This is a genomic window from Pseudorhodoferax aquiterrae, from assembly GCF_014652235.1.
Classification (GTDB): domain Bacteria; phylum Pseudomonadota; class Gammaproteobacteria; order Burkholderiales; family Burkholderiaceae_C; genus Pseudorhodoferax; species Pseudorhodoferax aquiterrae.
In genome coordinates this window covers 114,625-169,544 of sequence record NZ_BMYK01000010.1, presented here as the reverse complement: position 1 = coordinate 169,544, position 54,920 = coordinate 114,625, and the positions used below count along the sequence as shown (strand labels likewise).

At 67.7% G+C, this 54,920-nt stretch carries 58 protein-coding genes and 1 pseudogene (2 of these 59 only partly in view); 28 read left to right on the top strand and 31 right to left on the bottom strand.

Annotation, left to right across the window (positions count from 1 at the left end):
- The 5 genes from IE209_RS17475 to IE209_RS17455 form a co-directional block, all read right to left on the bottom strand.
- Positions 1–186, bottom strand: the start of a protein-coding gene (locus IE209_RS17475; RefSeq protein ID WP_189688220.1) for a hypothetical protein. Its footprint begins 774 nt before the window's first position; the window shows 186 of its 960 coding nt (coding positions 1–186); it begins with the start codon at positions 184–186; its stop codon lies off the left edge, out of view.
- 154 nt (positions 187–340) lie between these two features.
- A complete protein-coding gene (dgt, locus tag IE209_RS17470; RefSeq protein ID WP_189688219.1) occupies positions 341–1,807 on the bottom strand; it encodes a dGTP triphosphohydrolase in 1,467 nt (488 codons plus the stop codon).
- Between the two features lie 61 nt (positions 1,808–1,868).
- Positions 1,869–2,060, bottom strand: a complete 192-nt coding sequence (locus tag IE209_RS17465) for a hypothetical protein (RefSeq protein ID WP_189688218.1) — start codon at positions 2,058–2,060, stop codon at positions 1,869–1,871.
- A 245-nt stretch (positions 2,061–2,305) separates the two neighbouring features.
- Positions 2,306–3,010: a hypothetical protein gene (locus tag IE209_RS17460; protein WP_189688217.1), complete on the bottom strand. Its 705-nt coding sequence runs from the start codon at positions 3,008–3,010 to the stop codon at positions 2,306–2,308.
- Positions 3,007–3,288 (bottom strand): hypothetical protein, encoded by a 282-nt coding sequence (locus IE209_RS17455; protein WP_189688216.1) that lies wholly within the window; start codon positions 3,286–3,288, stop codon positions 3,007–3,009. Before IE209_RS17455 ends, IE209_RS17460 begins: the two co-directional genes overlap by 4 nt.
- Before the next feature lie 199 nt (positions 3,289–3,487).
- Between IE209_RS17455 and IE209_RS17450 the strand changes: the two genes are divergently transcribed.
- The gene (locus tag IE209_RS17450; protein WP_189688215.1) at positions 3,488–4,378 is read left to right on the top strand and encodes a pentapeptide repeat-containing protein; all 891 of its coding nucleotides are present in this window, start codon (positions 3,488–3,490) and stop codon (positions 4,376–4,378) included.
- Entirely contained in the window at positions 4,375–5,310 is a 936-nt protein-coding gene (locus IE209_RS17445; RefSeq protein WP_189688214.1) for a hypothetical protein, read from the top strand. Before IE209_RS17450 ends, IE209_RS17445 begins: the two co-directional genes overlap by 4 nt.
- Positions 5,311–5,391: 81 nt before the next feature.
- Here IE209_RS17445 and IE209_RS17440 read toward each other — a convergent pair whose 3' ends face one another.
- Entirely contained in the window at positions 5,392–6,327 is a 936-nt protein-coding gene (locus IE209_RS17440) for a site-specific integrase (RefSeq protein ID WP_189688213.1), read from the bottom strand.
- 113 nt (positions 6,328–6,440) lie between these two features.
- Between IE209_RS17440 and IE209_RS17435 the strand changes: the two genes are divergently transcribed.
- Positions 6,441–7,265: an 8-oxoguanine DNA glycosylase gene (locus tag IE209_RS17435; protein WP_189688212.1), complete on the top strand. Its 825-nt coding sequence runs from the start codon at positions 6,441–6,443 to the stop codon at positions 7,263–7,265.
- Position 7,266: 1 nt separating this feature from the next.
- Here the strand turns inward: IE209_RS17435 and IE209_RS17430 are convergent, their stop codons facing one another.
- From IE209_RS17430 to glmS, 8 genes and pseudogenes are all read right to left on the bottom strand, one after another.
- Positions 7,267–7,860, bottom strand: coding sequence for a 7-cyano-7-deazaguanine synthase (locus IE209_RS17430; RefSeq protein WP_189688211.1), 594 nt, complete (start codon positions 7,858–7,860; stop codon positions 7,267–7,269).
- Positions 7,853–9,091 (bottom strand): PfkB family carbohydrate kinase, encoded by a 1,239-nt coding sequence (locus IE209_RS17425; RefSeq protein ID WP_189688210.1) that lies wholly within the window; start codon positions 9,089–9,091, stop codon positions 7,853–7,855. Before IE209_RS17425 ends, IE209_RS17430 begins: the two co-directional genes overlap by 8 nt.
- Positions 9,088–9,405: a hypothetical protein gene (locus IE209_RS17420; protein WP_189688209.1), complete on the bottom strand. Its 318-nt coding sequence runs from the start codon at positions 9,403–9,405 to the stop codon at positions 9,088–9,090. The genes IE209_RS17425 and IE209_RS17420 overlap by 4 nt, the downstream gene beginning before the upstream one ends.
- Before the next feature lie 47 nt (positions 9,406–9,452).
- A complete protein-coding gene (locus tag IE209_RS17415; protein WP_189688208.1) occupies positions 9,453–10,856 on the bottom strand; it encodes a type II restriction enzyme NmeDI-related protein in 1,404 nt (467 codons plus the stop codon).
- A 1,143-nt stretch (positions 10,857–11,999) separates the two neighbouring features.
- Complete coding sequence (locus tag IE209_RS17410) at positions 12,000–12,212, bottom strand: hypothetical protein (RefSeq protein ID WP_189688207.1); 213 nt, start codon at positions 12,210–12,212, stop codon at positions 12,000–12,002.
- A gap of 327 nt (positions 12,213–12,539) precedes the next feature.
- Positions 12,540–12,797, bottom strand: coding sequence for a hypothetical protein (locus IE209_RS17405; RefSeq protein WP_189688206.1), 258 nt, complete (start codon positions 12,795–12,797; stop codon positions 12,540–12,542).
- Between the two features lie 524 nt (positions 12,798–13,321).
- Positions 13,322–14,269, bottom strand: a pseudogene (locus IE209_RS17400) (IS481 family transposase); the annotation flags it as partial.
- 810 nt (positions 14,270–15,079) lie between these two features.
- A complete protein-coding gene (glmS, locus tag IE209_RS17395; protein ID WP_189688205.1) occupies positions 15,080–16,981 on the bottom strand; it encodes a glutamine--fructose-6-phosphate transaminase (isomerizing) in 1,902 nt (633 codons plus the stop codon).
- 135 nt (positions 16,982–17,116) lie between these two features.
- Between glmS and IE209_RS17390 the strand changes: the two genes are divergently transcribed.
- Positions 17,117–17,608, top strand: coding sequence for an Lrp/AsnC family transcriptional regulator (locus IE209_RS17390; protein WP_189688204.1), 492 nt, complete (start codon positions 17,117–17,119; stop codon positions 17,606–17,608).
- Here IE209_RS17390 and IE209_RS17385 read toward each other — a convergent pair.
- Together IE209_RS17385 and glmU are read right to left on the bottom strand one after the other, a co-directional pair.
- Complete coding sequence (locus IE209_RS17385) at positions 17,559–18,326, bottom strand: sensor histidine kinase (protein WP_189688203.1); 768 nt, start codon at positions 18,324–18,326, stop codon at positions 17,559–17,561. The genes IE209_RS17390 and IE209_RS17385 overlap by 50 nt on opposite strands.
- Positions 18,323–19,732 (bottom strand): bifunctional UDP-N-acetylglucosamine diphosphorylase/glucosamine-1-phosphate N-acetyltransferase GlmU, encoded by a 1,410-nt coding sequence (glmU, locus tag IE209_RS17380; RefSeq protein WP_189688202.1) that lies wholly within the window; start codon positions 19,730–19,732, stop codon positions 18,323–18,325. The genes IE209_RS17385 and glmU overlap by 4 nt, the downstream gene beginning before the upstream one ends.
- A gap of 43 nt (positions 19,733–19,775) precedes the next feature.
- On the opposite strand from glmU, the gene IE209_RS17375 reads away from it, so the two are divergent.
- Positions 19,776–20,615, top strand: a complete 840-nt coding sequence (locus tag IE209_RS17375) for a DUF6279 family lipoprotein (protein ID WP_189688201.1) — start codon at positions 19,776–19,778, stop codon at positions 20,613–20,615.
- Between the two features lie 4 nt (positions 20,616–20,619).
- Here the strand turns inward: IE209_RS17375 and IE209_RS17370 are convergent, their stop codons facing one another.
- Together IE209_RS17370 and IE209_RS17365 are read right to left on the bottom strand one after the other, a co-directional pair.
- The gene (locus tag IE209_RS17370; protein ID WP_189688200.1) at positions 20,620–20,856 is read right to left on the bottom strand and encodes a hypothetical protein; all 237 of its coding nucleotides are present in this window, start codon (positions 20,854–20,856) and stop codon (positions 20,620–20,622) included.
- A 122-nt stretch (positions 20,857–20,978) separates the two neighbouring features.
- The gene (locus IE209_RS17365; RefSeq protein ID WP_189688243.1) at positions 20,979–21,731 is read right to left on the bottom strand and encodes a Crp/Fnr family transcriptional regulator; all 753 of its coding nucleotides are present in this window, start codon (positions 21,729–21,731) and stop codon (positions 20,979–20,981) included.
- A 207-nt stretch (positions 21,732–21,938) separates the two neighbouring features.
- Between IE209_RS17365 and IE209_RS17360 the strand changes: the two genes are divergently transcribed.
- Together IE209_RS17360 and IE209_RS17355 are read left to right on the top strand one after the other, a co-directional pair.
- The gene (locus IE209_RS17360; protein WP_189688199.1) at positions 21,939–22,613 is read left to right on the top strand and encodes a helix-turn-helix transcriptional regulator; all 675 of its coding nucleotides are present in this window, start codon (positions 21,939–21,941) and stop codon (positions 22,611–22,613) included.
- 106 nt (positions 22,614–22,719) lie between these two features.
- Positions 22,720–23,379 (top strand): Crp/Fnr family transcriptional regulator, encoded by a 660-nt coding sequence (locus IE209_RS17355; RefSeq protein WP_145547852.1) that lies wholly within the window; start codon positions 22,720–22,722, stop codon positions 23,377–23,379.
- A 13-nt stretch (positions 23,380–23,392) separates the two neighbouring features.
- Here IE209_RS17355 and IE209_RS17350 read toward each other — a convergent pair whose 3' ends face one another.
- Entirely contained in the window at positions 23,393–23,881 is a 489-nt protein-coding gene (locus IE209_RS17350; RefSeq protein ID WP_189688198.1) for a DUF2917 domain-containing protein, read from the bottom strand.
- A 118-nt stretch (positions 23,882–23,999) separates the two neighbouring features.
- On the opposite strand from IE209_RS17350, the gene IE209_RS17345 reads away from it, so the two are divergent.
- Positions 24,000–24,995, top strand: coding sequence for a LysR substrate-binding domain-containing protein (locus tag IE209_RS17345; protein WP_189688197.1), 996 nt, complete (start codon positions 24,000–24,002; stop codon positions 24,993–24,995).
- Positions 24,996–25,010: 15 nt separating this feature from the next.
- On the opposite strand, the gene IE209_RS17340 is transcribed toward IE209_RS17345, so the two are convergent.
- On the bottom strand, positions 25,011–25,613 hold the full coding sequence (locus IE209_RS17340) for a 5-formyltetrahydrofolate cyclo-ligase (RefSeq protein ID WP_145547859.1): 603 nt from the start codon (positions 25,611–25,613) through the stop codon (positions 25,011–25,013).
- Positions 25,614–25,624: 11 nt separating this feature from the next.
- On the opposite strand from IE209_RS17340, the gene IE209_RS17335 reads away from it, so the two are divergent.
- Positions 25,625–27,616 (top strand): lytic transglycosylase domain-containing protein, encoded by a 1,992-nt coding sequence (locus IE209_RS17335; protein ID WP_189688196.1) that lies wholly within the window; start codon positions 25,625–25,627, stop codon positions 27,614–27,616.
- Positions 27,617–27,623: 7 nt separating this feature from the next.
- The gene (locus IE209_RS17330; protein WP_189688195.1) at positions 27,624–28,148 is read left to right on the top strand and encodes an MgtC/SapB family protein; all 525 of its coding nucleotides are present in this window, start codon (positions 27,624–27,626) and stop codon (positions 28,146–28,148) included.
- On the opposite strand, the gene IE209_RS17325 is transcribed toward IE209_RS17330, so the two are convergent.
- Positions 28,129–30,270: a copper-transporting P-type ATPase gene (locus IE209_RS17325; protein WP_308433190.1), complete on the bottom strand. Its 2,142-nt coding sequence runs from the start codon at positions 30,268–30,270 to the stop codon at positions 28,129–28,131. The two genes, IE209_RS17330 and IE209_RS17325, sit on opposite strands and share 20 nt — an antisense overlap.
- Positions 30,271–30,561: 291 nt before the next feature.
- Between IE209_RS17325 and IE209_RS34220 the strand changes: the two genes are divergently transcribed.
- From IE209_RS34220 to IE209_RS17285, 8 genes are all read left to right on the top strand, one after another.
- On the top strand, positions 30,562–30,975 hold the full coding sequence (locus tag IE209_RS34220; protein WP_268245967.1) for a hypothetical protein: 414 nt from the start codon (positions 30,562–30,564) through the stop codon (positions 30,973–30,975).
- Positions 30,976–31,078: 103 nt separating this feature from the next.
- Positions 31,079–31,396, top strand: coding sequence for a hypothetical protein (locus IE209_RS17315; RefSeq protein WP_189688193.1), 318 nt, complete (start codon positions 31,079–31,081; stop codon positions 31,394–31,396).
- On the top strand, positions 31,393–32,799 hold the full coding sequence (locus IE209_RS17310) for a TolC family protein (protein ID WP_189688192.1): 1,407 nt from the start codon (positions 31,393–31,395) through the stop codon (positions 32,797–32,799). Before IE209_RS17315 ends, IE209_RS17310 begins: the two co-directional genes overlap by 4 nt.
- Positions 32,800–32,809: 10 nt before the next feature.
- Positions 32,810–34,177, top strand: coding sequence for a multicopper oxidase family protein (locus IE209_RS17305; protein ID WP_189688191.1), 1,368 nt, complete (start codon positions 32,810–32,812; stop codon positions 34,175–34,177).
- A gap of 15 nt (positions 34,178–34,192) precedes the next feature.
- Entirely contained in the window at positions 34,193–34,687 is a 495-nt protein-coding gene (locus tag IE209_RS17300) for a cupredoxin domain-containing protein (RefSeq protein ID WP_189688190.1), read from the top strand.
- A 63-nt stretch (positions 34,688–34,750) separates the two neighbouring features.
- Positions 34,751–35,086 carry a copper-binding protein gene (locus IE209_RS17295; RefSeq protein WP_189688189.1) on the top strand — a complete coding sequence of 112 codons (336 nt, stop codon included), beginning with the start codon at positions 34,751–34,753 and terminating at the stop codon, positions 35,084–35,086.
- 156 nt (positions 35,087–35,242) lie between these two features.
- Complete coding sequence (gene ppk2, locus IE209_RS17290) at positions 35,243–36,160, top strand: polyphosphate kinase 2 (RefSeq protein ID WP_145547878.1); 918 nt, start codon at positions 35,243–35,245, stop codon at positions 36,158–36,160.
- 93 nt (positions 36,161–36,253) lie between these two features.
- Entirely contained in the window at positions 36,254–36,937 is a 684-nt protein-coding gene (locus IE209_RS17285; RefSeq protein ID WP_189688188.1) for a glutathione S-transferase family protein, read from the top strand.
- Between the two features lie 3 nt (positions 36,938–36,940).
- On the opposite strand, the gene IE209_RS17280 is transcribed toward IE209_RS17285, so the two are convergent.
- The 3 genes from IE209_RS17280 to IE209_RS17270 form a co-directional block, all read right to left on the bottom strand.
- The gene (locus IE209_RS17280; protein ID WP_189688187.1) at positions 36,941–37,231 is read right to left on the bottom strand and encodes a hypothetical protein; all 291 of its coding nucleotides are present in this window, start codon (positions 37,229–37,231) and stop codon (positions 36,941–36,943) included.
- A 129-nt stretch (positions 37,232–37,360) separates the two neighbouring features.
- Positions 37,361–38,494, bottom strand: a complete 1,134-nt coding sequence (locus IE209_RS17275; protein ID WP_189688186.1) for a thiolase family protein — start codon at positions 38,492–38,494, stop codon at positions 37,361–37,363.
- Between the two features lie 21 nt (positions 38,495–38,515).
- Positions 38,516–39,316 (bottom strand): SDR family NAD(P)-dependent oxidoreductase, encoded by an 801-nt coding sequence (locus IE209_RS17270; protein ID WP_189688185.1) that lies wholly within the window; start codon positions 39,314–39,316, stop codon positions 38,516–38,518.
- 119 nt (positions 39,317–39,435) lie between these two features.
- On the opposite strand from IE209_RS17270, the gene IE209_RS17265 reads away from it, so the two are divergent.
- The gene (locus IE209_RS17265) at positions 39,436–40,386 is read left to right on the top strand and encodes a GlxA family transcriptional regulator (protein ID WP_189688184.1); all 951 of its coding nucleotides are present in this window, start codon (positions 39,436–39,438) and stop codon (positions 40,384–40,386) included.
- A gap of 109 nt (positions 40,387–40,495) precedes the next feature.
- On the opposite strand, the gene IE209_RS17260 is transcribed toward IE209_RS17265, so the two are convergent.
- The 3 genes from IE209_RS17260 to IE209_RS17250 are packed head-to-tail and all read right to left on the bottom strand — an operon-like array spanning position 40,496 to position 42,868.
- Positions 40,496–41,344, bottom strand: a complete 849-nt coding sequence (locus tag IE209_RS17260; RefSeq protein WP_189688183.1) for a fumarylacetoacetate hydrolase family protein — start codon at positions 41,342–41,344, stop codon at positions 40,496–40,498.
- 22 nt (positions 41,345–41,366) lie between these two features.
- Complete coding sequence (locus IE209_RS17255) at positions 41,367–42,113, bottom strand: SDR family NAD(P)-dependent oxidoreductase (RefSeq protein ID WP_189688182.1); 747 nt, start codon at positions 42,111–42,113, stop codon at positions 41,367–41,369.
- Positions 42,110–42,868, bottom strand: a complete 759-nt coding sequence (locus tag IE209_RS17250; protein ID WP_189688181.1) for an SDR family oxidoreductase — start codon at positions 42,866–42,868, stop codon at positions 42,110–42,112. Before IE209_RS17250 ends, IE209_RS17255 begins: the two co-directional genes overlap by 4 nt.
- A gap of 117 nt (positions 42,869–42,985) precedes the next feature.
- On the opposite strand from IE209_RS17250, the gene IE209_RS17245 reads away from it, so the two are divergent.
- The 8 genes from IE209_RS17245 to IE209_RS17210 all read left to right on the top strand — a co-directional run bounded on the left by IE209_RS17245 (position 42,986) and on the right by IE209_RS17210 (position 50,276).
- Positions 42,986–43,702, top strand: coding sequence for a FadR/GntR family transcriptional regulator (locus IE209_RS17245; RefSeq protein ID WP_145550921.1), 717 nt, complete (start codon positions 42,986–42,988; stop codon positions 43,700–43,702).
- Between the two features lie 30 nt (positions 43,703–43,732).
- A complete protein-coding gene (locus tag IE209_RS17240) occupies positions 43,733–44,713 on the top strand; it encodes a sialic acid TRAP transporter substrate-binding protein SiaP (protein ID WP_189688180.1) in 981 nt (326 codons plus the stop codon).
- 154 nt (positions 44,714–44,867) lie between these two features.
- Positions 44,868–45,422, top strand: coding sequence for a TRAP transporter small permease (locus IE209_RS17235; RefSeq protein ID WP_189688179.1), 555 nt, complete (start codon positions 44,868–44,870; stop codon positions 45,420–45,422).
- A 2-nt stretch (positions 45,423–45,424) separates the two neighbouring features.
- Positions 45,425–46,819, top strand: coding sequence for a TRAP transporter large permease (locus tag IE209_RS17230; protein ID WP_189688178.1), 1,395 nt, complete (start codon positions 45,425–45,427; stop codon positions 46,817–46,819).
- A 25-nt stretch (positions 46,820–46,844) separates the two neighbouring features.
- Positions 46,845–48,371 (top strand): UxaA family hydrolase, encoded by a 1,527-nt coding sequence (locus tag IE209_RS17225; RefSeq protein WP_189688177.1) that lies wholly within the window; start codon positions 46,845–46,847, stop codon positions 48,369–48,371.
- A 209-nt stretch (positions 48,372–48,580) separates the two neighbouring features.
- Positions 48,581–49,645, top strand: a complete 1,065-nt coding sequence (locus IE209_RS17220; RefSeq protein ID WP_189688176.1) for a malate/lactate/ureidoglycolate dehydrogenase — start codon at positions 48,581–48,583, stop codon at positions 49,643–49,645.
- Between the two features lie 50 nt (positions 49,646–49,695).
- Positions 49,696–49,965, top strand: coding sequence for a ribbon-helix-helix domain-containing protein (locus IE209_RS17215; RefSeq protein WP_189688175.1), 270 nt, complete (start codon positions 49,696–49,698; stop codon positions 49,963–49,965).
- Positions 49,962–50,276 (top strand): type II toxin-antitoxin system RelE/ParE family toxin, encoded by a 315-nt coding sequence (locus tag IE209_RS17210; protein WP_189688174.1) that lies wholly within the window; start codon positions 49,962–49,964, stop codon positions 50,274–50,276. Before IE209_RS17215 ends, IE209_RS17210 begins: the two co-directional genes overlap by 4 nt.
- A gap of 8 nt (positions 50,277–50,284) precedes the next feature.
- On the opposite strand, the gene IE209_RS17205 is transcribed toward IE209_RS17210, so the two are convergent.
- The 4 genes from IE209_RS17205 to IE209_RS17190 form a co-directional block, all read right to left on the bottom strand.
- A complete protein-coding gene (locus IE209_RS17205; RefSeq protein WP_189688173.1) occupies positions 50,285–51,319 on the bottom strand; it encodes an RNA methyltransferase in 1,035 nt (344 codons plus the stop codon).
- Between the two features lie 54 nt (positions 51,320–51,373).
- Complete coding sequence (locus IE209_RS17200) at positions 51,374–52,351, bottom strand: Bug family tripartite tricarboxylate transporter substrate binding protein (protein WP_189688172.1); 978 nt, start codon at positions 52,349–52,351, stop codon at positions 51,374–51,376.
- Between the two features lie 2 nt (positions 52,352–52,353).
- On the bottom strand, positions 52,354–53,229 hold the full coding sequence (gene nadC, locus IE209_RS17195) for a carboxylating nicotinate-nucleotide diphosphorylase (RefSeq protein WP_189688171.1): 876 nt from the start codon (positions 53,227–53,229) through the stop codon (positions 52,354–52,356).
- Between the two features lie 115 nt (positions 53,230–53,344).
- Positions 53,345–54,280 (bottom strand): NUDIX hydrolase, encoded by a 936-nt coding sequence (locus tag IE209_RS17190; protein WP_189688170.1) that lies wholly within the window; start codon positions 54,278–54,280, stop codon positions 53,345–53,347.
- A gap of 89 nt (positions 54,281–54,369) precedes the next feature.
- Between IE209_RS17190 and IE209_RS17185 the strand changes: the two genes are divergently transcribed.
- Positions 54,370–54,920, top strand: the 5' portion of a protein-coding gene (locus IE209_RS17185; RefSeq protein ID WP_189688242.1) for a LysR substrate-binding domain-containing protein. The gene runs 340 nt beyond the window's last position; the window shows 551 of its 891 coding nt (coding positions 1–551); the start codon lies at positions 54,370–54,372; its stop codon lies off the right edge, out of view.

Here is a 54,920-nt window from a genome sequence, read left to right as displayed (position 1 = left end):
GAAGACAGGCGCAAACATGAACACGGTCACGAACATCCACATGAGCGCAAGCCACGCCGACACCAACGTGGCAAGCCCCAGCAAAGCCAACAAGTCCGTCGGAACGTACTCGATCGACACGAGGTACAGGTGAAGCAGCGCGCATCCGAGAACGAAGGCGCCGCCGACGATGAGCTTGTACGGCATCTGCCGAATCAACGACCACAGCGTCCGCGTCGGTCCGGCCGCTGACGTTGCCGCTCCTGAAGCGTCAAGTGGGAAAGACGTCAGGGTGGCAGGCAGATGGTTCATCGAGATTTGGTTGCTCTTGAGGACCCAGCTACCAATCGGAATGACTGCGTCAAAATGGCTTGAAGATGGTCGCCCCATTGCCAAGCAGGCGAGCATGGAACTCAGCGGCATACCGATCGGTCATGCCAGCGACGAAATCGCACACCATGCGTCGTCGTTCAAGATCGCTGGACGTCACCGCGTAACGAGTTTGCCAGTCGGTGGGAAGCAGCGCGCCGTCGCTGTCGCAGACGGTGGTAAAAATTTTGCTCACCAGATCGCGACCACGGTGCTCGACGATGGCGAGCCGCGGCGATCGGATGACGAGCTCGTAGTTGAGATGCTTCAGCACCTCGACTTGCAGCTTCGCTTGCCTCGTCAACTTGACACGAGACAGCTGCGGAAACTCTTCGTCCAGCACCAGATCGACGGAGGAGATCAAGCGCCCCACCCGTTCAGCAGTGAGCTGCGTACGGCCAAGCGGATCTGATGTGAACTTCTGATCTTGCAGCCAGCTTTCGACCTTGGCCGGGACTACGTCATCGACGAAGTGCACTGCAGGCTCCTTCCTCCCTTTCTTGCCCGCCAGGAAGGACGATTTCAGCAGCCCGACGAAGGTGGGGGGCAGGCTGATGTCGAACACGTCGGCGATCACTTCCAACAGTTCGCGTCCGTCAACCTCTTCGTACTGGTCCTCAAGCAGCGCCTTGTTGGTCTTCTCTACCACCGCTGTTCTCAGGCTTGCGTCGCTCACGAGCGCATGGGCCAACGACATGGGCGACACGAAACCAGCATGCAGGCTGTCTTCCAGGTCGTACGTCGAATAAGCGATGTCATCGGCGATGTCCATGATGTCGCACTCGATCGTCTTGAGAGGGCGGTCGTCGGGCAGTCCCGGAGCGACCTTTCGACGGATCGCCGCCACCAAGTCAGCCTCGGTGCCGTAGTACCCTTTTGCCAAGCCGTCGCGCTTCTTGCGCTTCTTTGGAATGGGACGGTCGTACTTGAGGACTGCTGCCAGGGACCGATACGTCAAGTCCAGCCCGTAGCTGGATGAAGGCGGCTTACCAGTGCAGTGGATCAATTTGCGCTCCACCGCAGTGAGGATGCGCAAAGTCTGGGCGTTGCCTTCGAATCCGCCGCTGTCGCGCATCAACTCGTCCAGCGCAGCTTCGCCGTTGTGGCCAAACGGCGGATGGCCAAGGTCGTGCGCCAGGGCAGCAAACTCGACCAAGTGCGTGTTCACGTAGGCATCTTGAAAGGCCGCCGGCTTCGCAGTGGCGTTGAGCCGGCTTGCAATGCCGTGAGCGATTTGCGCGACCTCCAACGAGTGGGTCAGCCGGTTGCGGAAGAAATCGTCTTCGGCTCCAGGGAACAGCTGTGTCTTGCCCTGCAGCCTGCGAAAGGACGGCGCATGCAGCAGCCGTGCGTAGTCCTTGCGGAAAGCATCGCGGCCGATCTCCGCTGGGCGAGAACCGTCGTTTCCGGAAGGCCGCGCAAGCTGCTCAGTTCCAACGTACAGGGGATTGTTCTTCATCTTTTTGTGCACGTAAAAAAGGCCGACTGGAGTCGGCCTTGTGTTCCTGCTCTGCGCAGTATCAGGGTTGCGCCCGCACTTTCTTCCGGCTGCGACGAGCTTCGGGCTGCGTACGCTCGCTGCGCTTGGGCGGATCACGCTGCAAAAGTGCGTAGAGCATGTCCATCTCGCGCGCAACCTGCTCGCGCATGTACTGAAATGCGACCGAGTTCCTCTGCGCTGCGCTGCGCCGGGAGATCACGTCTTCAGCCATCACTTCTCCTATGGTTACTGTCGAGCACATCGATGATACGGTAACAACGGTCACCCCTCAAGAACAGATGACAACGGTCTCGACCAATTGTCATCGACCAACTGTCATCCTGTTCCTACGCGATGCTTTCACAGGTCGGGAACGGCTAACAGGTGTCACCCGACGACCGGCAGCCGGCCACAGGACCGCCGACCTATGCCCGTCTGGCAGCAGGCGATCACGGCGCCCGTACCGCAGCCCCGCCGCTACCGCTTCGCCCTGACCCTTGGCTTAGACTGCCGCCGCGCTTGATCCGCGGCCACGTAGGCCTGCTTGGCCACCGCGAACTGATCGGGCGTCAGCAGTTTGTCGCCTTTAGGCAGGAACCACGCGAGGATGCAGCCAGGATCGGTGACCGCCAGTTGGATGTGGCTAAGCCAACGGAATTCCGTGGTGCTGCTCGACAGCCGGTCGCCCTGCAAGAACGCTCCCCTCACGAGCTGGTACCTCGCTTGTTTTGAGAGGGCTGCCTGCTTGTGAGCGGCAGAGAACACGGCGTAGTCGAGCTTGCGGACCAGCACCGTGTCCTCGCCAGCAGGAGCTTCCTCGTTGGTCGGCATGGGCTCCCCGCTGGCTTCGGACATGGACAGCAGTTGCAAGTACGCGTGCTGCCACACCGTCATGCCAGCTTGTGTCGTCATGTCGATCGACCGGGACACGCAGAGCACCGCCCCCACCACTGCAGGCGTTGCAATGGGGCGTCGGGTGTACAACCGCTCGGGGTAGTCGCAAGCACTTTGCGCGAACGCCCTCGCTCGGTCCATGTCGTTCTCAAAGAAGTACACGCCTGGCCCCAGCCAGTCGTACTTGTTCTCTGAAGGAGACAGTCCGCCCAGCCGGCCCGTCAGGAGGTCGTCGCGCGTTGTGACGTCGCAACCATGGAACCCCAGGAGCAGGGTTCCGTCGTTCACCGAAAGCGCTTGGCGAACTGGCCTTTGGCGTTCAACAAGCCGCTTTCCTTGCCGAAAGCAAGGGCAGCCTCGCCCACCAAGATCGGCGGGAGCAGGACCTCGACACCATTGTTCAGCACGACTTTCAAGTTGTGCTTCTTGCGGCTTGCGATGAGCTTGAGCGCCTTGGCTCGGCTGGGCTCCACCTTGCCAGGCTTCGCACGTCCGCTTGATCTGACGTCACGGTCACCTTCGGCCGCAAGGGCGCTTGATACGATCGGAAGCGATCTGTTCACCATGGCGCGATTTTAACTGCCGAGCGCCTTGAAGCAAAGGAGGCGGCGCCGTGCCGACTCGAGTACCGAAGACCAACCGAGCGTCCCACACGTCGTGACGCGCTCCGTCGACAATGCTCGATCGGCTTCGGAGGATGGCCACTGAGACCAGCCAACTTCCATCGTCGGACGGTGCTGCTCGACAAAAGAAACTGAAAAGCTCATGGCGGACTCCTTTTTTGACCTTGGCAAAGACCTTCCCCGGATCAACGCCGATGAACTGAAAACGATGTTGATCTCTAGCGAGGAGGTCTACGAGAAGGCTTTCGAGCCGAGTAGCAAACTTCAGGCGGACGATCCAACGGAAAAGCTCTCGGTCAAAGACAAAATCTTCAAGAGCATGCGCTTCTACGGGACGCATTTCGTGGGAGTGGTGTTCACAAGATGCACATTCCATGAGTGCCTTTTCCTGAGCGCGCACTTCGAAGATTGCGCATTCCACGAATGCAAGTTCATCCGCTGCAACACGCACAAATTCAGGCTCACCCGAACTTATCTGGACCCACGATCGTTCTTAGCCGAGATCTTTGATCAGAAGAAGTACCCAAACATTGGCGTCGATCTGTTTCACACTCTGCTGAAAAACTCCGTCGACGAAAGCCAACCGGAATTCAGAGACTCGGCGGAATACCATTTCCGACTCTGGCAACGCTACAACCACATTTCTTATTGGCGAAAAGAGAAAGGGACCGAGCGTTGGCTCAACGTCCGGTTTTACGCCTATTGGTTTTGGAACATCTCCTTCCAGTTCCTTTTTGGCTATGGAGTGAGAGTTCGAAACATCTTGCTGTGGACGCCAATGCTTTTCGCGCTCGTGTGGCTCTACAATCACATGCATTGGGCCGACTACGGCATTAAGGCGCAGGTGCTGGCCGATGTCCCTTTGTCCATTAAGACCGCGTTCTTCACCCTCGGGAACATGTCCACTTTTGGGACCGCAGACCTCACCCCGTCCACATCCTACGGACTGCTTGCGGTGTCGTTTCAGGTGGTGCTCGGCATCGGATGGATCGCCCTTTCAACCGCGATGATCGTCAAGAGGTTCGTGCGATGAGCGTTCCCGCAAACTTGGAAAGCGTGGCGATCTTCGGCTCGACGGTCAGAGGCGACGTCGACGCTTTCAGCGATCGAGACATCTTGCTGGCCGGCGCGCTCGTAGACAACGCCTTCGAGGCGAAACTGTCTGCAGCAGGCTATTCCACCAGCTGCTACACCTGGCAGCAAATGGATGGTTTGGCCCGCGACGGGTCGCTGTTCTTGCAGCATTTGAAGCAAGAGGGCCGCATCTTGGTTGATCGTGAAGGGCGTCTTGAATCCCTGCTGACGGGTTATCGGCCGCTGAGGGAGTATGGCCATCGGATCCACGAAAATCTGGAACTCTTCGAAATGGTCGGTGGCGCGGCCGAATTCGAGAGCTTGCACGGCTGGGCGTTCGATGTCTTGGCCGTGGGTTTCCGAAACCACGCCATCTTGAGCTTGGCAAACGTCGGGCGCTACGTGTTTTCGTTTTCCGCTTTGGTGGAGGAGACGGCCGAAATTCATCGTCTCTCCGCGCACGAAAAGAGACTGTTGAGCGACCTTCGAGTTCGAAAGAGAGATTACCGAACGGGATGTGCGGTCGATTCCTCAAACGTGCAGCTGAAGCAAACCTTCGCCCTGATCGAGCGCATCACAGGTTTTCGGTGCTTGTCGGAAGATCGATCCATCGAAGAATTCATCTCCCGTCAAATCAAGTCGGCTTCGGTGGCCGCACATTGGTACTATCCGTTGCGCCGCCTGGAAGGCGCATTTCGCGCCATGGAGAACGCTTCGGCGTGGCTCGATGCACGCGACATCGAGACGATCGAGTCGATCATCTGCCGTCCTTCACCGTATTGTGGTGTTGGAGCACGTTCGGTCGGCACGCTGCACGAACTGGTTAACGCAACGTTCCAAGCCTGTTTGCATCGGCAAGCCGCCTCCAAGCCAGCTCTCCGATCCTCCTGATCGCCCCAAGCACGCGCCGTGGATGGAGCTGGTCTCCAAGAAGCCGCTGGCAGGTACAGGCGGCGCCGGCCCAGGCGGAATTCAGGAGGCCGCCTGCACGCGGCCACCTCGCAACCTTTCGAGGGTGCTGGCATTGAGCTGGCGGGTCCGATCGCGGGCCTGCGCGCCACGAACCCGCCTCGCCCCGCCTTTGCCTGCTTGAACGCGCACCAGATCGATGTCTCGCAAGGCAGCTGCGCTGGTCAACGTGGCGTAGGCCGCGCGCAAGCGACGACTTCCCACGCCCTGCATGGCGGCTGCGTCGTTCAAGATCGCCCAGATGCTCCATGCGCTCACCGCGGCGCTCGAACGCACGCTGGCGACCAACGGTGACGACGGCCGCACCTTGGAACGCACAGACCGGCATTCTTCATAGCGCGTCCACAGGTCCGCAACGGGAGGCGGCAGTTCCACGGGCTGATGGCGATGCGGGCAGCTTAGCAGGGCCCGGTCCTTCGACAAATGCCGAACCTGTAGAGCGGCAAGCTCCCAAGGCTTCAAGCACCCCCAAAAGCTCAGCGCGACCACGAAGTGGCGCCGGGCTTCGCGCTCGGAAGTCGCGTGCACGCCCCCGGCAACGACTTGCCTCACGTGCACTGGCAATTCGGCGACCGGGGGTCTAACGATCACCGGAGATGGGTCCATGCGCAGCTCCCCGGGGTCCCAGGAGATCCACCCTCTCTGCATGCAGTAGGTCAGGAACGCGCGGGTGATGCGCATGGCCTGCAAGGCGCTGGAGGCTTTCAGTGCCTTGCGCGGCGGCGACAGGTAGTCGCGAGCACTCGTAAGCGACCTGAGGTAGTCGAGCCACTGAGGCCCCCGAAACGAGCGCAGATCCGCGACGCGCCTGGATGCACAGTACTCCGACAGCCGTTTCGCCTCCGCGGCATAAGCCGCGGCCGCCGAAGCCGACAGCGGCAGTGCCAGAACCCATGATTTGGCTGCGTCGTCAAAGCGCTTCGGCTTGCTTTTTGCCATGCCCAAAATTATGTGCATAATTTTTGTATGAAGAGCACGGCCGATCGAACCCAAAAGCTCGACGCAGGGAAGGCACCTGGCGTCAGCCTGCGCTCGCGGCCTGAGGCTGTGAGATGACCCAGCTCGTGCAATACCTGCAAGGCGACGACGTGGTCTGCCGCGAGCTTCCGAATGCGTCGGAGCATGTCCTGCCCGGTGTCACTTGGGGCGAGTCGTGGCGCACCTTCACGCCCGCATACTGGGTCGCCCAGATGTGGATGAGCGAGATCGACCAGAAGCCGGTGTCGCCGTTCAGCGCCACGGGCACGCTCGCGGAAGAGGTCGCCTTCTGCTTGCTCGGCGGCTTTGGCATCACCGCGGAGTTGGCGGGGGCAGCGTTCGATGCCTGCAGCGCGGCCGGCCTCGTGTCGGGGCTCTGCACGGATGCGACCGCATGGACCAGCGTGCTTCGCCAGCCGTTGGACCAAGCCGGTCGCACTGTGCGCTATCGCTACCCCAACCAAAAGGCCGTGTACCTCGCTGCGGCGATGGGCGCGATTTCGCAGGGCCTGGTCGACACGTCCAGCGGCAAGGCGCTGCGCGACAGCTTGCTCGCGATCCAAGGCATCGGTCCGAAGACCGCCGGTTGGGTCGCGCGCAACGTGCTCGACACCGACGAAGTGGCGATCCTGGACATCCACATCGTGCGTGCAGGGTTGCTGTGCAACCTCTACAGCTTTGAGCAGAAGGTCGAGCGCGACTACTTTGCGATGGAAGCCCAGTTCTTGGCACTGTGTCGGGGGTTGGGCGTTCGCCCAGCCATGCTCGACTGCATCATCTGGACCGAGATGAGGGAGCTGGGTCCGGTGGTGCACCAAGCCCTAGACCGACGGCGTGGCGCGCCCGCACCACCTGTCGATCGAACCGCACCCACGCTTGCACACTGCGTGGCGTGGTGAGTCAGCGCGCGATGCCAAGCTCCGACATCACCTCGGAATGCTTGGTACAGCCAGGGCAGTTTCCGCAGGCGAGGGTCGCAGCGTGGCACGAGTGGGACCAAGCCAGCACGGCTTGATCGATCCCCGAGGCACGCACCAGCTGCGCGCTGGTCAATTCTTTGGCAGGTGCCAGCAAAGCGATTGCGCCTTCTTGCAACTGCAAGATCGACCTCATCGCATGCAGGAATTCGGCCGATCCGTCGCGGTGTCGACCGTCCGTGGCAACGGTGCCGATGACGACCGCGTCCAGCCCGCGTTGGATCGCGACCATGGCTGCGAGGGTGATCAAATATTGGTTGCGAAAAGGCCAAAACTCCTCGTTCTCGGAATGCGGCGAACTCCGCTGGCCTGCCATCACCCCGCTGCCAAGATGCTTCACGGAGGCGGTCAAGGCCTCATGGGGGACGGTCAATGCTGCACAGATCTGCTGCGACGCGTGGATCTCCGCGCTGGCGGCTCGCTGGCCGTAGTCGATCGTCAGGGCAAGCGCTGGTCGGCGCCAGGCAGCCAAGGCGGCGGAATCGACGCCACCGGACAGCAGCAACAGCTCACGCATCGCCCATCATCTTCCAGCACGCGGCATAGATGCCCGTGGTCAGATCGTCGGTCACGTGACAACCCGTGCCCAGCAGCATCGTCAGGTCCCCCTCGGCCACCGACTCGCCCACGGCCACCACGGGGATCCCGCGTGCGACCGCGTAGCCGATTTCGAACAGCGTGCCAGCGTCCAAGCCATCGATCAGCGCCAGCACGACCAACGATCGATCCAAACCTTCCAGGTCCTTGCGCGCGACGTCTTCTGGCAAGCCCTCGCCCACCTCGTGGATGGGTGAGAAGACCGTGAACCCCATGTCCTGCAGAGCAGCCCGCGCTTCGTCGATGGCCCACTGCTGCGCGGCCGTGAAGAAGGGGCCGGCCAAGTAGATGGGCTTGTCAGGTACCGTGCGGGCACCCGACTGCCTGGCCTTCATCTGTGCGAACCGAGCTTGTGCCTGCATGTCCCCCATCTGTTCGATCGTGAAGCGGTCCTGGCCTCCGTTGACGTATTCCGCGGTCGCACGGGACGCGAACCAGGCGGCCTCGCCCGGTGCTTGCTTCCACACCAACCAGGCTTGAGCGAATGCCGCACTGAAGACGTCGCCCGATCCGATTTTGTAGACCCGTTCCGTAGGGAAAGGGCGTATCCATTCGGCCGACGAACAGGTGCGGACGAGCGCGCCTTGCGGTCCGCACTTGACGATCACGACCGACGTCGTCGGCTCGCTGAGGAGGACCAGCGCGATCGCTTCGGCGTCGCCCTGCCCCGTCAATGCCTTGCCTTCCGAAAGCGACACCACCATCGCAAGCTCTTGTGCCGTCGAGCCGTTGTCACCGTAGGCCCGGGCGCTGCTGCCATCTTGCGGGTCGTAAACGGCACGCTTGGCGACGGTCTTCGGTCGCCCCTCGAGCATGCCAAAGACCAGCAGGTTGTCGGCAGTGACCGTCCCGGCATGGGCATGGCGAGGGACCTCCGACGGCCAGATGTCCGGGCGCCCCAGCGGAAACCGGTAGTTGAACCAGACGTCCACCTCGGCCAAGCCTGCGTGCAGTTCGTAGCCAATGTGTTTCGCGATGGCGGCGAACTCGGGTTGCAGCTCAGGGCCAGTCAGTGTGTGCCAGGCGACCTCGCTGCCCAGGCTGTGCAGCACCGCTGCGGCGCGTCCGCCGCTGCCGCGGTACAGGGTGCGACGCGGGAAGCTGCAGGCCTCGCCGTAGGCTCCTCCAACCACGCTGATCCGGCCGGTCACGCGGGCCTCACGTCGACTTGGACCATGCCACCGGTGAGGTCGATGACTTCAGCCTCGAACGTGTACCCGTTGCGCAGGCAGGTCACCAAGCTGTTCTTTCGCGCTCCGGTGACCGCGCCGGCGGGCTCGTTGCCCAGTACCGCGTTCACCCCACCTTCCACGCGAGGATCAAGCTGCACGGCGAGGACGTCGCCTCGCTTGAGCTTGGCGAGCACCGCCGCCTGCGGCGAGTTCAGAACAACACGAAATGCCAACGTCGAGCACGTGTCGACGGGGGCGCCAGATCGCACCCCTCTTCCCTTCGATCCTGCCATCTGCTGATGTCTCCTCGCGACTTAAAAAGGAAGGCCGACCGGTTCGCTCAAGCGCCGTCGTCGCTGCTTGGGGCCGTGATCTCGTAGTCTTCCAGAACCTGGTCGGACAGCCAGGCCAGGTGCCTGAGATCGGCGATCTCGCGGATGCTTTCGTAGGTAAGGAAGGAGCACATGTCGCTCAGCGGCTTGGGCTCGAGCATGGCGAACACCGGCCGACTGATCTCAGCCAATACTTTGTCTTCACGCTGCGAGCTGGCGACGATGTGCAGCTTCACGTTGATGTCCGGCTGCAGCGCGATCAGGTCGGCCATGCGAAGGAGGCCCGAGTAAACGGACGTGGTGTGTTCGACTTCGAAGGCACGCGCGATCGACCTGCGACGCAGCCAGAGGACGTCGATTTGCTCGATGGTCTTGGTCGTCAGGGCGTCGTACCCCAGTGGCAAGGCATCGAGCAGTTGCCCTGGGCCCGGCGTCCAGGCTTGCAGCACCCGTGCCCTGTCGGCCTTTGGCAGCCAGATGTAAAAGCCCATCATGGCTCCCATGCGCGCCAGCAGCGCCTGGATCTGCATCGACTCGCGCAGGTTGCCTTGCTGAACCGGATCAAGGCTGCTCGCTGCCGGATCCTGGGAGGCATCGGTCGGCAGGTCGGCGTCGGCATCGACGCGGTCGGGTCCGTCCTGCGCCTCGGTCGGGACTTCGACGTGGACACGACGACCGGCTACGTGCACGGTGTTGACGCCCTTCCACAACGGCTGAACAGCAGGATCGTAGAAGAATCGAGCCACGGTACGCGCCGAGCCTGACAGCCCCAGCAACTGGGCGGCCGACTCTCGGATGGCCCTGTTGCTCCATACGATCGTCTCGCCGATGGTCGAGCCCTTCCAGTCGAACGAAAGGCCTTGCCCAAGGTGCTCAAGAATGGCCCTGCGATCTTTCAGCGAGATCACCGAGAGATTTCGAAAGGGATCGTAGGCAGCGAGGAGGGCTCCAATGCCGGTGCCGGTGGGGCCGGTCAAGTTGTTCTTCTCGCCCGCGTTGAGCCGATACAGGGCATCGATCGCGTGGGCCTTTCGACCCGGCTCATCTTCCACCAGCACGCGGTCAAGCGCATCACGCAGTTCATTGTTCGTGCGGAAGGTACGGAACAAGCGCCGCCACACGTCCTGCGGGATCATCGCGCGAGCGACAGCCTCGGTGGTTTTGGTGTTGCCTTTGCCGTTGCGATCCAAGATGCGAATGACGGCGTCGCACTCATCGTCGCTGATCGGCCCACCGTCGGACACTTTGATCCGCTGGTCCCAGAATCCGCGAAATGTTTGGCTGTGCGCCGCCCAAAGTTGGTCGCTCGCGACGCTGTCGAAGCGGGACAGAAACGGATCTACAAGGGCCGAAAGCTCCTGAATTTTTTCCATGGGCGAGGTGCGGTGCGAGTCGGCACGTGGTGCCTTCACGTGGGAAAGATCGTGTGCCACGCATCCGAACGATGTTCGTGACCAAACGTTTCTGCATGAGTGTGGCCGCGGGATGCACGCGGTTCGTCATGTCCTTCATCACAACGGTGGAGGAAAAAGGTGAAGGACCCGATGCATTGGGCGCGTTCGACGTGACGCGTCCCGCAGCCCGCACGAGAGTTCACTCGCATCACAGCGCCGAAGGGCGCCAACCGATGTCAGCCACTTTAGAGTCTCTTCCAGCTCCGTCCGCATAGCCTCTCGCTGCACAGGTACGGCCGGATGGGCATGGGGCTCCGCAAAAAGAACGGGGCGCACGGCACCACGCGGTTCGGCGCAGACTGCCAGCACCGTTGGCGAAAACGGCACCATCTCACGACTGGGGAGCCGTGGGGGTTGTGGCAGGTACACCGCGACCTTGCCGAGCGGCGCTCTGCCGCCAGCAACTCTCGCGCGGGAGAACTTGGCATCCTGCCGTTTTCAAGTTATGCTGGAAAAGATTCCGTATGGGACAGGCTATTTCTGCGTCCGTCCGGAAGGTCAAAAGCTGGCGCGACTTGGATTAGCTGTGGTCACACTCTAATACCCTGTCGTATTGATCTTTGCGGATCAAGGGTTCTGGCTCGCGAGTGGAACTATCATGGAATTCAGGGCGCTTATGCGCCCTTTTTTCCGTCTGGACTTTTTGCATGGCGCTGCCGCCTTTCCGAAGAATTGGAAGCATTCATGGGAAGTCGCATCCATGTTCCATTTCGACGTCATGCCCAAAAACGCAGAGACGACGACCCCATTTTTTGGACGCCCGTGGCGTCTCGCACAAGCTTCCGGACGCGTCAAAATACATGAACATCACGGTCCACGGCGAGGTGCGCGGTTTCAAGTACCCGCCGTGAAACGTAGTGCGCCGCCACAAGATGCTGGCTGCATTATTTGACCGCAGCGCCCACCACAGGCGCACCGACGTTCGCTCTCGCTCACCTGCGGCTGCTCCGCACCAATAAAGTCTGAGACAACTTGTCCGTGAAGCGCGGACGCTGCGGAATAGCTTCGCATCGCCAAAAGTCCGAGACACGCGGCCCCCGTGCGGCGACTGCACATCCGCCCGTTCAACAAAGTCCGAGACCAATTGCAGGAAAGGAACGTTCAGCGCCGGCCATGAGCGCCCCGGCCTTCGAGCCGTTCAAGGTCGGCAACGAAGATGGCCAGCGTTGCCTTCAAGGTCGCCAGCAGCTCCTGGGCTGCGCCAACCTGCCCGCCCTGCGGGTCCAACCGGGCAATTAGCGCGTTTTGCTCGTCCACCAGCCGGGAGCCGTCCACGACGTGGCGGCGAGCGAGTTCCAAGGCAGTTTCACCCATCACCCCCTCCGCTTTTGCCAAGGAGGCAGTGTAGGGCGCACACCACCCGGGGCGAAGTCCTACATCGTCCAGCCGTCGCCTGCGTCTACAACGCGGCATGGACAGCCAGGTTGATCGGGCAGTTGAAGCGGGGCGCAGCGCCTACCTGGCCGGCCAGCAGCGCTGGGCGAACCCGTACGGGTTGCACAACGAATCCCAGCTCGACCAGATGCAGGCTTTGGCCTGGACGATAGGTTGGATGCGCGAGTACAGCGCGTGCGTCATGCGCAGGTCCAACTTGGGCCGAGCCCATCTGCACACAGCCTGGGAGAGCCTACCCCCTTGCCCCTAGCGCACTGGCCCGTCTGAGAATTGGTCAGCGTGATGCACGGCATGCCGAGGCCGCGCCGCCATGGCATCGGCGTGAAAGTCCGCCAGCATCACGCACAGCCTGCGCGTGGCCTCACGGCGAAGCTGGCTCACCTCGTCGAGCTGCTGTTGTGTTGGACTGCTGCTGCTGCAAAGCAGCTTATGAACGCGAAGTTGTGCGGCCTGGGCCGTTGTCTCGGCCTGCTTCCATTCCTGGAAGCTCTGAAGTCTCGCCATGGGCGCACTCCCGAGGAAAGGGGTGCGGTCAGATGGCAAAGGCGGCCAGGGCACGAAGGAGGCCGCCAAAGCAATCTACGCCTATTTCCGGGCAGCGGTGTTACGAGGTGTGCTGGGAGTTGTTCAGCGCTGAATCTGGCCGGCCCCTATCCGTGTCGCTTTGGTTTTCGGCCTGCAAGACGCCAAGGCAGAACGCCTCGCGCCTGCGCGCTCCTTGCGCTTCGGCGCGTTGCTCCGGCGTCGGCTGCGCAGCCTGCTGCACGACAAGTTCTGCTGCCTTTCGTGCTGCGACGGCCGCGGCGTAGGCAGTGACCGGGGAATCAATGCTCGGAGCTGAATCGGCCAAAGCGCACCCCTTGTCGGTGCGCTCAAGTGGCAAAGGCGGCAAGGCACGAAGAAGCCGCATGGCCACTGTACGCCCATTTCTGTGCAGCTCAAAGAATGCCCTGGAGCTGTTCAGCAGTGCGGCAAGAACCGCAGCGCGTGGAATTGGCGCCCGGGTTTCGCTCCGGGCGAGCGGGATAGGTGTGAAGCGTCAAGACGTTGTTTCGTGAAGAGCTGAGTCGGGAGATCGGCGCGACGCCACCGATGCCGCTATGCGGCCGGTGGCAGTTGTAGTGGTGTTGCCAGTGCGCCAGCGCAGCAGTGCGCTGGGCTGAGTTCTGGTACGTCCAACCGTAGGCCCACTCTCGCAAGGCTGACTGGATGAAGCGCTCGGCCTTGCCGTTGGTCTGCGGCCTGTAGGGCCTGGTGAAACGGTGCTTGATGCCCAACCCCTCGCAGGCCTGGCGGAACTCGCGTGAACGGAAAGCCGGGCCGTTGTCAGTGAGAAGCCGCTGCACGGTGACACCCATCGTGGCGTAGTACGCCACGGCATTTTTCAGGAACAGCACCGCCTGTGCCTGCTTTTCGTCTGGGTGCATGGCCGTGAAGGCCAGGCGAGCGTGGTCATCGATCGCCACGAACAGCGTCTCCCAGCCCGCGCCGTCGACCGAGTCACGCCGGTTGCCTGTGACGCGGTGGCTCGGACGCACGATGCGGCCCAGCTTCTTGGTGTCGATGTGCAGCAATTCGCCAGGCGCTTCACGCTCGTAGCGCACCACCGGCTCGGCCGGCACCAGGTCGCTGAGCTTGGACAGGCCTGCCCGGGCCAGTACCCGGCTAACCGTGGAAGCGGACACGCCAACGCTGCGGGCGATGCTGGACTGCAGCATGCGCCGATGCCGCAATTCGACGATGAGCAGCGCCTTGGCCGGCTCGATGCTCCGCGGCGAGTGCGCCGGGCGCGAGGAGGCATCAGCCAGCGCGGCCTCGCCCTCGGCCAGATAGCGCCCCAACCACTTCCTTGCCGTGGGCGGCGTCACGCCGTGCAGCTCGGCCGCATCGGCGACGCTGAGGCCACCTTCGGTCATCTGTCTGACCATCTCCAGACGACGTGCGTACGTCAATCGGGCATGCTTATGGGTGTTCATCCGGGCTCCGGGTATTTGAGGAATGGGTGTTTGGCGACTTCCAGTCTCTCAAACCCAATCCGGATGAACACCGGATACAACCTATTGAAGCATCACAGATAGGCCTGCTATCCAACAGCCCACACTACCTAGTGGACAGGGGGCGTGCGCCCAGCGACCCGAAGCCTAGCAAAGCGGCATGACATGCCGCCACCATTTCCCAGGAAATGGCGGGGCACTACATGGGGTACGTGCAGCATGTGGCAGCGGCCTCAGAGTGGTTCAACGCGCTTTCGCGGGCGCGAAAGTGTCCTGACGACGGAGCTTGTCTCAAACATTGATGCGTTGTCTCAGACTTTAATGCGCTGTCTCAGACATTAATGGCGAAGAACAGCGGCTCTGAGCTTCAAAGCGATCGGCCTCTAGGCACCCGGCCTATCTTGAGCCTACTGGGTTGGGAATAGGCAAGGATTACGGCAGGGCCTGGCGCCCATTCCGACAATCTTTAACCGACAAACATTGCTCATTGAACTCGCCACCATAGAACGGCACGAGCGGCAAGAACGATTTCAGGCGGCGTTCCCATCTGACATTCGTGCGCCTAAATATGTCGTGACAAGTAGCAGGATCCCGCGAGGAGGGCGTGACTCAACGCCTTTGCAATCATTCGCTTGAAGCGACGCTTATCCAACTGGACCCTAAAACTACCATAACTCCGTCATTGTCGTGGCCTACCAAAATTGCGAAACGATTGTTCTGCAGGCATCGGCACACTGAAAAAACTACCAAATCTATTGTCGCGCCATGAAACATGGTGGGCGGGCGGCCGCCCTACTCCACCGTCACAGACTTCGCCAGGTTCCGCGGCTTGTCCACATCCGTGCCGCGCGCGCAGGCCGTGTGGTAGGCCAGCAGCTGCAGCGGCACCACGTGCAGCAGCGGCGACAGCTCGCCGTAGTGCTCGGGCATGCGGATCACGTGGATGCCTTCCTCGCTCTCGATGTGCGTGTCGCCGTCGGCCAGCACGTACAGCACGCCGCCGCGCGCACGCACCTCCTGCATGTTGCTCTTGAGCTTCTCCAGCAACTGGTCATTGGGCGCCACGGTGACGACCGGCATGGTGCTGGTGACCAGCGCCAGCGGGCCGTGCTTGAGCTCGCCGGCAGCGTAGGCCTCGGCGTGGATGTAGGTGATCTCCTTGAGCTTGAGCGCGCCTTCCAGCGCCACCGGGTAGTGCAGCCCGCGACCCAGGAACAGCGCGTTCTCCATCTTCGCGAAGTCCTCGGCCCAGGTGATGATCTGCGGCTCCAGGGCCAGCACGGACTGCAGGGCCACGGGCAGGTGGCGCATGGCCTTGAGATGGCGCTGCTCGGCCTCCTCGGTCAGCCGGCCCTTGGCCTGGGCCAGCGCCAGCGTCAGCAGGAACAGGCCGGCCAGCTGCGTGGTGAAGGCCTTGGTCGACGCCACACCGACCTCCACACCCGCGCGCGTGATGTAGGCCAGCTTGCACTCGCGCACCATGGCGCTGGTGGCGACGTTGCAGACCGTCAGGGTGTGTTCCATGCCCAGGCTTTGGGCATAGCGCAGCGCGGCCAGCGTGTCCGCGGTCTCGCCGCTCTGGCTGATGGTGACGACCAGGGTGCGCGGATCGGGCACGGACTCGCGGTAGCGGTACTCGCTGGCGATCTCGACCTGCGTCGGGATCTTGGCGATGCCCTCCAGCCAGTACTTGGCGGTGCAGCCGCTGTAGTAGCTGGTGCCGCAGGCCAGGATCAGCACGCGGTCGATTTCCTTGAACACGCGGTGCGCGCTGGCGCTCACGCCCTCTTCGTCGGGCTGGCCGTCGAACAGTTCGGGCGCGACGCCGACCAGGCCTTCCAGCGTGTCGGCGATCGCGCGCGGCTGCTCGAAGATCTCCTTTTGCATGTAGTGGCGGTAGGGGCCCAGCTCGGCCGCGCCGCTGTGCGCCTGCACGGTCTTGACGGGACGCGTCACGCTCTTGTGCGCCTTGTCGACGATCCAGTACTTGCCCAGCTGCAGGTCGACCACGTCGCCTTCGGACAGGTAGACGATCTGGTCGGTCACGCCGGCCAGGGCCATGGCGTCGCTGGCGAGGAAGTGCTCGCCGGCGTCTTTGCCCACGCCCAGGATCAGCGGGGAACCGGCACGCGCGCCGACCACACGGTGCGGCTCGTCCTTGGCGAACACGGCGATCGCGTAGGCACCGCGCAGCTGGCGCACGGCGGCCTTGACGGCCTCGAACACGTCGCCGTCGTACAGGCTGTCGACCAGGTGGGCGATGACTTCGGTGTCGGTCTGGCTGTGGAACACATAGCCCTTGGCCTTCAGGGCGGTGCGCAGTTCGTCGTGGTTCTCGATGATGCCGTTGTGCACCAGCGCGATGCGGCCCGGCCGCTCGGCCGCGTCGGCGCCGGGGCCATGGCTGAAGTGCGGATGGGCGTTGTGCACGGCCGGCGCGCCGTGCGTGGCCCAGCGCGTGTGGGCGATGCCGGTGCCGCCCTCGATGTGCTCGGCCTGCACCTGGGCGACGAGTTCGGCCACGCGCGCCGTGCTGCGCGCCCGCTGCAGCCCGCCGCCTTCGGCCGGTCCCAGGCTGGCGGCATGGATCGCGACGCCGCAGCTGTCATAACCCCGGTACTCGAGCCGTTGCAGGCCCTGGACCAGGATGGGAACGATGTTGCGCTTGGACACTGCGCCGACGATGCCGCACATAGAGGTTCTCCGGTGGTTGAGCGGGGCGGATGCTAGGCGATGGGCCGTGTTCTTTTCGTTCGATTTTTCACGGCATTCGGAATATTGTTTCCCCCATGAGCGACAAGGACAGAAAATTTCATCCATGATCGAACCATGGAATCTTTGGAAATCGACGCCACCGATCTGCGTCTGTTGGACCAGCTGCAGCGCGACGCGTCGTTGAGCAACCTCGCGCTGGCCGAGCTCGTGCATGTGTCCGCGCCCACCTGCCTGCGCCGCGTCAAGCGGTTGGTCGATGCCGGGCTGGTGGAAGGCCAGGTGGCCATCCTGTCGCCGGACCGCCTGGCGCCCGTGCTGGGCCATGGGCTGACGGCCCTGGTGGAGATCACGCTGGACCGGCAGGACGCCGAGCGACTGGCCGCCTTCGAACAACGCGTGGTGGCCGACGACGCCGTGCAGCAGTGCTACCGCGTCTCACCCGGGCCGGACTTCTGCCTGGTGGTGCATGCGCGCGACATGCCGGACTACCTGGCGCTGGCCGAGCGGCTGTTCACGGCCGACGCCAACGTGCGCAACGTGAAGGCCTTCTTCAGCCTCAAGCGGGCGAAGTTCCAGACCCGGCTGCCGCTGCCTGCGGCAAGGTGAGCCAGACCGTGCAGCCCTGACCGGGCGCGGCCTCGGCGCGCACGCTGCCACCATGGCGGCGCACGACCTGCCGCACCAGGGCCAGGCCCGTGCCCAGGCCTTCGAAGCGCGCACCGTGCAGGCGTGCAAAGGGCTGGAACAGGCGCGTGGCCTGGGCCGACGGGAAACCGGCACCGTTGTCGCGCACGCGCAGTTGCACACCACCGTCGGGCAGCACCGCGCCGTCGACCTGGATGCAGGGCTCGACCGCCGGCCGCGTGAACTTGAGCGCATTGGCCAGCAGAGCGGCCAGCGCCTGGCGCAGCTGCGCCACGTCGCCCGGCACGGGCGGCAGGACCGGCGCGATCTCCCAGCGGATGGGGCGCGCACGGTCGGCCTCGGGCAAGGCGGCCTCGGCCGCGCGGCGGGCTTCGGCCACGAGCAGGGCGCCATCGGTCACGCTTGGCAGCAGCGGGGCGCCGGACAGCCGCACCAGTGCCAGCACGGCGTCCAGCATGTCGCCGAGCTGGCGCGAGGAGCGGTCCAGCTGGGCCAGCGCGGGGGCGAGATCCTCGCCGGACGCCGCCATCTCGCGCAGCACTTCGCCATAGGCCAGCACATGGCGCACCGGCGCGCGCAGGTCGTGCGAGACCATGCGCGCCATGTCCTCGGCATCGGCCCGGGCCGCGCCCAACTGCGCGCGCAGCGCCTGCAGTTCGCTGGGGCCATCCGCGCTCACTTTGTCTTCTTCGCGGGGCGCGTCCAGTTCGGGATGCTGACCTGACGGCCGCGCGCCACGCTCAGCGCACCGGCCGGGGCATCCTTGGTGATGGTGGAGCCGCCGCCCACGGTGCCGCCAGCGCCGATGGTGACGGGCGCGACCAGCACGCAATTGCTGCCCACGTGCACGTCGGCCTCGATCACGGTGCGGTGCTTGTTGGCGCCGTCGTAGTTGGCGGTGATGCTGCCGGCGCCGTAGTTCACGCGCTCGCCCACGGTGGCATCGCCCAGGTAGGCCAGGTGGTTGGCCTTGGCGCCCTTGGCCAGCGTGGAGTTCTTGACCTCGACGAAGTTGCCGATGTGCACTTCCTCGCCGAGCTTGGCGCCGGGGCGCAGCCGCGCGTAGGGGCCGACGATGGCGCCCGCGCCCACCTGCACCTGGCCGCCCGCGTCGGCGCCGCCCTCGATGTGGCAGAAGGCCTGGATCACCGTGCCGGCAGCGATCTGCGCGTTGGCGATCACGCAGTGCGGGCCTATGCGCACGCCCGCGCCCAGCGTTACCTGGCCTTCGAACACGCAGCCGACGTCGATCTCCACATCGGCCCCGCACTCCAGCCGGCCGCGCACGTCCAGGCGCGCCGGATCGGCCAGGCGCACGCCCTGCTCCATGAGGCGCTGGGCGTTGCGCAGTTGGTAGGCGCGCTCCAGCTCGGCCAGCTGCACCGGGCTGTTGACGCCATCGACCTGGATGCGGTCGGCCGTCTTGCTCGCCACCACCGGTACGCCGTCGGCGACGGCCATCTGCACGATGTCGGTCAGGTAGTACTCGCCCTGCACGTTGTCGTTGGTCAGCCGCGCCAGCCAGCGCTTGAGCTGCACGGTGGGCACGGCCATCACGCCGGTGTAGATCTCGCGGATGGCACGCTGGGCCTCCGAGGCGTCCTTGTGCTCGACGATGCGCTGCACGGCGTCGCCATCGCGCACGATGCGGCCATAGCCCGTGGGATCCGGCATGTCCACCGTCAGCAGCGCCAGCCGTTCGCCCGCGCTGCTGGCCAGCAGCGCGCGCAGCGTGTCGGCAGCGATCAGCGGCACGTCGCCGTTGAGGATCAGCGTGACACCGTCGTCCGGCAGCTGCGGCACGGCCTGCTGTACGGCGTGGCCCGTCCCCAACTGCGGCTCCTGTCTGACGCAATGCAGCGCCAGCGCAGCCTGGGCGGCGCCCACCTGTTGGACGAAACTCTCCACCGTCGCAGCGCCATGGCCGGTGATGACGACGGTACGGCGCGGCGCCAGCTGTGCCGCAGTGTCCAGCACGTGCCCGAGCAGGGCGCGACCGGCCAGACGGTGCAACACTTTGGGGATGCTGCTCTTCATCCGCGTGCCCTTGCCCGCGGCCATGACCACCACATCGACGGATGCCATGCACTACCTCGCTTCTACTGGTTCAAATGCCGCGCGGATTATCGTGCTGGCCCTGGCGTGCCTGCTGGCCGGGTGCAGTTCGGTGCGTCTGGCCTACAACAACGTGCCGACCTTCGGCACCTGGTGGCTGAACGGCTACCTGGATTTCGACGATTCCCAATCGACGCGGCTGCGCGAAGACCTGGCCAGCCTGCAGCAATGGCACCGCAGCACGCAGTTGCCGGAAATGGCCGGACTGCTGCAGCGCGCCCAGACCCTGGCGGCCCAGGAGCACATCGCTCCCGCGCAGGCCTGCGCGCTGGTCGACGATGTGCAGCGCCAACTGGCCGACATCGCGGCCCATTCCGAACCCGGGGCCGCGCAGCTCGTGCGCAGTCTCACGCCGACCCAGCTGCAGCACCTGGAAAGCAAGTACAGCAAGACGAACGAGGAGTTCCGCAAGGAGTGGCTGGCACTGAGCCCCGACAAGCTGCACGAGAAGCGCTACGACAAGACGCTGGACCGCGCCGAGCACTTCTACGGCCGGCTCAGCGCCGAGCAGCGCGCGCTGCTGCGCCGGCAGATCGACGCCTCGAGCTACGACCCGCGCAAGCTGCAGGCCGAACGGCTGCGGCGCCAGCAGGACACCTTGCAGACGCTGCGCAGCGTGGCCGGCGAGCAAGCCACGCCCGAGCAGGCCGAGCGCGCCTTGCGCGGCCTGTTCGCACGCTACCGGCAGTCGCCGCAGGCCGACTACCGCGCCTACGCCCAGCGCCAGATCGAGGAGGGCTGCGAAGGCCTGGCGCTGTTGCACGACAGCACCACTCCGGCGCAGCGCGACAACGCCGTCAAGCGGCTGCAGGCGTACGAGAAGGATTTCCGCTCGCTGGCGGCGCAGCGCTGATGGGTCAGCGCTTGGCCAGGTGCAAGGCCGGGCGCGGGCGCGGCAGCTCCCCGCGCTGGCGGCTGCGCTCCAGGTAGGCTTGCAGGCTGTGCGGCACGTCCGACACGCTCCAGTCATCGCCCTGCTGGGAGGGCGGCTGGAATTCCCGCGTGCCGTTGTCCTGTTGTTGCTGGCGGTTGTCCGGCGGCATGCTGCGTTGCTGCAGCCCACCCGACACGGAATCGCGGAAGTCCTGGTGCATGGCGATCGATCCTGGAGCGCCGCATGCCCGCAAACGGGGCACACCGGCGATGTTGCACCAGCTTAGGGCGCCACTCGGCACAGGCCCGTCGTCCACGGCTTGTTCCAGCCGTCGGCACCGTCCTACAGCAGCGGCAGCTGCTCCATCGGCTGGGCCGCGTAATCGGCCAGTTGCGTCAGTGCATGCGGGTTGCGCAGCACCAGCCGCCCATCCTCCAGGCTGTGCAGCCCCAGAGCCTGCAGCCGGCGCAGCGTCCGGTGGGTGTGCACCAGCGACAGACCGAGCGCATCGGCCATGTGCTGCTGCGTCAGCGGAAAGGCGCAGCTGTTGTCCTCCGCCACCAGACCGAGCCGCTGCAGGCGCTTGAACAGGTGGATCAGCAGCACAGCCACGCGCTCGAGCGCGCTGCGCCGTCCGGTGGTCAGCAGGTTTTCGTCCAGCATCTGCTCCTCGCGCGCGCACAGCCAGGTCAGGTCGTAGCCCAGGCGCGGGTGGGCGCGGTAGAGCTCCCACAGCCGGTTGCCCTGGAACACGCAGACCGAGGCCTCGGTCAAGGCCTCCACACCGTAGGTCGCACCTTCGGAGAAGCGTTGCTGCAGGCCGAAGAAGTCGCCAGGCAGCAGGAAGTTCAGGATCTGGCGCCGGCCATCGCTGAGTGTCTTGTAACGGAACGCCCAGCCGGCGTAGAGCGTGTAGAGCCGACCGCCGTCGACCTGCTCGCGGATCAGCACATGCCCTGCGGGCACCCGCTCAGAGGCGCTGCGCAGATCCTCGATGAAGCCGAGCTCGCTGGCCGCAAGCTGGTGGAAGGCGCCGCTGGCGCGCAGGCCGCAATGCGCACAGCGCGTCGGCAGAGGGAGGGCGTCGGGCGTCATCACGGGGCGCGAGTGTAGGTGGCGCCGCTGCCCGCTCCGTCGCCGAGCCGCCACTTGTTCTGGAATAGCGCGCGCCTTTGCAAGAATTCGCTCAAAACTGTGTGCATACGTCACAAACCGGCTGTGGGTTCCACACGGCGCCCGGCCCGGCCCGCCACCTAAGCTTCGCACCGGCCTCGCCCATGCCGCGGGGAATAGGAAGCTGCCATGTTGGAAGGTTCAACGTCTGTCCACGCCGAGGCTGCCTGGGACATCGGCAGCGTCATCGCTGCCACGCCGCGGCGTTTTCTCCCCGATGCCACCACGATGCTGCGCTGCATCATCGAGCACGTGGACTATGGCCTCGCGCTGATTTCGATCGGTTCGCGCCGCCTGCACCTCGCGAATTCGGCGGCCCTGCTGGCCATGAGCGCAGACAGCAACCACAGCAGCGGCCTGTCGGTGGTGGCCGGCGAGCTCTGCGCGCTTACGCCGGTCGGCGAGCGCGCGCTGGAACGCAGCCTCACCCTGGCCCGGACCGGCGTGCGCGACCTGCTGACCGCCAACAAGGGTCCTGGCCGCACCACGGTCGCCGTGGTCCCGCTGGCAGGCCCGGAGGATGACGGCCAGGCGCTGCTGATCTTCTCCAAGTCGCGCCTGTGCGACGCCACCACGCTGGCGCTGTTCGCGCGCTCGTGCGACCTCACGGCGGCCGAGAGCAACGTGCTGGCCGCCGTCTGCGAAGGCAAGCGGCCGCACGAGGTGGCCCGCCAGCATGGCGTGCAGGTCTCCACGGTGCGCAGCCAGCTGCTGTCGATCCGGCAGAAGACGCGCAGCGGCTCGATCCGCGAGCTCGTGCAGACCGTCTCGCTGCTGCCGCCGATGGCACGCCACCTCGCCTGACCCCATCCTGCCGGGTCGCGCGCGTGCGCGCGTGCCCGGGATGCATGGCTTAGACTGGCGCGAACACGCCCACCAGCGCCGCCGTCGCGCGGCGCGTCGAGCCATGATGTCCGAGTTGAGTACACAGACCGACGCGTTCAGTTCCAACGCCGCCCCTTCCAGCCCCTTGCGCCGCCTGGCGGCCCTTGGCGACGTGCGCCACTACCGCAAGGGCACCATCCTGATCCATGAATCGGACCATGGCGACACGCTCTTCGTCGTCATGGAAGGCCGCGTCAAGGTCTTCAGCACCGACGCCAACGGCCGCGAGATCACGCTGGGCGTGATCGTCGCGGGCGATTATTTCGGCGAGATGGCGCTGGACGGCGGGCCGCGCTCGGCCAGCGTGATCACGCTGGAGCCGGCCGTCTGTTCGCTGGTGTCGCGCGCCACCCTGCTGGCCTTCATCGGCCAGGAGCCGGGCTTTGCGCTGGACCTGCTGGGCAAGGTGATCCGGCGCGCGCGTTCGGCGACCAATGCGGTGCGCAACCTGGCCTTCACCGATGTCTACGGCCGCATCACGCAACTGCTGACCGAGCTGGCCGAACCCCAGCCCGATGGCACGGGGCTGCTGCGTGAACGCATGACGCAGCAGGACATCGCCAGCCGCGTCGGCTGCAGCCGGGAGATGGTCAGCCGCATCATGAAGGACCTGGAGGCCGGCGGCTATGTGGGCCTGCGCGACCGGCGCATCGCCCTGCTGGCGAAGCTGCCGGCGCGCTGGTAGAGCGGGCGGAAGGTCAGGACTGCTGCTGCATGCGGCCGCGTGCCGGCGGCAGCACCAGGCCGATCACGCCCAGCGCCAGCCGTGCCAGCGCCGTGCCGGCCTGGCCCAGGGCCAGCCCGAGGTCGCGCACGGGCTGGGCCACGGCCTGCTGCCAGCGGCCGGCGTGCAGAGCGCGGCCCACGGCGCGTGCCTGCGCCTGCGGCAGGGGGTCCCAGGCGAAGTAGGCCGCCGCCCCGCGCTCGGCACCCGAGGATTCGAGCACCACGCGCTGGCCCGCCTGCACCACCAGCCCCCGCCCCGGCACCAGGAACAGGTCGCCTGAGGCCTGGGTGTCGCCGCGCAGCATGTCCATGGTGACCCAGACACGCCCATGCGCAATGCGCAACACGCCCGCGCTGGACGGGGTCAGGCTGAGGGCCTGGCCGGCGTCGAGCTTCCAGCAGCCCGGCAGGGCGGCGGTGGACGGGGATTGATGCGTGCTTTGCGTGGCTTGGGTGAACATGGTGGGCTCCTGATTGCGGTGCTTGGGAGTGAATGATCGTCGCCGCCCCCTTGGTGGTCCAATGAATTCGCGCTAGGCTATTGATTCGACGCGCGCATCAATTCCCAGGCCGCCTCCCATGCAGCATTCCCAGACCCACCTGCGCACGCGGCCGGTTTCCGCCGGCTGCCTGCGCGCTTTCCTGGCCGTCGCGCGCCACCTGAACTTCCGTGTCGCCGCGGAGGAACTGGCCCTCACCCAGTCCGCCGTGAGCCGGCAGATCCAGGCGCTGGAGGAAGAGGTCGGTGTGCCGTTGTTCCTGCGCCACACGCGCGCCGTCGAGCTCACGGGCGCCGGCGCCCAGCTCCTGGCCGCCGCGGCACCGGCGCTGGAACGGCTGGACGGCGCGGTGCGCCAGATCCGCCAGAGCGCGGGCCGGCGCAGCGTCTCGCTGACCACCTTCGCCTCGTTCGCCTCCATGTGGCTGATCCCGCGGCTGGAGGCCTTCCAGCGCGACCACCCGGACATCGACATCCGCATCGACGCCACCGACGCCGTGCTCGACCTGGACATCGCCGACGTGGACATGTCGCTGCGCTACAGCCACTTCTCCAACATGCCGGCCGACGGGCGCCGGCTGTTCGGCGAGCAGCTGACGCCGGTGGCCAGCCCCTGGCTGCTCAAGAGCGGCGTGCGCCTGCACCAGCCCGAGGACCTGGGCCAGTTCACGCTGATCGAGGCCGGCGATGCCCATGCCACCCACCTGCAGTGGCTGACCTGGCAGCGCTGGATCGACCTGCAGCTGCCGCCAGCGCAGGCCCGCAAGTTCCAGCCGCAGCGCTGGCTCTACTTCAACTACGCCTACCAGATGGTGCAGGCGGCGCTGGCCGGCCAGGGCCTGGTGCTGGCGCGGCTGCCACTGGTGGCCGAAAGCATGGCCAACGGCGACCTGGTCGAGGTGCTGCCGGGCCGGCGCATGGATTCGCCGATGACCTACTGGCTCAAGCTGGCACCACGCCGCGAGAGCCGGCCCGAGGTCCAGGCCTTTTGCGACTGGCTCATGGGCCAGGCCGCGCTGACGCGTGCGGCCGTCGGCGATGCGCCCGACCCCGACACGGTGGACAACTTCGACTGAAGCGGCCGCGGCCGGCTAGCGGATCGGCCAGACCACGCCGTGGTCGTTGAGGATGGCGTCCAGCGGCACGTCGTGCGGCTCGGGCTCGAAGTCGTCCAGAAACCCCGTGCCGAAGCCCAGGCCCACCGTCATGGGCTTGGGCTGCAAGGTGGCCAGCGTGCGGTCGTAGAAGCCGCCGCCATAGCCCAGCCGGTAGCCACCCGCCGCATAGCCCACGCAGGGCACGAACAGCAGCGTCGGTACCACCACCTCGGTGCCCTTGGGCTTGGGAATGCCGTAGGCATCCTCTTCCATCGGGCAGCCCGGGTACCAGGCATGGAAGGTCAGCGTCTTGTGCACCTTGTCGACCACGGGCAGGCCGATGCGCTTGCGCGTCGCTTCGCCCTGCAGCTCGCCGTCTTCCTTCCAGCGGTGCAACGCGGGCAGCGGGTCGAACTCGCCCTTGATCGGCCAGTAGGCGCCGATCACCGTGTCGGGCCGGCCGACCAGCCAGATGCGCATGACCTGCTGCAGCGCGCGCGCACGCTCCATGCGGTCGGGCAGGGCCAGGCGCGCTTCCAACAGTGCGGCGCGCAAGGCCTTGCGCGCGCGCGCCTTGTCCTCGGCCGATTTCTCCATAATCCTCCCCCATGCAAGTACGGGCCATTCTGACATCGATCGTTCTCGTGGCCGGTCTGGGCACGGCCCTGCCCAGCCCCGCCCAGACCCCTGCGGACCAGCTCATCTTGGACATGCAGCAGGCGGCCCGGCGCGGCGACAAGGCACGCCTGGCCAGCCTGCTGCCGCAGGTGCGCGGCCATGTGCTGGAACCCTGGGCCGCCTACTGGGAGGCCCGCAGCCGGCTGGAGGATTTCACGAGCGCCGACATGCAGGCCTTCAGCGCCCGCTACGCCGGCACCTACCAGGAAGACCGCCTGCGCAACGACTGGCTGCTGCTGCTGGGCCAGCGCCGCGACTGGAGCAGCTTCGCCGCCGAGCACCCGCAGTTCCGCATGGGCGACGACCGCCAGGTGCGCTGCTATGCGCTGTTGGTCGATCAGTTGCGCAGCAACCAGCCGGCCTCGCAGCTGGCGGCCGACGAAGTACGCCGCCTCTGGCTGGCCCAGCGCGATGCCGACGACGGCTGCACCCAGGCGGCCGACCGCCTCTACGCCACGCGCCGCCTGCCCGCGGAGGACGTGTGGCGCAAGGCCCGTTTGTCGGCCGAGGCCAACCGCGGCCGCGCCACGCGCGACGCCGTGCAGATCGTCGCGCCCGAGGTGCTGGACCAGGTCGGCCAACTGCTCGACAGCCCCGTGCGCTACCTGGCCGGGCGCAGCGTCGCGGCGTCCAAGCTGCGCCGTGAACTCATCACGCTGGCTCTGGTCAAGCTGGCTGCGAGCGACCCCGAGCAGGCCGCGACGGCGCTGGACACCAAATGGAGCGTGCAACTCTCGGCCGAGGAGCGCAACTGGGTCTGGGGAGCGATCGGCAAGCAGGCCGCCGTGCGCCGCCTGCCCTCGACCTGGGACTATTTCAGCAAGGTCCAGCGCGACACCGACCTGCACGACGAGATGCTGGTCTGGAAGGCCCGCACCGCGTTGCGCGAAGGCCAGTGGAAGGCATTGAGCACCACCATCCAGGCCATGGGCGACGAGAGCCGTCTCGACCCGACCTGGATCTACTGGCGCGCCCGTGCGCTGCAGAAGATCGGCAGCGAGGCCGACCGCGCCGAGGCGCTGCAGCTGTACGAGAGCATCGCCGGCGTGCGCGGCTTCTACGAGCAGCTGGCGCTGGAGGAGCTCGGCCGCAAGATCGAGGTGCCGCCGGCCCCGCCGCCGCCCACGCCCGACGAGAAGGCCCTGGCCCGCAGCAACCCCAGCCTGCAGCGCGCGCTCTACGCGATCGGCATCGGCCTGCGCAGCGAAGGCGTGCGCGAATGGAACTACGCCACCAACCTGCACAGCCCGGGCGGCATGGCCGAGCGCGACCTGCTGGCCGCGGCCGATCTCGCCTGCGAGCGGGAGGTCTGGGACCGCTGCATCAACACCAGCGAACGCACGCGCCAGGCCATCGATTTCGCGCAGCGCTTCCCGATGCCGCTGCAGGACTCGGTGGTGCCGCGCAGCCGCGCGATCAACCTCGATCCAGCCTTCGTCTACGGCCTGATCCGCCAGGAGTCGCGCTTCATCATGGACGCACGCTCGCACGTAGGTGCCTCCGGCCTCATGCAGGTGATGCCGGCGACGGCGCGCTGGACCGCCCGCAAGATCGGCCTGACGGACTTCACGCCGGGCCAGATCAACGAACGCGAGACCAACATCGCCATCGGCACCGGCTACCTGAAGCTCGTGCTGGACGACTTCGCCGGCTCCTTGCCGCTGGCCGCCGCGGCCTACAACGCCGGTCCGGGCCGGCCGCGCGTGTGGCGCGGGCAGGCCGGCAGCCCGACGCTGGAGGCCGCCATCTGGGCCGAGAACATCCCGTTCAACGAAACCCGCGACTACGTCAAGAAGGTGGTCTCCAACGCCACCAACTACGCCGCCATCCTGACCGGCCAGCCACAGTCGCTGAAAGCGCGCCTGGGCAGCGTGGGCCCGCTCGCCGCCGGCGCACCCGACCCGAGCAAGGAACTTCCCTGAGGCGGCCATGGACAACGCGCTGGCCCGCATCGGCGACACCATCGCGCAGGAGTTCTCCGACCTGCGCAGCCTGGAGGACGCCACGCGCATCGTGCTGCGTTTGTCCCTGGCGGCCCTGCTCGGCGGCCTGCTCGGCATCGAGCGCGAGGCCAAGGGCAAGGCCGCCGGCGTGCGCACCCACATGCTGGTGGCCATGGGCGCGGCCATGTTCGTGCTGGCCTCGCAGCAGTTCGACATCGGCGCGGCCGACATGAGCCGCGTGCTGCAGGGGGTGATCGCCGGCGTCGGCTTCCTGGGCGCCGGCACCATCCTCAAGGGCGATGCCGAAAGCCAGGTCAAGGGCCTGACCACCGCGGCCGGGATCTGGATGACGGCCGCCATCGGCGTGGCCGCCGGCCTGGGCAAGGAAAGCACGGCCATCCTCGCCACGCTGCTGACGCTGGCCATCATGGCCTCGCTGCCGCTGGTCGCGCGGCTGTTCGAGCGCAAGGCCGATGCGCCGCAGCGCATCGTCACGCCACCGGACCGCTGAGCTCCGTCGCTCCCGAAGGGCGCCCTGCGCCGTCGAGCCGCAGCGTGCGCAGGCGCAGCGCATTCGCGATCACGCTCACGGACGACAGCGCCATCGCCGCCGCGGCGACCACCGGCGACAGCAGCAGGCCGAGGAACGGGTACAGCACACCGGCGGCCAAGGGAATGCCCGCGACGTTGTAGGCGAAGGAAAGCACCAGGTTCTGCCGGATGTTGCGCATCGTCGCGCGCGACAGCGTCCGCGCCCGGACGATGCCCAGCAGGTCTCCGTGGAGCAGGGTGATGCCCGCACTTTCCATCGCGACATCGGTGCCCGTGCCCATCGCGATGCCCACCGTCGCCTGGGCCAAGGCCGGCGCATCGTTGACGCCGTCGCCGGCCATGCCCACGGTGCGCCCCTCGGCCTGCAGCCGCTGGACGATGGCCGCCTTGTCCTGCGGCAGCACGTCGGCCACGACCTCGTCGATGCCCAGTTGCCGGCCCACGGCCTCGGCCGTGGTCTGGCCGTCGCCCGTCAGCATGACGATGCGCATGCCGACGGCTTTCAGTTCCCGCAGCGCCTGCGGGGTGGTCTTCTTGACCGGATCGGCGATGGCGACGAAGCCCGCCAGCCGGCCGCCGAGGCCGACGAAGATCACCGTGGCCGCGGCGCGCCGCTGCTGCTCGGCCGCGGCCTCGAGCGCCGCCGTGGCGATGCCGTGTTCCGCCAGGAACCGGGCGCTGCCGCACACCACGTCCACCCCTTCCACTGTCCCGACCACGCCCTTGCCCACGGGCGAGTCGAACCCGGACACCGCCGACAGGGCGAGCTTGCGCTCCTGCGCGGCCGACACGATGGCCAAGGCCAGCGGATGTTCGCTGGCCCGCTCCACGCTGGCGAGCCTGTGGAGCACCTCTTCCGCGGAAAACCGCTCCGTCGTCTCCAGGTGGACCACCTTCGGCCGCCCCTCGGTCAAGGTGCCGGTCTTGTCGACCACCAGCGTGTCGACCTTCTCCATCTTCTCGAGCGCCTGCGCATCGCGGACCAGGATGCCGTGCTGCGCACCCTTGCCCACGCCGACCATGATGGACATGGGCGTCGCGAGCCCGAGCGCGCAAGGGCAGGCGATGATGAGCACGGCCACCGAGGTCACGAGCGCGTAGCTGAAGGCCGGTGCCGGCCCCCAGGTCAGCCATGCAGCGAAGGTCAGCAGCGCCAGCAGGAGCACCGCCGGCACGAACCAGGCCGCGACCCGGTCGGCCATGCGCTGGATCGGCGCCCTGCTGCGCTGGGCCGCGGCGACCATGTGCACGATCTGCGCCAGCAGGGTGTCGGCGCCGACCCGCTCGGCGCGCAGCACGAAGCCGCCGGTCTGGTTCATGGTGCCGGCCGTGACCTTCGATCCAGCCGACTTCGCGACCGGCACGGGCTCGCCCGTCACCATCGACTCGTCGACGTTGCCCCGGCCCTCGGTCAGCACGCCGTCGACCGGCACCTTCTCACCCGGCCGCACGCGCAGCAGGTCGCCGACCTGGACCGCATCGACCGGCACCGTCTCGTCCGCGCCTGCGGCATGCACCCGGACCGCCGTCCTGGGCGCAAGCGCCAGCAGTGACTTGATCGCGCCCGAGGTCTTCTCGCGCGCCCGCAGCTCCAGCACCTGGCCGAGCAGCACCAGCACCGTGATGACGGCAGCCGCTTCGAAGTAGACGGCCACGGCGCCGTCCTCGTTCCGCAACGCGGGCGGAAACAGCCCGGGCAGCAGTGTCGCGACGAGGCTGTACAGCCAGGCCGCACCCGTTCCCAGTGCGATCAACGTGAACATGTTGAGGCTGCGGTTCCCGACCGAGGCCGCCCCACGCGCGAAGAACGGCCACCCTGCCCAGAGCACCACCGGCGTCGCGAGCGCGAGCTGCACCCAGTTCGAGACCTGCTGCGCGACGAGGTGGTGGATGTCGAAGACATGCCCACCCATCTCCAGCGCGAACACCGGTGCGGTCAACACCGCGCCCAGCGCCAGGCGCCGCTGCATGTCGCGCAGCTCGGGGCTGCTCTCCTCGCTCTCGGTGGCGACCAGCGGCTCCAGCGCCATGCCGCAGAGGGGGCAGTTGCCCGGCCCCGCTTGCCGCACCTGCGGATGCATGGGGCAGGTGTACGGGCCAGGGCTCGGCGCGCCCGGCCTGGTGGGCCCGGCCGCTGCCGTGGGCGCAGCGGCTCCCTCGTGGTGACCCGCGGGGCCGTGGTGTCCGTGGCCTGGGCGGCCACTGTGGGGCTTGTTCAAGGTCTGCATGGCGAACTCCGGATGCCCCAGTCTGGCCCCTGACATCGGTGCAATGTCAAGGCGCGCCAGCGGTCCGTTGACCTTGTCCCCATGGCAAGGTTTAGCATCGGGGGAACTCATGCATCGACGGGAGGCCCCCGTCGCCCCACGCCCGTGAAACTGCTGCGCATCTGGCTGCTCGTGCTGCTCGCCGTGTTGCTCCCCATCCGGGGCGCGATGGCGGCAGCCATGGTGTGCCCGCCGCCGGCAGGTGCACCGGTGCCGCAGCTCGGTTCCCACGGGGGCGACCACGGGCACGGTGGCCACGGGCACGGTGACCATGGGCACGCAGAGCCCGGGCACGCCCACAACGCCGCGGACTCGGCCGCCGACCATGCGCATGCGGCAGGCCCCGCCGACAACAAGTGCAACATGTGTTCGGCATCCTGCGCCACGCCGCCGGTGCCGAGCGCGGCAGGGGGCCTGGCCGCCCCGCTTGACCTGGCCTCGGCCGCCTTCCCCGATCTGCCGGCTCCGGCCCCGAGCTTCCTGTCCGATGGCCAGGAGCGCCCTCCACGACCCATCTGACCCACGGGGCCTCCGCGGGAGGCCCGATGGGGCTCGTGCGTCCGCTGCGCGTACGCATGGGCGTCGCTGGCATGCCGCCAGCTCTCTCACATGGTTCCGAACGATGAACAGACTTTTCCTGCGGGCCGCACCGGTGCTGGTGCTGTGCCTGCCGCTGGGCGCCTTCGCCCAGGCCGAGGGGCCGCGCCCCGACGATCCCGCCGCCCCCGCACCGGCGCTGCGCCATGCATCGGCCTTCTCCGACTACAAGCCCTGGCAGGACATCGCGCCCGGCAACTGGCGCCAGCTCAACGACAGGCTCGCGGCCCCGGCCGCCGGCCAGGCCGGCGGCCACGGTGCCCACGCCATGCCCGCGCCGCCCCAGGGCGCGGCCAGCCAGCCGGCACCGGCGCACCACCACGGGCACGGAGGCCGGCCATGAGGCGCGCCACGGCAACGGCCCTGGCCGCATCGCTGCTGGCAGGGTGTGCCAGCTTCTCGCCCGACGGCGGCATGGACCGCGTGTCCGAACTCACCAGGGAGCGCGCCGGACAGGGCATCGCGCCGCAGCGCTCCGCGCAGCAGGTCGGCCAGGCCCGGGCCCGCGTGGCGGAGCTGCTCGCGCAGCCCCTCACGCCCGATGCGGCGGTCGAGCTGGCCCTGCTCAACAACCGCGGCTTGCAGGCCAGCTTCAGCCAGCTGGGCATCGCCGAAGCGGACCTCGTCCAGGCCGGCCGGCTGCGCAATCCGGTGTTCGGCTTCGGCCGCATGGCACTGGGCGGCGGCGCCGCGGAGATCGAGCGCTCGGTCATGTTCGACCTGCTGGGCCTGCTGACCATGCCGGCTGCGACCCGGGTGCAGCAGCGCAACTTCGAAGAGACACAGTTCCAGGCCGCGGCGCAGGCCGTGGGCCTGGCGGCCGACACGCGGCGTGCCTATTTCGCTGCCGTCGCCGCGCAGGAGACCGCCAGCTACCTGCGCCAGGTCAAGGAGGCGGCCGACGTCTCCAACGAACTGGCCCGGCGCATGCTGCAGGCGGGCAACTTCAACAAGCTGGCCCAGATGCGCGAGCAGGCTTTCTACGCCGATGCCACGGCCGGGCTCGCCCGGGCCCAGCAACAGGCCGTGGCCGAGCGCGAGCGCCTGACCCGCCTGCTGGGCCTGTCGGGCGACCAGTTGGGCTACACGCTGCCCGAACGTCTGCCGGCCCTGCCCCCGCAGCCGAGCACGCCGCACGACGCCGAACAGACGGCCATCGCGATGCGCCTGGACGTCCTGGCGGCCAGGCGCGCCACGCAGGCGACCGCCAGCGCGCTCGGGCTCACCAACGCCACGCGCTTCATCGACGGCCTGGAAGTCGGCTACCAGAACAAGAGCGAGACCGGTGCGCGCCGGCAGAACGGCTACGAGGTCGAACTGCCCATCCCCTTGTTCGACTTCGGCTCCGCGCGCTCGGCGCGCGCCGAGGCGACCTACATGCAGTCCGTGCACCGCCTGGCCGCCGTCGCCGTGAACGCGCGCTCCGAAGTGCGGGAGTCCTACGCCGCCTACCGGACGGCCTACGAACTCGCGCAGCACTACCGCGACGAGGTGGTCCCGCTGCGCAAGCGCATTTCCGAAGAGAACCTGCTGCGCTACAACGGCATGCTGATCGGCGTGTTCGAACTGCTGGCCGACGCGCGCGAACAGGTCCGTGGCGTCACGGACTACGTGCAGGCCTTGCGCGATTTCTGGATCGCGCAGACCGACCTGCAGACCGCGCTCAGCGGCCGCTCGCCCGGCCCCGCCCCCACTCTCGCGGCATCCCCCGCCCCGGCCGCGGGCACGCCGTCCGCCGGCCACTGAAAGAGCCCCCATGTCCAACCGCAGAAACTTCTTCAGGACGGCAGGCGCCGTCGCCCTGGGTGCCACGACGGTCAGCCGCGTGGGCGCCGCCTCCCTGCCCGAGGCCGTCTACCAGAGCTCGCCGGCCATGCAGCCGCCGCGCCCGCCCGACACGGGCCGGCCGTTCAACCCGGTCGCCACGCTCAACGGCTGGAGCCTGCCCTGGCGCATGAACAACGGCGTCAAGGAATTCCACCTGGTCGCCGAGCCCGTGGTGCGCGAATTCGCGCCCGGCATGAAGGCCAACCTGTGGGGCTACAACGGCTCCAGCCCCGGGCCGACCATCGAGGCCGTCGAGGGCGACCGGGTGCGCATCTTCGTGACCAACAAGCTGCCCGAGCACACCACGGTGCACTGGCACGGCATCCTGCTGCCCTCGGGCATGGACGGCGTGGGCGGCCTCACGCAGCCGCACATCCCGGTGGGCAAGACCTTCGTCTACGAGTTCACGCTGCTGCGCGCGGGCACCCACATGTACCACCCGCATGCCGACGAGATGACCCAGATGGCCATGGGCATGATGGGCATGTTCATCATCCACCCCAAGGACCCGCGCCAGATGCGCGTGGACCGCGACTTCGTTTTCCTGCTGGCGGCCTACGACATCGAGCCCGGCGCTGCCACGCCGAAGACGGCCGAGATGACCGACTTCAACCTGTGGACCTGGAACAGCCGCGTGTTCCCGGGCATCGACCCGCTGGTGTGCCGCACGGGCGACCGGGTGCGCGTGCGCGTGGGCAACCTCACCATGACCAACCACCCGATCCACATGCACGGGCCGCACTTCGTGGTCACGGGCACGGACGGCGGCTGGGTGCCGCCCGCGGCGCGCTGGCCGGAGGTGACGACCGACATCGCCGTGGGGCAGATGCGGGCCTTGGAGTTCGATGCCGTCGCTGGCGACTGGGCGATCCATTGCCACAAGTCGCACCACACCATGAATGCCATGGGCCACGACGTGCCCAACATGATCGGCGTGGACCAGCGCGGCGTGGCCGAGCGCATCACCAGGCTCGTGCCCGACTACATGGTCATGGGCGACAAAGGCATGGCGGACATGGGCACGATGGAGATGCCGCTGCCCGACAACACGCTGCCCATGATGACCGGCACCGGTCCCTTCGGACCGCTGGAGATGGGCGGCATGTTCAGCGTGGTCAAGGTGCGCGACGCGGTGCGGCCTGGCGACTACAAGGAGCCCGCGCCCTACCAGCATCCGCCCGGCACGGTGGCCTACGAGTTCACAGGGCAGGTCGGGCAGGCGCCGCGCGCCCAGGCGCCCAAGGCGGACCAGAACACCATGACCGTGCGCAAGCCCTCGGGCCACGCCCACCATTGACAGCAGGAGCTCCAGATGAACACCAGGATCGCCATCCTCAGCGCCACCGCACTGCTGGCCAGCGCCGGCGCCTTCGCGCACGGCAGCGAAGACCATGCGTCCAAGGCGCGCAAGTTCGACGCCGCGAAGGTGGAGGACACCGCCTTCGGCCGCGAGGGTGACCCCGCCAAGGTGGTGCGCACCATCCAGGTCGACATGGCCGACACGATGCGCTTCACGCCCGCCGACATCACGGTCCGGCGCGGCGAGACCGTGAAGATCGTCGCCGCCAACAAGGGCCAGGTGCTGCACGAGATCGTGATCGGCACGCCCGAGGAACTGCGCAAGCACGCCGAGATGATGAAGAAGTTCCCCGGCATGGAACACGAAGAGGCCTACATGGCCCACGTCAAGCCGGGCCGGCGCGGCGAGATCGTGTGGCAGTTCACCCAGCCTGGCGAGTTCGCGTTCGCCTGCCTGCTGCCCGGCCACATGGAGGCCGGCATGGTCGGCCGGCTGACGGTCCGATGAAGCGCCGGTCCGTTCCGCCGCCGGCGGAGCGGTCGTTTCCCATCCCATTGTTGAAAGCTGCACATGAAACTCACATCCCTGCTGGTCGCCGCCGCGCTGGCCGCAACGGCCGTGGCAACGCCGGCGCAAACCCCGCCAGCCCCCAGCACTGCCGATCAGCAAACCACCGGCGCGGCTCCACCCGTCGATGCGGAGGTCCGCAAGGTCGACCTGGAGCAAGGCAAGCTGACGCTGCGCCACGGCCCCATCCCGAACCTGGACATGCCACCGATGTCGATGGTGTTCCGCGTGGCCGATCCGAAGATGCTGGACGTCGTCAAGCCAGGCGACAAGGTGAAGTTCACGGCGGACAAGGTCAACGGCGTCTTCACCGTGACCTCGCTGCGCCACGCGGATTGAACCGTTCTGCGCGTGCGTGCGGCCGCCGCAGACGCGCGCGCGAGTGACGGCCACACGCGCCCTGATCCGACAGAACGGTGACAGTGGCATGACAGGATTGACATGGCGCTGTCACATCCGATTCCTAGCATCGCCGCTGCAAAGGATCCGCGCACCATGAACGACAAGCTTCTCCCCGACCACCATGACAGCGTGATGCAGCGCATCGAGCGCGACCTGCTCGACAGCTACGACGAGGAGCTGGAGATGGAGATCGACGACGAGCGCCTGGCCGGCGGCGGGGAAGCCGGCACCGAGGACGGCCTGGGCCGCCAGACCTACTTCCGTGAGCTGCTGCGCCTGCAGGGCGAGCTCGTCAAGCTGCAGGACTGGGTGCAGTTCCACAAGAAGAAGGTCGTGATCCTGTTCGAGGGCCGCGACGCGGCCGGCAAGGGCGGCGTGATCAAGCGCATCACCCAGCGGCTGAACCCGCGCGTGTGCCGCGTGGCCGCGCTGCCCGCGCCCAACGACCGCGAGAAGACGCAGTGGTACTTCCAGCGCTACGTTTCGCACCTGCCGGCGGGCGGCGAGATCGTGCTGTTCGACCGCAGCTGGTACAACCGCGCCGGTGTCGAGCGCGTCATGGGCTTTTGCAACGACGCCGAGTACGAAGAGTTCTTCCGCTCCGTGCCCGAGTTCGAGAAGATGCTGATCCGCTCGGGCATCACGCTGGTCAAGTACTGGTTCTCCATCACCGACGACGAGCAGCACCTGCGCTTCCTGGGCCGCATCCACGACCCGCTCAAGCAGTGGAAGCTCTCGCCCATGGACTTCGAGAGCCGGCGCCGCTGGGAGGCCTACACCAAGGCCAAGGAAGTCATGCTGGAGCGCACCCACATTCCCGAAGCGCCCTGGTGGCTCGTGCAGGCCGTGGACAAGAAGAAGGCGCGCCTCAACTGCATCAGCCACCTGCTCACGCAGCTGCCCTACGAGGAGATCGAGCACCCGTCCATCGTGCTGCCCGAACGCACGCGCAATCCGGAGTACACGCGCAACCCGGTGCCGGCCAGCATGTACGTGCCCGAGCGCTATTGATTCGCGGCGCGCATCGATCCCGCGCGATTTCGGCATCCACGGCGCCCCGGCGCCGCGCTAGCATGGCCGGCTCCTGAACCTGCGGAGTCCGCCATGCTCAAGCTCTACATCGCCAACAAGAACTACTCCTCCTGGTCGCTGCGGCCCTGGCTGCTGATGTCGCAGGCCGGCATCGCCTTCGAAGAGGTCATGGTGCCCTTCGACGATCTGGCGCCCACCTCGCCCTTCAAGCAGACGCTGCAGCCGCTCGCGCCCACGGGCCAGGTGCCGCTGCTCGTCGACGGCGACCTGGTGGTCTGGGACACGCTGGCGATCGCCGAGTACCTGGCCGAGAAGTTTCCCGAGAAGCAGCTGTGGCCCGCCGACGCCCGGGCCCGGGCCCGCGCCCGCAGCGTGTGCGCCGAGATGCACGCGGGCTTCAGCGCACTGCGCAACCACTGCCCCATGAACCTGGAGGCCAGCATGCCCGAGATGGGCCGCGTGATCTGGCGCGACCAGGCCGGCGTGCGCGCGAACGTGGCGCGCATCGTGGCCATGTGGCAGGAACTGCTCGACACCCATGGCGGCCCCATGCTGTTCGGCGCGTTCAGCGTCGCCGACGCCTACTACGCGCCGGTCTGCGTGCGGCTGGCCAACTTCGCGCTGCCGGTGCCGCCGACGATTGCGGCCTACATCGAACGCGTGCGTGCGCTGCCGGCCATGCAGCGCTGGACCGAGGCCGCGCTGGCCGAGCAGCGCTTCGTGGACTTCGACGAGCCTTACCGCGCAGCCCCCTGACGTTCAGCTGTGCAGCTGGCGCACCCGGTAGGTGGCGTCGAACACCAGCCGGCCGGGCACGCCCTGGTTCATGACCGTGTAGCGCAAGAGCTTGATCGGCGTCTCGCCGAAGGTGGCATAGAGCTGGCCGGCCATCATGCGCGCCGCGGCCTGGCGGATCGCCGGTTTGTCGGCGTCGATCTGCACGGTCAAACGGTCCGGCCCGCTTTGCAGCACCGACAGGCAGTCCAGGCCACCGAGTTCCTCGAAAGCGGGGATCGTCAGTCGTTCGGTCTGCTGGGCCTGGGCTTGCATTGGGATCTTCCTCAGGGGACGTTTTGAAGAACGCCGCATTCTGGGCAACCCTGGCAATTGTTCCTGTAGGACGGCACCTCCCCGCGTTGCGGGCCGGGACAGCCGGTGGCGCTGCGCTGCGCGCAGGATTCAGACGCGCTCGAGCACCGTGGCGATGCCCTGCCCGCCACCGATGCACTGCGTGGCCAGCGCATAGCGCCCCTGCTGCCGTGCCAGCAGTGCCGCGGCCTTGCCCGTGATGCGCGCACCCGTGGCCCCGAGCGGGTGGCCGATGGCCAGGCCGCCGCCATCGATGTTCACCGTGGCCATGTCCAGACCCAGATCGCGGATGCAGGCCAGCGCCTGCGACGAGAAGGCTTCGTTGATCTCCACCACGTCCAGGTCGGCCACCGTGAGACCGGCGCGCGCCAGCGCCTTACGCGTGGCCGGGATCGGGCCGATGCCCATGATGGCCGGGTCCACGCCCACCGTCGCAAAGCTGCGGATGCGCGCCAACACCGGCAGCCCGTGGCGTTCGGCGAAGTCGTCGCGGGTGACCATCAGCGCCGCCGCGCCGTCGGTCAGTGGCGAGGAGGTGCCTGCCGTGACCACGCCATCGGGCCGGAAGGCCGGCTTCAAACTGGCGAGCGCCTCCAGCGTGGTGCCGGGGCGGATGCAGCCATCGGCATCGACCAGCGTGCCGTCCGGCAGGCGAATGGGAACGATCTCGTCGGCCAGGCGCCCTTGCGCGCGCGCCGCGGTCGCCTTCTGGTGGGACTGCAGCGCCAGCTGTTCCTGGTCGGCGCGGTTCACGCCCCAGCGCTGCGCCACGTTCTCCGCGGTGTCGCCCATGGAGATGTAGGCGGCGCTGCTCGCCTGCAGTTCGGGGTTGGGCGAGAAATGCAAGCCGCCCTGCGGCACCATGGTCATCGACTCCACGCCGACGCACAGGAAAGCGTCGCCCATGCCGGCCTCGATCTGCGCCGCGGCGATGTGCACGGCCTGCATCGAGGAGCCGCAGAAGCGGTTGACCGTCATGCCGCCCACGGCCTCGGGCAGACCGGCCAGCAGGGCCACGATGCGTGCCAGGTTGTTGCCCTGCGCGCCCTCGGGATAGGCGCAGCCGAGGACCACGTCCTCCAGCAACGCAGGATCGAGACCGGTGCGCTCGAGCAGGCCCTGCACGACCTGGACGGCCAGCGTGTCGGGCCGCAGCTCGGCCAGACGGCCCTTGCGGGCGAAGTGGAAGGGCGAGCGCGCATAGGCGGCGATGACGGCTTGCATGGCTTGTGCTCCCTCGTGTGTTCAGCGCGCCGCCGCATAGCGCGGCGCAACGGTGTTGCTGGACAGATGCGCCGCCATGGCCTGGCGCGCGGCCTCGTAGGCATCCCATTGCTCACCCGCATGCAGGGAGGGGATGGTGATCTGCTCGCCGCGCTCAAAGCCCAGCAGCGCGGCATCGACGAGGTCCTCGGTGCGCATGACGATGCCCGGGTCCAGGTGCTCCACCGGCAAGCCGCCGGTGGCCCAGAAGTCCGTGGCCGTGGCGCCCGGCAGCACGGCCTGCACGTGCACGCCCGTGCCGGACAGTTCCTTCTGCAGCGACTGGCTGAACGCCAGCACGAAGGCCTTGCTGCCGCCGTAGACGCCATTGAGCGTCTCCGGCGCGATGGCGACGATGGAGGCGATGTTGATGACCGCCCCCTTGCCGCGCGCCACGAGGCCCGGCACGGCGGCGTAGGCCAGCCGCATCGGCGCGGTGACGTTCAGCTCGACCATGCGGGTCATCTGTTCCACGTCGCTCTGCAGCAGCGGCGTGTGGGTGCCGATGCCCGCGTTGTTCACCAGCAGCGTGATGCTGGCGTCCTCGCGCAGCTTGGCCTCGACCTGGGCCAGCGCCTGGGGGTCGTTCAGGTCGGCCTGCAGCACCTCCACCGCCCGGCCGGTTCGGGTGCTGATGGCGCTGGCCAGGGCGTTCAAGCGCTGGCGGTTGCGGGCGACCAGGATGAGGTCGTAGCCGCGCTGCGCGAGCCGTTCCGCGTACAGCGCGCCAATGCCGCTGGAAGCGCCGGTCACGAGGGCCGTGCCGCGATGGATGTGTGCCATGGTGAAGCTCCTTGAAAGGGGATGGTGGTGTGGGCGACGGGTGAATGGTGCGCCCGCCAGCGCGTGGCGTAAATGACGCATATAGTCATGAATCAAGACAACATCGAACAAGGACTCCCATGCACCGCGTCGGCTACCTGCTCCCCGAAGGCTTCCAGGTCATGGGCCTCGGAACCCAGGCGGTGTTCGAGATGGCCAATCTGGTGGCGGACCGGCCCTTCTATGGCGTGGAGAGCTACGCGCTGGGCAGCGCGGCACGCGCTTCCACGGGCCTCACGCTGCAGGCCCGGCCGCTGACGGCGCGCAGCCGCGCCGACACCTGGCTGGTGGCGGGCGTCCTCGCGCCGTTGTCGACCCCCATGGCGCCGGCGCTGTCCCGGCTGCTGGGCAAGATCGCAGGCACGGCCCGCCGAGTCGCCGGCCTGTGCACCGGCGCCTTCGTCCTGGCCGACGCCGGCCTGCTCGACGGCAGACGGGCCACGACGCACTGGCACTGGGCCGAGGCACTGCAGCGGCACCATCCCCGCGTTCAGGTGGAGGCCGACCGCATCTACATCGCCGACGGGCCGGTGTGGACCTCCGCCGGCATGACGGCCGAACTGGATCTGGCCCTGGCCCTGGTGGAGAAAGACCTGGGTGCAGACCTCGCACGTTCCGTGGCACATCGCCTCGTCATGCACCAGCGCCGCTCAGGGGGACAGTCGCAGCACTCCGAGATGCTCAAGCTGGCGCCCAAGTCGGACCGCATCCAGCAGGCGCTGGAGCATGCACGGCGCAACCTGGCGCAGCCGCTGAGCGTCGAAGACCTGGCCGAGGCCGCCAGCCTCAGCCCGCGCCAGTTCAGCCGCGTCTTCACGGCCGAAACGGGCCAGTCGCCGGCCAAGGCGGTGGAAGGGCTGCGGCTGGAGGCGGCGCGGCTGATGGTCGAGAGCAGCCGGCATCCGCTGGAGGTGGTGGCGCGCGAGACCGGCTTTCGCGACCGGCGCCACCTGCGCGAGGCCTTCCTGCGCGGCTTCGGCCTGCCGCCCCAGGCCGTGCGGCGCGAGGCGCGCGACGGCGCCGCGGCTTAGCCGCGCGTTGTCGCGCCGGGCGAGGCGCGGCCCCGCAGACCACCGGGCATCGGATGCGCCATGAAAAAGGGGCGCCACGCGCCCCTGGTGCCCGGTTGCCCGCGTGCGTTCAGAGTTTGAACGGCACCACTTCCTGGCGCTGCTCGCCCAGGCCTTCGATGCCCAGCGTGATCACGTCGCCCTTCTTGAGGAACACCGGCGGCTTCATGCCCATGCCCACGCCGGGCGGCGTGCCCGTGGTGATCACGTCGCCGGGCATCAGCGTGTTGAGCTGGCTCACGTAGCTGACCAGCTTGGCCACGTTGAAGATCATGGTCTTGGTGTTGCCGGTCTGCATGCGCTGGCCGTTCACGTCCAGCCACATGCCGAGCTTTTGCACATTGGCGATCTCGTCGCGCGTGACCAGCCAGGGGCCGATCGGACCGAAGGTGTCGAAGCCCTTGCCCTTGTCCCAGGTCAGGCCGTGCTCGAGCTGCCAGGCGCGCTCGCTGACGTCGTTGATCACGCAAAAGCCGGCCACGTAGTTCAGCGCGTCCTTCTGCGAGACATAGCGTGCGCGCGTGCCGATGACCACGCCCAGTTCCACTTCCCAGTCGGTCTTGACAGAGCCCTTGGGCAGCATGACGGGGTCGTTCGGGCCCTGGATGCAGCTGTTGGCCTTGGTGAACACCACGGGCTCGGCCGGGATCGGCATGTTGGACTCGGCCGCGTGGTCGGCATAGTTCAGGCCGATGGCGATGAACTTGCCCACATTGGCCACCGGGCTGCCGTAGCGCGGCTTGCCGCGCACCAGCGGCAGCTTGTCCGTCTTGACCTTGCGGATCTTGGCCAGGGCCGCATCGCCGAGCTGGGCCGGGCCGATGTCGGGCACCACGGACGAGAGGTCGCGCAGCTGGCCGTTGGCGTCGATCAGGCCAGGCTTTTCCTTGCCGGGGTTGCCGTAGCGGACGAGTTTCATGTCTTGTTTTCCTTCTTGAGGGTCAGTAAGTGGAACGGCCGCCCGAGAGGTCGAACACCGCGCCGGTCGAGAACGAACAGTCTTCGGAGCAAAGCCAGCCGACCATGGCCGCGACCTCCTCGACTGTACCGAAGCGGCCCATGGGGATCTTGGACAGCATGAAGGCGATGTGCTCGGCCGTCATCTGGTCGAAGATCGGCGTCTTCACGGCCGCAGGGGTGATGCAGTTCACGCGGATGCCGGTGTCGGCCAGCTCCTTGCCCAGCGATTTGGTCAGCCCGATCACGGCGGCCTTGCTGGCGCTGTAGGCGCTCGCGTTGGGGTTGCCGTCCTTGCCTGCCACCGAAGCGATGTTGACGATGCGGCCGTAGTTCTTCGCGCGCATGAGCGGCACGATCTCGCGGCAGCAGAAGAACAGGCCGTTGAGGTTGACCTGCTGCACCTGCTCCCACGCCTCGGGCGGGTAGTCCCAGAGCTTGACGTTGGGGCCCGTGATGCCGGCGCTGTTGACGAGGATGTCGATGGCCGCATGGGCGGCGCCGGTTTGGCGCGCGGCCTGGGCCACACTGGCGTGCTGCGCCACGTCGACCTGCACGGTGTCCACGCCGGCACCGAGCGAGGCCTTGGCTTGCGCCAGGGCCTCGGCATGGCGGTCCCACAGCGTGACCGTGGCACCCGAGGCCAGCATGCGCTGCGCGATGCCGTAGCCCAGGCCGACCGCGCCGCCCGTGACGACCGCGTGGCGGCTTTGGAGGTCGAGCTGGTTCATATCGTCATGCCCCCGTCCACCGAGAACACCTGCCCCGTGGCGAACACGGACTCGTCGCTGGCCAGGTAGGTCACGATGGGCACGATCTCGGACGCCTGCGCAAGCCGGCCCATGGGCTGGCGCGCGACGAAGGCCTTGCGCGCCTCCACCGGGTCGGCATGGGCGTTGATGCGCTCGCCCAGCGAGGGCGTGTCCACCGTGCCCGGAGCGATCGCATTGCAGCGGATGCCGCGCGCCACGTAGTCGGCCGCCACGCTCTTGGTCAGGCCGATCACGGCGGCCTTGCTGGTGCCGTAGACGCAGCGGTTGGGCAGGCCCTTGAGGCTGCTGCACACGCTGGCCATGTTGATGATGCTGCCCCGGCCCTTTCCGCCCTGGCCGTCGTCGTTGTCCAGCATGCGCGGCAGCGCGGCCTGGATGGCCCAGAACTGCGCGCGCACGTTGAGGTTCAGCGCGAACGCCAGGTCGTCGTCGGTGGCGTCGAGGATGGGGCCGTTGTGCACCACGCCGGCGCAGTTGAAGAGCACGTCGATGCCGGGCATGGCCGCGACCGCGGCGGCGATGGCCTGCTTGTCCAGCACGTCGAGCCGCTGGGTGTGCACCATGGCCTGGCGGCCGTAGGCCTGCTCCAGCAGTCCGGCGTTCACGTCGGTGGCCCAGACCTCCGCGCCCTCGCGCGCCATCGCCTCCACGGCCGCGCGGCCGATGCCCTGGCCGGCGGCAGTCACCAGCACTCTCTTGCCCTGCAATCGCATCGCATCTCCTCCAGTTCAGGGTTTCGCCGGATGGGGACCATCCGGAAGCTGTGGAATTATCAATTGGTCAGACCACTTGGCCAATTCAGTACAAGCCCTAACCGCTGGTTCCTCACCGTGCCGCTGCAGTCCATCGCCCCGCAACGCCTGTACCGCCAGATCGCGGACCAGCTGCGCGACCTCATCGCACGCGGCGAGTTCGGCGTGGGCGCGCGGCTGCCGGCCGAGCGCGACCTGGCCCAGCAGCTGGGCGTGAGCCGGCCTTCGGTGCGCGAGGCGCTGATCGCGCTCGAGGTCGAGGGCTGGGTCGAGGTGCGCACGGGCTCCGGCGTCTACGTGCTGGAACGCGAGCGCCGCGCCGCGGCGCCGGTCGCGGAAACCGAGTGGGGCCCGCTCGAGCTGATCCGTGCGCGCCGCGTGGTCGAGGGCGAGACCGCCGCCATCGCCGCGCTGCAGCGCAAGCGCTCCCACCTGGACGCCATGGGCCGCGCCATCGCCACCATGCGCGAACTGGCCGACCAAAAGCGCATGCCGCTGGAAGGCGACCGCGCCTTCCACCTGGCCATCGTCGAGGCCTGCGACAACCAGGTGCTCAGCGAGACCGTCCAGGGCTTCTGGGACTCGCGCCGTGGCCCCATCTTCACGCGGCTGGGCGGCTACTTCGAGACCGTGCCGTCCTGGCGCATGGCGATCGCCGAGCACGAGGCGATCCGCGATGCCATCGCCGCGCGCGACGAGGCCGCAGCCCGCGCCGCCATGCACACCCACATGGACAAATCGCACCAGCGCTTCTCGGCCAGCTGGCGCCGCGCCAAGGATCTTCCTGCCACCTGAACCGCCCCCCACCAACGAGGAGACACAGCCATGCACAAGCGACACATCCTGAAGACCGTGGCCCTGGCCAGCCTGCTGGCCGCCGCCGGCCTGGCCAGCGCCCAGACCAAGCTCAAGTGGGCCCATGTCTACGAGACTTCCGAGCCCTTCCACAAGTACTCGGTCTGGGCCGGCGAAGAGATCAAGAAGCGCACCAACGGCAAGTACGAGATCACGGTGTTCCCGGCCTCCACGCTGGGCAAGGAAGCCGACATCAACCAGGGCCTGACGCTGGGCACGGTGGACATCGTGCTGACCGGCGCGAGCTTCGCGGGCCGCAGCTACACACCGCTGTCGATCAGCTACTTCCCGTTCATCTTCCGCGACGCCGAGCACCAGCTCAAGTACGCGAACAGCGAGGTGTTCAAGGAACTGGCCAAGGGCTACGACGACAAGACCGGCAACCACATCACGGCGCTGAGCTACTACGGCGCGCGCCACGTGACCAGCAGCGCGGCCAAGCCCGTCGCCAAGCCCGAGGACATGAAGGGCCTGAAGATCCGCGTGCCAGACGCGCCGGCCTACCTGGCCTTCCCGCGCGCACTGGGCGCCAACGCCACGCCGATCGCCTTCGCCGAGGTCTACCTGGCGCTGCAGAACAACACCGTGGACGCACAGGAGAACCCGCTGCCGACCATCGAGGCCAAGAAGTTCTACGAGGTGCAGAAGAACATCTCGCTGACCGGCCACATCGTCGATTCGCTGCTGACCGTGGTCTCGGGCAGCCTGTGGAACAAGCTCAGCGCCGACGAGAAGAAGATCTTCGGCGACGTGATGATGGAAGCCGCCGAGAAGACCGGCCGCGAGATCATCGCCTCCGAAGCGCGCCTGGTCGAGGAGTTCAAGAAGAAGGGCAACAACGTGATCACGGTGGACAAGGACGCCTTCCGCGCCGCCGTGCTCAAGAACACCAAGCCCACGGACCACGGCTACCGCCAGCAGGACTACGACCGCATCATTGCCATCAAGTGAGGTCCGGCGCAGGGCGCTGCGCCATCTTCATCACCAACGATCAAAGACCAGAAGCCAGACACACCGCGGAACCGGCTTCGCCGGGCCGCTGGTGTGGCCCCCGGTCGGGGGTTGGCGGAGCGCACGCAGTGCGCGAAGACTGGGGGCGAGCAACATGAATGAACAAAAAATCATCGACGATGAAGGGCACTTCCATGCCGAAGACGAGGAGGTGGACCTGTCCGGCACCATTGCCGAGGGCTGGGTGGCGCTGGCGCTGTTCTGGCTGCTGGGCGCCACCGTGCTCTACCAGTTCGTCACACGCTACGCGCTCAACGATTCGGCGGCGTGGACCGAGGAGGTGGCGCGCTACATGCTGATCGGCGTGGTCTTCATCGGCGCGGCCATCGGCGTGCGCAAGAACAACCACATCCAGGTCGACTTCTTCTACCGCCACATGCCCGCCGCCATGGGTCGCTGGCTGTCGCGTGTGGTCGACGTGGTGCGCATCGCGTTCTTCGTCGCCGCCGCCGTCATGACCGTGCAGATGATGGAGAAGATCGGCAGCAACACCCGCATGACGGTCATCGACGCGCCCATGAACATCGTCTACGGCGTGTGCTGCATCGGCTTCCTGGCCATGGCCTGGCGTTCGCTGCAGGTCGCCCGCATCCACTGGGCGCGCGGCTACAGCGTGCTCGAGCGCCCCGAATCCACCATCCACGACTGAGCATGCTCAAGATCCTGTTCCTGTTCTTCATGGCCGGCGGCATTCCGGTGGCCATCGCCATGGCCGGCGCCTCGCTGGTCTACATCCTGATCTCGGGCAACCTGCCGCCCTTCGTGGTGGTGCACCGCATGGTCAGCGGCATCGACAGCTTTCCGCTGCTGGCCGTGCCCTTCTTCATCCTGGCCGGCAACCTCATGAACAACGCCGGCATCACCACGCGCATCTACAACTTCGCGCTGGCGCTGGTGGGCTGGCTCAAGGGCGGCCTGGGCCATGTGAACATCGTCGGCTCGGTGGTGTTCGCGGGCATGAGCGGCACGGCCATCGCCGACGCCGCGGGCCTGGGAACCATCGAGATCAAGGCCATGAAGGAGCACGGCTACAGCACCGAGTTCGCGGTCGGCGTGACGGCCGCCTCGGCCACGCTGGGGCCCATCATTCCGCCCAGCCTGCCCTTCGTGATCTACGGGATGATGGGCAACGTCTCCATCGGCGCGCTGTTCCTGGCGGGCCTGCTGCCAGGCCTGCTCATGACCATCCTCATGATGCTCACGGTGGCCTACTACGCGCACAAGAACGGCTGGGGCCGCGACATGAAGTTCAGCGGCCCGCGCCTCGTCAAGGCGCTGTCGGAGCTGGCCGTCGTGGTCGGCTGGCCGCTGGGCCTGTGGCTCCTGGTCGACAAGCTGAGCCTGCCGGCCCAGCCCACGGTGTTCGCTGGGCTGGCCTCGCTGTTCGTGCTGGACAAGATCTTCAAGTTCGAGGCCCTGCTGCCCATCATGACGCCCGTGCTGCTGATCGGCGGCATGAGCACCGGCCTGTTCACGCCCACCGAGGGCGCCATCGCGGCCTGCGTCTGGGCCATGATCCTGGGCTTCGTCTGGTACCGCACGCTCCGGTGGAAGATGTTCCTCAAGGTCTGCCTGGAGACCATCGAGACCACCTCCACGGTGCTGTTCATCGTCGCGGCCGCCTCCATCTTCGGCTGGATGCTGACGGCCACGGGCGTGACCACGGACATCGCCAACTGGGTGCTGGGCTTCACCAAGGAAGCCTGGGTGTTCCTGCTGCTGGCCAACCTGTTGATGCTGTTCGTGGGCTGCTTCCTGGAGCCCACGGCGGCCATCACCATCCTCGTGCCCATCCTGCTGCCGATCGCGCTGCAGCTGGGCATCGACCCCGTGCACTTCGGCCTGGTCATGGTGCTGAACCTTATGATCGGCCTGCTGCACCCGCCCATGGGCCTGGTGCTGTTCGTGCTGGCGCGCGTGGCCGGCCTCTCCTTCGAGCGCACCACCATGGCCATCCTGCCCTGGCTGGTGCCGCTGTTGCTGAGCCTGGCCATCATCACCTATGTGCCCAAGCTGGTGCTGTGGTTGCCGAAAATGTTCTTCTGATCCACCGCCCCAAAGAGGCCCCACGATGACCCCCTTCATCCGCCTGCACCCGTCCGACGACGTGGTGATCGCGCGCAGCCAGCTGGTCGGCGGCGCCACCGTCGAAGACTTCACGGTGCGCGGCCTGATCCCCGCCGGCCACAAGGTTGCCGCGCACGCCATCGCCGCCGGCGCGCCCGTGCGCCGCTACAACCAGATCATCGGCTTCGCGAGCAAGCCCATCGCCCAGGGCGAGCACGTGCACACGCACAACCTCGACATGGGCCCGGACAAGGGCGACTTTGCGCGCGACTACGCCTTCGGCGCCGACGTGAAACCCGCGCCGGCGAAACGCGAAGCGACCTTCATGGGCATCAAGCGCGCCGACGGCCGCGTGGCCACGCGCAACTACATCGGTGTGCTGACCAGCGTGAACTGCTCGGCCACGGCCGCGCGCGCGATCGCCGACCACTTCTCGCGCCAGACCAACCCGCAGGCGCTGGCCGCGTTCCCGAACGTGGACGGCGTGGTGGCGCTCACGCACGGCACGGGCTGCGGCATGGACGGCGATGGGCTTGGCATGCAGATCCTCGAGCGCACGCTGACGGGCTATGCCACGCACGCCAACTTCGCGGGCGTGCTGGTCGTGGGCCTGGGCTGCGAGGCCAACCAGATCAACGCCTGGCTGGCCACCGGCCACCTGGCCGAGGGCGAGAACTTCCGCACCTTCAACATCCAGGACACGGGCGGCACGCGCAAGACCGTGGAAAAGGGCATCGCCCTCATCAACGAGATGCTGCCGCGCGCCAATGCCGTCCAGCGCGAGCCCTGCAGCGCGGCCCACATCACGATCGGCCTGCAATGCGGCGGCTCGGACGGCTACTCGGGCATCAGCGCCAACCCGGCGCTGGGCGCGGCCGTGGACATCCTGGTGGCCCACGGCGGCACGGCCATCCTGTCGGAGACGCCCGAGGTCTATGGGGCCGAACACCTGCTCACGCGCCGCGCCGTGCGCCGTGAGGTCGGCGAGAAGCTCGTCGAGCGCATCCACTGGTGGGAGCGTTACACCGCCATCAACGAGGGTGAGATGAACAACAACCCCTCGCCCGGCAACAAGGCCGGCGGGCTCACCACCATCCTCGAGAAGTCGCTGGGCGCGGTGGCCAAGGGCGGCACCAGCAACCTGGAAGCCGTCTACGAATACGCCGAGCCCGTCACGGCGCACGGCTTCGTCTACATGGACACGCCGGGCTACGACCCCGTCAGCGCGACGGGCCAGGTGGCGGGCGGCGCCAACATGATCTGCTTCACGACGGGCCGTGGCTCGGCCTATGGCTGCGCGCCCTCGCCTTCGCTCAAGCTCGCGACGAACAGCCTGCTGTGGCAACGGCAGGAGGAGGACATGGACATCAACTGCGGCGAGATCGTCGACGGCAAGGCCAGCATCCAGGAGATGGGCCAGCGCATCTTCGAACTCGTGCTGGCCACGGCCTCCGGGCAGCAGAGCAAGAGCGAGAAGCACGGCTACGGGCAGAACGAGTTCGTGCCGTGGCAAGTTGGCGCAGTCATGTGAACTGTGGGCCGCCCGGCTTTTCACTCCCTTCGGTCGTGTAACTCCACCCCCCGAGGGGGAGGCGCGGCCGCCTTGGGGCGGCCCGGCGGCGGCCTATCCTTGAGCCCCCCGGCTTTTCACTCCCTGCGGTCGTGTAACGCCACCCCCCGAGGGGGAGGCGCGGCCGCCTTGGGGCGGCCCGGCGGCGGCCGCATATCCTCGGAACCCTCATGAGCAAAACCATTTCTTCCGAACAGCTGACCGCCCAGGTCGCGCAAGTCATCCAGGCCGCCGGCAGCAGTGCCGCCGAGGCGCAGAAGGTCGCGGCCAACCTGGTCCTGGCCAACCTCTCGGGCCACGATTCGCATGGCGTGGGCATGGTGCCGCGCTACGTCGATGCCGTGCTCGAAGGCGGCCTCAAGCCCAACACCTCTGCCAAGGCCACCGTGGACATCGGCACCATGCTCGCGCTGGACGGCCAGCGCGGCTACGGCCAGGTCGTGGGCGAGCAGGCCATGCAGATGGGCATCGCGCGCGCCAAGGAGCACGGCAGCTGCATCATGACGGTGGGCAACAGCCACCACCTGGGCCGCATCGGCCATTTCGCCGAGATGGCGATCGAGGCCGGCCTGGTCTCGCTGCACTTCGTCAACGTGCTGTCGCGGCCCGTGGTCGCGCCCTTCGGCGGCGGCGACGGGCGCTTCGGCACCAACCCCTGCTGCATCGGCATTCCGCTGCAGGGCCAGGAGCCCTTCGTGCTGGACTTCGCGACCAGCCGCGTGGCCCAGGGCAAGATGCGCGTGGCCCACAACAAGGGCGAGCGCGTGCCCGAGGGCACGCTGATCGACGAACTGGGCCGTCCGACCACCGACCCCGGCGTGGTCGTGGTGCCGCAGAGCAACGGCCTGTTCGGCGCGCTCATGACCTTCGGCGAGCACAAGGGCTACGGCATGGCTGTGGCCTGCGAGCTGCTGGGCGGCGCGCTGTCGGGCGGCGGCACCTGGCACCGGCCAGCCGACACCGCGCGCACCGTGCTCAACGGCATGCTGACGGTGCTGATCGATCCGGCCAGGCTCGGCACGCAGCAGAGCTTCGCGCAGGAAGCCAATGCCTTCGTCGACTGGCTGCGCCAGGGCCCCGCGGGCCAGGGCCATGACCAGGTGCGCATCGCGGGCGAGCCCGAGCGCGCGGCGCGCAAGGCACGCGCGGTGGCCGGCATCACGGTGGACGACCAGACCTGGGCCGAGATCGTCGAAGCGGGGCGCAAGGTGGGGTGCGCGGTCACTACAGGGTGATTGGCGCAGGGCTGCGCGCGCGGAGTACGATTGCCCGCCACGGAGGCCCCATGCGAACCACCCAGCAAATCAGCGTCACCTTGCCGAAGGAAATGGCCGAGGCCGTCAAGGCCAAGGTGTCGGCGGGTGAGTACGCCTCCGAAAGCGAAGTCATCCGCGACGGCCTGCGGGCCTTGATGGCCCGCGACCGTGCGGTGGAAGGTTGGCTGCATGGCACCGTCGGCCCTGCCTACGACGCGCTGAAAGCCGATCCGGCGCGGGCCCGCAGCACCGATCAGGTCCGTGCGAGGTTGGCGGCGGAGCACGCCAAGCGCGAATGAGCCACCGGGTCGTTTTCTCTGCAGAGGCAGAGGAACAACTCGCTGACCTGTACCGCTACATCGCCGCGGTGGCGGCACCCAGCGTCGCCCTGCGTTACACGCAGGCCATCGTCCAGTACTGCGAGAGCTTGCAGACCTTTCCCCACCGGGGCACCCGTCGCGACGACATCCGCCCCGGACTGCGAACGACGAACTACCGCAAGCGCACCGTCATCGCATTCGCGGTCGACGACCACGTCGTCTCCGTCATCGGCATCTTCTACGGCGGGCAGGACTACGAAACGCTGCTGCAGGACGAACCACCAGGCTGAGGGCCCCGTCAGCCGGCCGCCGCCCGCGCCACCAGGCGCACCGGCTTCTCGGCCCGCGCCCGCAACTGGCCGCAGCCGCCATCGATGTCCTGGCCGGCCGAGTCGCGCAGCTTGGTCAGCACACCGCGCTGGTGCAGCGTGCGCGCGATGGCCTTGGCCTTGTCACAGTCCGGCCGCCGGAACGCGAGACCGGGGATGGTGTTGTACGGAATCATGTTCAGCAGCGCGTACTTGCCCTGGAGCAGGCGCACGATGCCATCGATCTCGTCCTCGCCGTCGTTCACGCCGTCCAGCAGCGTCCACTGGTACTGGATCGGGTAGCCGGTGGCCCGCGCATAGCGTTCGCCCGCGGCCACGAGTTCTTCCGGCGCGAGCTTGGGCGCGCGTGGCAGCAGCTGCTCGCGCAGCGCGCGCTTGCTGGTGTGCAGCGACAGGGCCAGCGCCGGCTTCACCGGGCCCTGCGGCAGCCGCTCGAACACGCGCGGGTCGCCCACGGTGGAGAACACCAGGTTCTTGTGCCCGATGTTGCCGTGCAGGCCCAGCACCTCGATGGCTTCCATCACCTGGTCGAGGTTGTGCGCCGGCTCGCCCATGCCCATGAAGACGACCTTCTTCACCGGCCGCAGCGCGCGCGCCAGCGCGACCTGGGCCACGATCTCGGCGCTGCTGACCTGGCGCACCAGGCCTTCGCGGCCGGTCATGCAGAACTGGCAGCCCACCGCGCAGCCGACCTGCGAGGACACGCACAGGCCGTCGCGCGGCAACAGCACGCTCTCGATGGACTGGCCGTCCTGCAGGCCGACCAGCAGGCGGGCCGAACCGTCTTCGGCCGGGTGCTGCGACTGCAGCGTGGCCAGCGCGGCCAGGTCGCGCGTCAGCTGCGGCAGGTCGGCACGCACACGCTGCGGGAAAAAGTCGTCGTGCCAGCGCCGTGCGCCGTCGATCAGCGGGCGGCCCTGCGCCCACTGGCGCAGCACCCTGCCCTCGTGCAGCGGCAGCGCGCCCAGCGCGCGCAGGCGTTGGCGGAGTTCGGTGAGGGTCATCTTCGCGCGGGCGGCGGTCGGCGGTGGCGGGGCGCGGATTGTCGCCGCCCGAACTCAGTCCAGCCGCAGCCCCAGCTGCGCCGTGACCGTCCCGAAGCGCCGCAGGTCGCGCGCCACGAGCGCGCCGAAGGCCTGCGGCGTGCCCTGGTCGCCCTGCGTGAGCGTGTAGCCCAGGCCGCGCAGCTGGGCCTGCAGCCCGGGGTCGGCCAGGCCCTGCACCAGCACCTCGTTGAGCCGCTGCACCACGGCTGCCGGCGTGCCAGCCGGGGCCAGCAGGCCATGCCACTGGTCGAGTTCATAGCCGGCCAGGCCCTGCTCGGCCACCGTGGGCACGCCAGGCAGCTGCGCCGTGCGCTGCGGCGAGGTCACGGCCAGCGCGCGCAGCTTGCCGGCCGCCAGCAGGGGCGCGGCGCTGCTGGCCGTCACGATGCCCAGGCCGACCTGGCCCGACAGCACGTCCGTCAGCGCCGGGCCGCAACCCTTGTAAGGCACCTGGGCCATGCGCACGGGCGCGGCCAGCTGCAGCATCTCACCGGCCAGGTGCTGCGGCGTGCCGGCGCCGCAGGAGGCGAACAGCGCAGGCGCGGCCGGCGGCCTGGCGGCCTGCAGCAGGTCGGCCAGGCTGCGCAGCGGTGAGGCCGGCGGCACCACCAGCACCGAGGGCACGAAGCCCACGTTGAACACGGCCGTGAAGTCGCGCGCGGGCGAGAAGTCCAGCGGGCCGTAGACGCCCGGGTTGATCGCGAAGGAGCTGTTGGCCATCAGCAGCGTGTGGCCGTCCGGCGCGGCCTTGGCCACGTGGCTGGCGCCGATGTTGCCGCTGGCGCCGGGCCGGTTCTCCACCACCACGGGCTGGCCCAAGGCCTGCTGCAGCACGGGCGCGAGCTTGCGCGCGAGCAGGTCGGTGCCGCCGCCGGGCGCGAAGGTCACGACGATGGTGACCGGGCGGGTCGGGTAGTCGGCTGGGCCGGCGTGGGCCACGCCCACGCCGGCCACAGCCAGTGCCGCGTGCAGGAACAGTCTGCGCAGCATGGTCATGCGTCCAGGCCGATGTCGAGCACGGCCGCGCTGTGCGTGATCCAGCCCACCGCGATCTGGTCCACACCGGTTTCGGCGATGCCGGGCGCGGTCTCCACGGTCACGCGGCCCGAGGCCTCGAGCACGGCACGGCCATCCGTCAGGCCCACGGCTTCGCGCAGCGTGGGCAGGTCCATGTTGTCGAGCAGCACGATGGGCACCTTCAATTCCAGGGCCTCGCGCAGCTGGTCCAGCGTGTCCACCTCGAGCTCGATCTGCACCATGTGGCCGATGGCGGCGCGCGCGCGCTCCACGGCCGTGCGCAGGCTGCCCGCGATGGCGATGTGGTTGTCCTTGATGAGCACGGCGTCGTCCAGGCCAAAGCGGTGGTTGCTGCCGCCGCCCACGCGCACGGCGTACTTCTGCACGGCGCGCAGGCCCGGCAGCGTCTTGCGCGTGCAGGTCACGCGCGCCGGCGTGTGCGCGATCGCATCGGCGATGCGCGCCGTGGCGCTGGCCACGCCCGACAAATGGCCCAGGAAGTTCAGCGCCGTGCGCTCGGCCGTCAGGATGGCGCGCGCCGGGCCTTCGATCTGCGCGATCGCGCTGCCCGGCACCAGCCGCGCACCGTCGGCCAGCAGCGGCTGCCAAACGATGGCCGGGTCGCACAGCGTGAAGGCCAGCCGCGCAAGCTCCAGCCCGGCCAGCACGCCGGCCTGGCGCGCCACCAGCGTGAGCCGGCTGCGCGCCTCCTGCGGCACCACGGCGTTGCTCGTGATGTCGCCGGCGCGGCCCAGGTCTTCCAGCAGCGCGGCGCGCACCAGCGGCTCCAGCATCAGCTGCGGCAGCGGGGTGACGGGCGCGGCCTGGCGGGCGGTGGAAGACTTCTCCATGATATTGCTCAACTTGAGTATTAGTGGCGCAAAAAAATGCGGGAGCGCCGTTTTTACACTCAACTTGAGCATAAGACCAGCGCCAAGGTGTAACCCGGGCGTCACACAGGGGGAATCACCGGGACAGCGGCAGCTTGCTGCCCGAGATCGCGCGCTCGAGCAGCACGTCGTCGCGGAAGCGGAACAGCATGGCCGGCCGGCCCGAGCCGCCCTGGGCCAGTTCGCCGGTCTCCTCGACCAGGGCCTGCTGTTCGACCTGGCGGCGAAAGTTCTGCTTGTGCAGCGCATGGCCAGCCAGCGCCTCCACGGTCTGCTGCAGTTGCAGCAGCGTGAAGGCGTCGGGCATGAGTTCGAAGACCACGGGCCGGTACTTGATCTTGGCGCGCAGCCGCGCGATGCCGGTGGCCAGGATGCGGCGGAAGTCCTCGCGCATGGGCTGGCCCGTGGGCAGGGCGGGCGCGCCGGCACGGCTGCGGCCCAGCGCCTCGGGCACCAGCCTGGCTTCGTACAGCAGTTCGTAGCGCTGCAGCACGAAGTCCTCGTTCCAGGCCGAGCCGCCGAGCCCGAAGGCCGTGTCCACGCGCAGGCGGCGCTGCTGCGCGCTGGCGGCGTCGGGCGCGGCATCGCGCCAGGCCGCCAGCGCCGGCAGGATCTGCTGCGCGAGCAGCGCCTCGGCCGCATCCGAGCGCCGGTCTTCCCAGGGAAAGTAGCGGTACCAGTCGCGCCAGCCGCCGGCCTCGTCGATGGCCGCGGCCTCGCGCGTGAGGCCCAGGTAGCTGACCGAGATCACACGGCGGCCCTGGTCGCGCGCGCGGTCGCGGTCGGCGAAGGTGTAGAGCTGCTCGATGTAGCCGATCGGGTGGTGGGTCTGGCGCTCGATCCAGGCGCGCATGCCGGCCTGCAGCGAGCGGTGCGTCTGCTCGAACGGCCCGCTGGGCAGCGCCAGCCCCTTGTGCGTGGTCAGCACGCGCGCCTGCCCGGCCGTCACGGCGACGAGCACGGCCACCAGTTCGGCGGCGATCGGCTGGGACGGCGGGAGGGCTTCTGGCAAGGGCGTGGGACGGGTGGAAAAGGCCCCGCATTGTGCCGTCGCCAGGCTCCTATGATTCGCCCTCCCCCCACTCTCCGCAGACCTTGCCGGTGCGCCTGAACCTCTACTCGCTGCAACTCTTCGTCGCCGTGGTCGAGGAAGGCACGATCGCCGCGGCGGCCGCGCGCGAGCACATCGCGAGCTCGGCGCTCAGCAAGCGCATCTCCGAACTGGAGCGCCAGGTCGGCACGCCGCTGCTGATCCGCCGTGCGCGCGGCGTCGAGCCGACCGAGGCCGGCCGCAACCTCGCACGCGGCGCGCGCCAGCTGCTGCACAACGCCGAGGGCCTGGCCGACACCATCCGCGAGCAGGCCAGCGGCGCGGCCGGCCATGTGCGGCTGGCGGCCAACCTCTCGTCGATCACGCAGTTCCTGCCGGGCGACCTGGCCCGCTTCGCGCGCCAGCATCCGCGCGTGCAGATCGACCTGGAGGAGCGCGTGAGCTCGGTCGTCACGCGGCTGGTGCTGGACAACGCGGCCGACATCGGCATCTTCACGAGCGCGCTGGACCTGCAGGGCCTCACGGTGTTCCCCTACCGGCGCGACCGCATGGTGCTGGTGGTGCCGGCCGCGCATCCGCTGGCCGGCCACAAGGCCCTGGC

Excerpts from the sequence above, each read along its gene's own strand:
- dgt (WP_189688219.1), bottom strand. The coding sequence starts at position 1,807 with ATGAAGAACAATCCCCTGTACGTTGGAACTGAGCAGCTTGCGCGGCCT.
- IE209_RS17465 (WP_189688218.1), bottom strand. The coding sequence starts at position 2,060 with ATGGCTGAAGACGTGATCTCCCGGCGCAGCGCAGCGCAGAGGAACTCG.
- IE209_RS17455 (WP_189688216.1), bottom strand. The coding sequence starts at position 3,288 with ATGGTGAACAGATCGCTTCCGATCGTATCAAGCGCCCTTGCGGCCGAA.
- IE209_RS17450 (WP_189688215.1), top strand. The coding sequence starts at position 3,488 with ATGGCGGACTCCTTTTTTGACCTTGGCAAAGACCTTCCCCGGATCAAC.
- IE209_RS17445 (WP_189688214.1), top strand. The coding sequence starts at position 4,375 with ATGAGCGTTCCCGCAAACTTGGAAAGCGTGGCGATCTTCGGCTCGACG.
- IE209_RS17440 (WP_189688213.1), bottom strand. The coding sequence starts at position 6,327 with ATGGCAAAAAGCAAGCCGAAGCGCTTTGACGACGCAGCCAAATCATGG.
- IE209_RS17435 (WP_189688212.1), top strand. The coding sequence starts at position 6,441 with ATGACCCAGCTCGTGCAATACCTGCAAGGCGACGACGTGGTCTGCCGC.
- IE209_RS17430 (WP_189688211.1), bottom strand. The coding sequence starts at position 7,860 with ATGCGTGAGCTGTTGCTGCTGTCCGGTGGCGTCGATTCCGCCGCCTTG.
- IE209_RS17420 (WP_189688209.1), bottom strand. The coding sequence starts at position 9,405 with ATGGCAGGATCGAAGGGAAGAGGGGTGCGATCTGGCGCCCCCGTCGAC.
- IE209_RS17410 (WP_189688207.1), bottom strand. The coding sequence starts at position 12,212 with ATGGGTGAAACTGCCTTGGAACTCGCTCGCCGCCACGTCGTGGACGGC.
- IE209_RS17405 (WP_189688206.1), bottom strand. The coding sequence starts at position 12,797 with ATGGCGAGACTTCAGAGCTTCCAGGAATGGAAGCAGGCCGAGACAACG.
- glmS (WP_189688205.1), bottom strand. The coding sequence starts at position 16,981 with ATGTGCGGCATCGTCGGCGCAGTGTCCAAGCGCAACATCGTTCCCATC.
- IE209_RS17390 (WP_189688204.1), top strand. The coding sequence starts at position 17,117 with ATGGAATCTTTGGAAATCGACGCCACCGATCTGCGTCTGTTGGACCAG.
- glmU (WP_189688202.1), bottom strand. The coding sequence starts at position 19,732 with ATGGCATCCGTCGATGTGGTGGTCATGGCCGCGGGCAAGGGCACGCGG.
- IE209_RS17370 (WP_189688200.1), bottom strand. The coding sequence starts at position 20,856 with ATGCACCAGGACTTCCGCGATTCCGTGTCGGGTGGGCTGCAGCAACGC.
- IE209_RS17365 (WP_189688243.1), bottom strand. The coding sequence starts at position 21,731 with ATGACGCCCGACGCCCTCCCTCTGCCGACGCGCTGTGCGCATTGCGGC.
- IE209_RS17360 (WP_189688199.1), top strand. The coding sequence starts at position 21,939 with ATGTTGGAAGGTTCAACGTCTGTCCACGCCGAGGCTGCCTGGGACATC.
- IE209_RS17355 (WP_145547852.1), top strand. The coding sequence starts at position 22,720 with ATGTCCGAGTTGAGTACACAGACCGACGCGTTCAGTTCCAACGCCGCC.
- IE209_RS17350 (WP_189688198.1), bottom strand. The coding sequence starts at position 23,881 with ATGTTCACCCAAGCCACGCAAAGCACGCATCAATCCCCGTCCACCGCC.
- IE209_RS17345 (WP_189688197.1), top strand. The coding sequence starts at position 24,000 with ATGCAGCATTCCCAGACCCACCTGCGCACGCGGCCGGTTTCCGCCGGC.
- IE209_RS17340 (WP_145547859.1), bottom strand. The coding sequence starts at position 25,613 with ATGGAGAAATCGGCCGAGGACAAGGCGCGCGCGCGCAAGGCCTTGCGC.
- IE209_RS17335 (WP_189688196.1), top strand. The coding sequence starts at position 25,625 with ATGCAAGTACGGGCCATTCTGACATCGATCGTTCTCGTGGCCGGTCTG.
- IE209_RS17330 (WP_189688195.1), top strand. The coding sequence starts at position 27,624 with ATGGACAACGCGCTGGCCCGCATCGGCGACACCATCGCGCAGGAGTTC.
- IE209_RS17325 (WP_308433190.1), bottom strand. The coding sequence starts at position 30,270 with ATGCATCCGCAGGTGCGGCAAGCGGGGCCGGGCAACTGCCCCCTCTGC.
- IE209_RS17315 (WP_189688193.1), top strand. The coding sequence starts at position 31,079 with ATGAACAGACTTTTCCTGCGGGCCGCACCGGTGCTGGTGCTGTGCCTG.
- IE209_RS17310 (WP_189688192.1), top strand. The coding sequence starts at position 31,393 with ATGAGGCGCGCCACGGCAACGGCCCTGGCCGCATCGCTGCTGGCAGGG.
- IE209_RS17305 (WP_189688191.1), top strand. The coding sequence starts at position 32,810 with ATGTCCAACCGCAGAAACTTCTTCAGGACGGCAGGCGCCGTCGCCCTG.
- IE209_RS17300 (WP_189688190.1), top strand. The coding sequence starts at position 34,193 with ATGAACACCAGGATCGCCATCCTCAGCGCCACCGCACTGCTGGCCAGC.
- IE209_RS17295 (WP_189688189.1), top strand. The coding sequence starts at position 34,751 with ATGAAACTCACATCCCTGCTGGTCGCCGCCGCGCTGGCCGCAACGGCC.
- ppk2 (WP_145547878.1), top strand. The coding sequence starts at position 35,243 with ATGAACGACAAGCTTCTCCCCGACCACCATGACAGCGTGATGCAGCGC.
- IE209_RS17285 (WP_189688188.1), top strand. The coding sequence starts at position 36,254 with ATGCTCAAGCTCTACATCGCCAACAAGAACTACTCCTCCTGGTCGCTG.
- IE209_RS17280 (WP_189688187.1), bottom strand. The coding sequence starts at position 37,231 with ATGCAAGCCCAGGCCCAGCAGACCGAACGACTGACGATCCCCGCTTTC.
- IE209_RS17275 (WP_189688186.1), bottom strand. The coding sequence starts at position 38,494 with ATGCAAGCCGTCATCGCCGCCTATGCGCGCTCGCCCTTCCACTTCGCC.
- IE209_RS17270 (WP_189688185.1), bottom strand. The coding sequence starts at position 39,316 with ATGGCACACATCCATCGCGGCACGGCCCTCGTGACCGGCGCTTCCAGC.
- IE209_RS17265 (WP_189688184.1), top strand. The coding sequence starts at position 39,436 with ATGCACCGCGTCGGCTACCTGCTCCCCGAAGGCTTCCAGGTCATGGGC.
- IE209_RS17260 (WP_189688183.1), bottom strand. The coding sequence starts at position 41,344 with ATGAAACTCGTCCGCTACGGCAACCCCGGCAAGGAAAAGCCTGGCCTG.
- IE209_RS17255 (WP_189688182.1), bottom strand. The coding sequence starts at position 42,113 with ATGAACCAGCTCGACCTCCAAAGCCGCCACGCGGTCGTCACGGGCGGC.
- IE209_RS17250 (WP_189688181.1), bottom strand. The coding sequence starts at position 42,868 with ATGCGATTGCAGGGCAAGAGAGTGCTGGTGACTGCCGCCGGCCAGGGC.
- IE209_RS17240 (WP_189688180.1), top strand. The coding sequence starts at position 43,733 with ATGCACAAGCGACACATCCTGAAGACCGTGGCCCTGGCCAGCCTGCTG.
- IE209_RS17235 (WP_189688179.1), top strand. The coding sequence starts at position 44,868 with ATGAATGAACAAAAAATCATCGACGATGAAGGGCACTTCCATGCCGAA.
- IE209_RS17230 (WP_189688178.1), top strand. The coding sequence starts at position 45,425 with ATGCTCAAGATCCTGTTCCTGTTCTTCATGGCCGGCGGCATTCCGGTG.
- IE209_RS17225 (WP_189688177.1), top strand. The coding sequence starts at position 46,845 with ATGACCCCCTTCATCCGCCTGCACCCGTCCGACGACGTGGTGATCGCG.
- IE209_RS17220 (WP_189688176.1), top strand. The coding sequence starts at position 48,581 with ATGAGCAAAACCATTTCTTCCGAACAGCTGACCGCCCAGGTCGCGCAA.
- IE209_RS17215 (WP_189688175.1), top strand. The coding sequence starts at position 49,696 with ATGCGAACCACCCAGCAAATCAGCGTCACCTTGCCGAAGGAAATGGCC.
- IE209_RS17210 (WP_189688174.1), top strand. The coding sequence starts at position 49,962 with ATGAGCCACCGGGTCGTTTTCTCTGCAGAGGCAGAGGAACAACTCGCT.
- IE209_RS17205 (WP_189688173.1), bottom strand. The coding sequence starts at position 51,319 with ATGACCCTCACCGAACTCCGCCAACGCCTGCGCGCGCTGGGCGCGCTG.
- IE209_RS17200 (WP_189688172.1), bottom strand. The coding sequence starts at position 52,351 with ATGCTGCGCAGACTGTTCCTGCACGCGGCACTGGCTGTGGCCGGCGTG.
- nadC (WP_189688171.1), bottom strand. The coding sequence starts at position 53,229 with ATGGAGAAGTCTTCCACCGCCCGCCAGGCCGCGCCCGTCACCCCGCTG.